Annotated in this window: 50 protein-coding genes; 23 read left to right on the top strand and 27 right to left on the bottom strand. The window is 47.5% G+C overall.

Annotated features, from left to right (window positions below):
- The 4 genes from PF479_RS20680 to PF479_RS00640 all read left to right on the top strand — a co-directional run.
- Window positions 1-78 (top strand): rubredoxin-like domain-containing protein (locus PF479_RS20680; protein ID WP_367277188.1); only part of this gene is annotated, 78 nt, incomplete at its 5' end.
- A 35-nt stretch (window positions 79-113) separates the two neighbouring features.
- Window positions 114-488 (top strand): desulfoferrodoxin, encoded by a 375-nt coding sequence (locus PF479_RS00650; protein WP_298001191.1) that lies wholly within the window; start codon window positions 114-116, stop codon window positions 486-488.
- A 96-nt stretch (window positions 489-584) separates the two neighbouring features.
- Window positions 585-743, top strand: a complete 159-nt coding sequence (rd, locus tag PF479_RS00645; protein WP_298001189.1) for a rubredoxin — start codon at window positions 585-587, stop codon at window positions 741-743.
- 87 nt (window positions 744-830) lie between these two features.
- A complete protein-coding gene (locus tag PF479_RS00640) occupies window positions 831-1571 on the top strand; it encodes a methyltransferase domain-containing protein (protein ID WP_298001187.1) in 741 nt (246 codons plus the stop codon).
- Between the two features lie 10 nt (window positions 1572-1581).
- Here PF479_RS00640 and aroC read toward each other — a convergent pair whose 3' ends face one another.
- Window positions 1582-2649, bottom strand: coding sequence for a chorismate synthase (aroC, locus tag PF479_RS00635; protein WP_298001185.1), 1068 nt, complete (start codon window positions 2647-2649; stop codon window positions 1582-1584).
- Window positions 2639-3184: a shikimate kinase gene (locus tag PF479_RS00630; RefSeq protein WP_298001183.1), complete on the bottom strand. Its 546-nt coding sequence runs from the start codon at window positions 3182-3184 to the stop codon at window positions 2639-2641. Before PF479_RS00630 ends, aroC begins: the two co-directional genes overlap by 11 nt.
- A gap of 152 nt (window positions 3185-3336) precedes the next feature.
- Here PF479_RS00630 and PF479_RS00625 point away from each other — a divergent pair, with 152 nt between their 5' ends.
- The gene (locus PF479_RS00625) at window positions 3337-3537 is read left to right on the top strand and encodes a hypothetical protein (protein WP_298001181.1); all 201 of its coding nucleotides are present in this window, start codon (window positions 3337-3339) and stop codon (window positions 3535-3537) included.
- Between the two features lie 120 nt (window positions 3538-3657).
- Here the strand turns inward: PF479_RS00625 and PF479_RS00620 are convergent, their stop codons facing one another.
- Together PF479_RS00620 and yihA are read right to left on the bottom strand one after the other, a co-directional pair.
- Complete coding sequence (locus PF479_RS00620; protein WP_298001179.1) at window positions 3658-5916, bottom strand: patatin-like phospholipase family protein; 2259 nt, start codon at window positions 5914-5916, stop codon at window positions 3658-3660.
- Between the two features lie 287 nt (window positions 5917-6203).
- Window positions 6204-6806 carry a ribosome biogenesis GTP-binding protein YihA/YsxC gene (gene yihA / locus PF479_RS00615; protein WP_298001177.1) on the bottom strand — a complete coding sequence of 201 codons (603 nt, stop codon included), beginning with the start codon at window positions 6804-6806 and terminating at the stop codon, window positions 6204-6206.
- A gap of 90 nt (window positions 6807-6896) precedes the next feature.
- Here yihA and PF479_RS00610 point away from each other — a divergent pair, with 90 nt between their 5' ends.
- Together PF479_RS00610 and PF479_RS00605 are read left to right on the top strand one after the other, a co-directional pair.
- Window positions 6897-7988 (top strand): AI-2E family transporter, encoded by a 1092-nt coding sequence (locus PF479_RS00610; protein WP_298001175.1) that lies wholly within the window; start codon window positions 6897-6899, stop codon window positions 7986-7988.
- Window positions 7985-8668, top strand: coding sequence for an HAD family phosphatase (locus PF479_RS00605; RefSeq protein ID WP_298001173.1), 684 nt, complete (start codon window positions 7985-7987; stop codon window positions 8666-8668). The genes PF479_RS00610 and PF479_RS00605 overlap by 4 nt, the downstream gene beginning before the upstream one ends.
- A gap of 2 nt (window positions 8669-8670) precedes the next feature.
- Here the strand turns inward: PF479_RS00605 and PF479_RS00600 are convergent, their stop codons facing one another.
- The 4 genes from PF479_RS00600 to PF479_RS00585 form a co-directional block, all read right to left on the bottom strand.
- The gene (locus tag PF479_RS00600; RefSeq protein ID WP_298001171.1) at window positions 8671-9282 is read right to left on the bottom strand and encodes a hypothetical protein; all 612 of its coding nucleotides are present in this window, start codon (window positions 9280-9282) and stop codon (window positions 8671-8673) included.
- A 141-nt stretch (window positions 9283-9423) separates the two neighbouring features.
- A complete protein-coding gene (locus PF479_RS00595) occupies window positions 9424-10632 on the bottom strand; it encodes a hypothetical protein (RefSeq protein WP_298001169.1) in 1209 nt (402 codons plus the stop codon).
- A gap of 239 nt (window positions 10633-10871) precedes the next feature.
- The gene (locus PF479_RS00590; RefSeq protein ID WP_298001167.1) at window positions 10872-12203 is read right to left on the bottom strand and encodes a HAMP domain-containing sensor histidine kinase; all 1332 of its coding nucleotides are present in this window, start codon (window positions 12201-12203) and stop codon (window positions 10872-10874) included.
- Window positions 12200-12886 carry a response regulator transcription factor gene (locus tag PF479_RS00585; RefSeq protein ID WP_298001165.1) on the bottom strand — a complete coding sequence of 229 codons (687 nt, stop codon included), beginning with the start codon at window positions 12884-12886 and terminating at the stop codon, window positions 12200-12202. The genes PF479_RS00590 and PF479_RS00585 overlap by 4 nt, the downstream gene beginning before the upstream one ends.
- Before the next feature lie 270 nt (window positions 12887-13156).
- On the opposite strand from PF479_RS00585, the gene trpS reads away from it, so the two are divergent.
- The 6 genes from trpS (at window position 13157) to PF479_RS00555 (ending at window position 18386) form a co-directional block, all read left to right on the top strand.
- On the top strand, window positions 13157-14158 hold the full coding sequence (gene trpS / locus PF479_RS00580) for a tryptophan--tRNA ligase (RefSeq protein ID WP_298001164.1): 1002 nt from the start codon (window positions 13157-13159) through the stop codon (window positions 14156-14158).
- 216 nt (window positions 14159-14374) lie between these two features.
- The gene (locus tag PF479_RS00575; protein ID WP_298001162.1) at window positions 14375-15292 is read left to right on the top strand and encodes a hypothetical protein; all 918 of its coding nucleotides are present in this window, start codon (window positions 14375-14377) and stop codon (window positions 15290-15292) included.
- 62 nt (window positions 15293-15354) lie between these two features.
- Window positions 15355-15945, top strand: a complete 591-nt coding sequence (rdgB, locus tag PF479_RS00570) for an RdgB/HAM1 family non-canonical purine NTP pyrophosphatase (RefSeq protein WP_298001193.1) — start codon at window positions 15355-15357, stop codon at window positions 15943-15945.
- Window positions 15942-17738: an oligoendopeptidase F gene (pepF, locus tag PF479_RS00565; protein ID WP_298001161.1), complete on the top strand. Its 1797-nt coding sequence runs from the start codon at window positions 15942-15944 to the stop codon at window positions 17736-17738. The genes rdgB and pepF overlap by 4 nt, the downstream gene beginning before the upstream one ends.
- Before the next feature lie 143 nt (window positions 17739-17881).
- Complete coding sequence (locus tag PF479_RS00560) at window positions 17882-18169, top strand: BrnT family toxin (RefSeq protein ID WP_298001159.1); 288 nt, start codon at window positions 17882-17884, stop codon at window positions 18167-18169.
- A 1-nt stretch (window position 18170) separates the two neighbouring features.
- Window positions 18171-18386 carry a BrnA antitoxin family protein gene (locus PF479_RS00555; RefSeq protein ID WP_298001157.1) on the top strand — a complete coding sequence of 72 codons (216 nt, stop codon included), beginning with the start codon at window positions 18171-18173 and terminating at the stop codon, window positions 18384-18386.
- A 76-nt stretch (window positions 18387-18462) separates the two neighbouring features.
- Here PF479_RS00555 and PF479_RS00550 read toward each other — a convergent pair whose 3' ends face one another.
- A complete protein-coding gene (locus PF479_RS00550; protein WP_298001155.1) occupies window positions 18463-19128 on the bottom strand; it encodes a FecR family protein in 666 nt (221 codons plus the stop codon).
- Window positions 19129-19250: 122 nt separating this feature from the next.
- Here PF479_RS00550 and serS point away from each other — a divergent pair, with 122 nt between their 5' ends.
- Entirely contained in the window at window positions 19251-20528 is a 1278-nt protein-coding gene (gene serS / locus PF479_RS00545; protein WP_298001153.1) for a serine--tRNA ligase, read from the top strand.
- 182 nt (window positions 20529-20710) lie between these two features.
- On the top strand, window positions 20711-21628 hold the full coding sequence (locus PF479_RS00540) for an aldo/keto reductase (protein ID WP_298001152.1): 918 nt from the start codon (window positions 20711-20713) through the stop codon (window positions 21626-21628).
- A 163-nt stretch (window positions 21629-21791) separates the two neighbouring features.
- Here PF479_RS00540 and PF479_RS00535 read toward each other — a convergent pair whose 3' ends face one another.
- Window positions 21792-22145, bottom strand: coding sequence for a metalloregulator ArsR/SmtB family transcription factor (locus tag PF479_RS00535; protein ID WP_298001151.1), 354 nt, complete (start codon window positions 22143-22145; stop codon window positions 21792-21794).
- Window positions 22146-22297: 152 nt separating this feature from the next.
- Between PF479_RS00535 and PF479_RS00530 the strand changes: the two genes are divergently transcribed.
- Window positions 22298-22789, top strand: a complete 492-nt coding sequence (locus PF479_RS00530; RefSeq protein ID WP_298001149.1) for a hypothetical protein — start codon at window positions 22298-22300, stop codon at window positions 22787-22789.
- A 5-nt stretch (window positions 22790-22794) separates the two neighbouring features.
- Here PF479_RS00530 and PF479_RS00525 read toward each other — a convergent pair whose 3' ends face one another.
- The 3 genes from PF479_RS00525 to PF479_RS00515 are packed head-to-tail and all read right to left on the bottom strand — an operon-like array spanning window position 22795 to window position 26189.
- Window positions 22795-23868: a GTP-binding protein gene (locus tag PF479_RS00525; RefSeq protein WP_298001147.1), complete on the bottom strand. Its 1074-nt coding sequence runs from the start codon at window positions 23866-23868 to the stop codon at window positions 22795-22797.
- Window positions 23865-24788, bottom strand: a complete 924-nt coding sequence (locus PF479_RS00520; RefSeq protein ID WP_298001145.1) for a GTP-binding protein — start codon at window positions 24786-24788, stop codon at window positions 23865-23867. The genes PF479_RS00525 and PF479_RS00520 overlap by 4 nt, the downstream gene beginning before the upstream one ends.
- Before the next feature lie 51 nt (window positions 24789-24839).
- The gene (locus PF479_RS00515) at window positions 24840-26189 is read right to left on the bottom strand and encodes a uroporphyrinogen decarboxylase family protein (protein WP_298001143.1); all 1350 of its coding nucleotides are present in this window, start codon (window positions 26187-26189) and stop codon (window positions 24840-24842) included.
- A 178-nt stretch (window positions 26190-26367) separates the two neighbouring features.
- On the opposite strand from PF479_RS00515, the gene PF479_RS00510 reads away from it, so the two are divergent.
- A complete protein-coding gene (locus tag PF479_RS00510) occupies window positions 26368-26784 on the top strand; it encodes an Rrf2 family transcriptional regulator (RefSeq protein WP_298001141.1) in 417 nt (138 codons plus the stop codon).
- 17 nt (window positions 26785-26801) lie between these two features.
- On the opposite strand, the gene ptsP is transcribed toward PF479_RS00510, so the two are convergent.
- The 5 genes from ptsP to xylB form a co-directional block, all read right to left on the bottom strand.
- On the bottom strand, window positions 26802-29063 hold the full coding sequence (ptsP, locus tag PF479_RS00505) for a phosphoenolpyruvate--protein phosphotransferase (protein ID WP_298001139.1): 2262 nt from the start codon (window positions 29061-29063) through the stop codon (window positions 26802-26804).
- Complete coding sequence (locus PF479_RS00500; RefSeq protein WP_298001137.1) at window positions 29060-32131, bottom strand: two-component regulator propeller domain-containing protein; 3072 nt, start codon at window positions 32129-32131, stop codon at window positions 29060-29062. The genes ptsP and PF479_RS00500 overlap by 4 nt, the downstream gene beginning before the upstream one ends.
- Window positions 32132-32152: 21 nt before the next feature.
- The gene (proC, locus tag PF479_RS00495) at window positions 32153-32959 is read right to left on the bottom strand and encodes a pyrroline-5-carboxylate reductase (protein WP_298001135.1); all 807 of its coding nucleotides are present in this window, start codon (window positions 32957-32959) and stop codon (window positions 32153-32155) included.
- 276 nt (window positions 32960-33235) lie between these two features.
- Entirely contained in the window at window positions 33236-34570 is a 1335-nt protein-coding gene (gene xylA / locus PF479_RS00490) for a xylose isomerase (RefSeq protein WP_298001133.1), read from the bottom strand.
- Window positions 34571-34643: 73 nt separating this feature from the next.
- Complete coding sequence (gene xylB, locus PF479_RS00485; RefSeq protein WP_298001131.1) at window positions 34644-36137, bottom strand: xylulokinase; 1494 nt, start codon at window positions 36135-36137, stop codon at window positions 34644-34646.
- A gap of 176 nt (window positions 36138-36313) precedes the next feature.
- On the opposite strand from xylB, the gene PF479_RS00480 reads away from it, so the two are divergent.
- Together PF479_RS00480 and PF479_RS00475 are read left to right on the top strand one after the other, a co-directional pair.
- On the top strand, window positions 36314-37177 hold the full coding sequence (locus PF479_RS00480) for an AraC family transcriptional regulator (protein WP_298001128.1): 864 nt from the start codon (window positions 36314-36316) through the stop codon (window positions 37175-37177).
- A 194-nt stretch (window positions 37178-37371) separates the two neighbouring features.
- Window positions 37372-38658 carry an aminotransferase class I/II-fold pyridoxal phosphate-dependent enzyme gene (locus PF479_RS00475; protein WP_298001126.1) on the top strand — a complete coding sequence of 429 codons (1287 nt, stop codon included), beginning with the start codon at window positions 37372-37374 and terminating at the stop codon, window positions 38656-38658.
- 50 nt (window positions 38659-38708) lie between these two features.
- On the opposite strand, the gene PF479_RS00470 is transcribed toward PF479_RS00475, so the two are convergent.
- Window positions 38709-40457: a diguanylate cyclase gene (locus tag PF479_RS00470; protein ID WP_298001124.1), complete on the bottom strand. Its 1749-nt coding sequence runs from the start codon at window positions 40455-40457 to the stop codon at window positions 38709-38711.
- Between the two features lie 210 nt (window positions 40458-40667).
- Here PF479_RS00470 and PF479_RS00465 point away from each other — a divergent pair, with 210 nt between their 5' ends.
- From PF479_RS00465 to PF479_RS00455, 3 genes are all read left to right on the top strand, one after another.
- Window positions 40668-41852, top strand: a complete 1185-nt coding sequence (locus PF479_RS00465; RefSeq protein ID WP_298001123.1) for a Gfo/Idh/MocA family oxidoreductase — start codon at window positions 40668-40670, stop codon at window positions 41850-41852.
- Window positions 41853-41914: 62 nt separating this feature from the next.
- On the top strand, window positions 41915-43201 hold the full coding sequence (locus PF479_RS00460; RefSeq protein WP_298001121.1) for a P-loop NTPase: 1287 nt from the start codon (window positions 41915-41917) through the stop codon (window positions 43199-43201).
- A 72-nt stretch (window positions 43202-43273) separates the two neighbouring features.
- Window positions 43274-43972, top strand: a complete 699-nt coding sequence (locus PF479_RS00455; protein ID WP_298001120.1) for a VC0807 family protein — start codon at window positions 43274-43276, stop codon at window positions 43970-43972.
- Window positions 43973-43975: 3 nt separating this feature from the next.
- Here PF479_RS00455 and PF479_RS00450 read toward each other — a convergent pair whose 3' ends face one another.
- The 8 genes from PF479_RS00450 to PF479_RS00415 form a co-directional block, all read right to left on the bottom strand.
- Window positions 43976-44209, bottom strand: a complete 234-nt coding sequence (locus PF479_RS00450; RefSeq protein ID WP_298001118.1) for a hypothetical protein — start codon at window positions 44207-44209, stop codon at window positions 43976-43978.
- Window positions 44199-44741, bottom strand: coding sequence for a tetratricopeptide repeat protein (locus PF479_RS00445; protein WP_298001116.1), 543 nt, complete (start codon window positions 44739-44741; stop codon window positions 44199-44201). The genes PF479_RS00450 and PF479_RS00445 overlap by 11 nt, the downstream gene beginning before the upstream one ends.
- Complete coding sequence (locus PF479_RS00440; protein ID WP_298001114.1) at window positions 44738-46003, bottom strand: MFS transporter; 1266 nt, start codon at window positions 46001-46003, stop codon at window positions 44738-44740. The genes PF479_RS00445 and PF479_RS00440 overlap by 4 nt, the downstream gene beginning before the upstream one ends.
- Before the next feature lie 69 nt (window positions 46004-46072).
- Window positions 46073-47935, bottom strand: a complete 1863-nt coding sequence (locus tag PF479_RS00435; protein WP_298001112.1) for a TRAP transporter large permease subunit — start codon at window positions 47933-47935, stop codon at window positions 46073-46075.
- The gene (gene dctP / locus PF479_RS00430; RefSeq protein WP_298001110.1) at window positions 47932-48927 is read right to left on the bottom strand and encodes a TRAP transporter substrate-binding protein DctP; all 996 of its coding nucleotides are present in this window, start codon (window positions 48925-48927) and stop codon (window positions 47932-47934) included. Before dctP ends, PF479_RS00435 begins: the two co-directional genes overlap by 4 nt.
- A gap of 47 nt (window positions 48928-48974) precedes the next feature.
- Window positions 48975-49982 (bottom strand): TRAP transporter TatT component family protein, encoded by a 1008-nt coding sequence (locus PF479_RS00425; RefSeq protein ID WP_298001108.1) that lies wholly within the window; start codon window positions 49980-49982, stop codon window positions 48975-48977.
- Between the two features lie 27 nt (window positions 49983-50009).
- Window positions 50010-51125, bottom strand: coding sequence for a hypothetical protein (locus PF479_RS00420; protein ID WP_298001106.1), 1116 nt, complete (start codon window positions 51123-51125; stop codon window positions 50010-50012).
- Window positions 51118-51837, bottom strand: coding sequence for an RluA family pseudouridine synthase (locus PF479_RS00415; protein ID WP_298001103.1), 720 nt, complete (start codon window positions 51835-51837; stop codon window positions 51118-51120). The genes PF479_RS00420 and PF479_RS00415 overlap by 8 nt, the downstream gene beginning before the upstream one ends.
- Before the next feature lie 114 nt (window positions 51838-51951).
- Here PF479_RS00415 and PF479_RS00410 point away from each other — a divergent pair, with 114 nt between their 5' ends.
- A complete protein-coding gene (locus PF479_RS00410; RefSeq protein ID WP_298001101.1) occupies window positions 51952-52218 on the top strand; it encodes a hypothetical protein in 267 nt (88 codons plus the stop codon).
- Window positions 52219-52375: the final 157 nt, after the last annotated feature.

Raw genomic sequence — 52375 nt, 5'->3', positions numbered from 1 at the left:
GGTTTAAAGGCTCCCAATAAATGCCCCGCCTGTGCCCATCCTCAGGCTCATTTTGAAGTCCTGGGCGAAAACTGGTAAATTCGAATCTTAAATAAATTTTACAGGAGTAAAATATGATTGCAAAAGGTCAAGTCTATAAGTGTGATGTATGCGGTAACATAGTCGAAGTTCTATTTGTCGGCGGTGGAGAGTTGGTTTGCTGTGGTCAGCCAATGACACTGCTGGATGAAAAAACGGCTGATTCCTCAACGGAAAAGCATGTTCCCGTGATTGAAAAGATCAGCGGTGGTTATAAAGTGATTGTAGGCAGCACTCTTCACCCTATGACAGCAGAGCACTCCATTCAGTGGATCGAGCTGATTGCCGACGGTAAGTCTTATAAGCAGTTCCTGAAACCCGGAGATCAGCCCGTGGCAGAGTTTGCTGTGACAGCGTCTCAGGTTACAGCGAGAGAGTACTGTAATCTTCACGGACTCTGGAAAAGTTAAAGCCCTGTTTTTTTGATATGTATTGCCCTTGCGAAGGGGCAATAAATATATATACTTTTATTGAAACCCGGATAATGAGGTTTTGGAGGTTACAACATGAAATATGTATGCGATGTTTGCGGCTATATTTACGATCCTGCAGAAGGCGATACTGATAATGGTATCGCTGCCGGAACAGAATTCAAAGACATTCCCGAAGATTGGGTCTGTCCCCTCTGCGGAGCCGAAAAATCTGATTTTTCTCCCAACGACTGATGAATTCATAGAGTGTTATTAAAAAAAGCCGTCCTTACAGGGCGGTTTTTTTTGTATGCTGCTGTATATTTTTGCTTGAGGTACATCATGGACTTTTATTCAATCCTTTCAAAATATTATGAAGAAATATTTCCCCTGTCTATAGAAAGTCTGGACTTTGTAATGAAAAGAGTCCCTTCTGAATCCAGTCTCCTTGATGCGGGCTGCGGTACCGGAGGAATGGTCCGGCAGCTCAGACAACAGGGAATTCAGGCGAAAGGTTTTGATCTGGATGAGTCTATGATTTATGAGGCAGATATCAGACTTGCTGAAGAGCTTACCGGGATTGAAAAGGATGAGAACCCCGTGTTCAAACCGGGGAATCTGACTGATATGACCCAGCTGTATTCCCTGGAGTGCTTTGACGCAGTGATCTGTTTGGGGAATACCCTGATCCATATCCCCTTTAACCTGCAGTTTCAGTTTCTTCAGGATGCGGCAAAATTGTTGAACACCAGAGGGACTCTTATACTGCAGATTTTGAATTATACTAATATTCTGGATGAGGGAATGACTTTTCCCCTTATAGAAACCGAGCACTGCCGGTTCAAGCGGCATTATGAACCCGGTGCCAGCGATGGTATGCTCTCTTTTGTGACAGAACTGGAAGAAAAAAAAACAGGCCGGCTCTTTGAAAACAGCATTCTTCACTATCCAATGATGCCCGAAACCCTGATGGCCGCCTTAAGCATGTCAGGTTATGCAGAGTGGGATACCTATGGCAGTTATCAGGAAGTTTCCGCCGGATCTGGACAACTTCCCCTCATTGTGACGGCTCAATTAGAATGAAAGTAGCCATTCAGCTCATCTGAAAGCTCTTCTGGGCTCTCTGTCTCAACAAATGGTCTACAAGGACTATGGCCGTCATCGCTTCCATTACGGGGATGATGCGGGGGCATATGATCGGGTCATGCCTTCCTTCTGTCCGTATCTCTGTTTCTTTTCCCGTCACATCCACTGTATGCTGCAGAGCGGAGATGGAAGCCGTTGGCTTAACCGCTGCCCTGAAGATGATTTCCTGGCCTGTGGATATTCCACCGGTGATGCCCCCCGCATGGTTGGTCAGGAATCCCCGGCCTGACATTTCGTCGTTGTGGTCGGAGCCAAACATATCCGCGGCCTTAAAGCCTTCCCCGATTTCAAATCCCTTGACCGCACCGATAGACAGGATCGCCTTGCCAAGGTCGGCTTCCAGCTTATCAAAAACGGGTTCTCCCAGTCCGGGAGGAACGCCCTCAATCCGGCATTCGATAATGCCTCCGGCACTGTTTCCCTTATCTTTCAATGACTCGACAACTTCTATCATCTTGAGGGCTGCCTCGGGGTCACAGGCTCTCATAGGGTTTTTTTCGATTTGATCGGGGATATATTTTTCACAGCGGATTCCCGCGGCCGCCAGGGTGTAGGCCTTGATGCTGATGCCCTGCAGGCTCAGTACTTTTTTGGCTATTGCACCGGCGGCGACACGTCCTGCCGTTTCCCGTCCTGAGGCTCTGCCGCTTCCTCTCCAGTCTCTGATCCCGTATTTCTGCTGATACGTATAGTCGGCATGACCGGGTCGGTACTTATTCTTAACGTCATCATAATCGCTGGAAATTGTATTGGTGTTCAGCAGCATGATCATGAGGGGGGTTCCTGTGGATTTCCCTTCAAAAACACCGCTCTGTATTATGACGGTATCACTCTCCTTTCGGGGAGTTGTCAGGTCGGACTGTCCGGGTTTCCGGCGGTCCATATCCGGCTGTATATCTTCTTCCGAAATGGGAAGTCCCGGAGGAACACCGTCAATGATGACTCCCACAGCTTCTCCATGAGATTCTCCGAAGGTCGTGATCCTGAATGCCGTCCCAAATGTATTACCCGCCATAATTGCTCCTGATAAGCCGAATCACCTGCTCTGCTGCCTGCTGTTGATTCAAACCGTGTATATCGATGATATGATCTCCCTGGTTTAACAGGGTCTTTGTCCGTTTTGTGTAGAGCTTTTCGAAGGATCCTTCCGGATCGGATGCATCAAGAAAGGGAGGGATTCCCTTCACTATGATTCTCTGATAAAGAATCTCGGTCCTCTCGTTCAGGATGAAAATCTCTGTGTCCGAATCCTTTAAAAGTTTCAGGGCGCCCATATTTTCCAGGGTGCCCCCGCCCAGAGCCAGTATCCGTATCTTCTCTGAATTTTCATCCAGATAATGCCTCAGCGCTTCCTTCTCTTTGGCCTTGAATTCCATCTCACCCATCTCTTTATACCATTTTCTGATGGTCCATCGAGGGGGAAGAATTTTGAGAATCAGATCATCCAGATCGTGGAAGGGGAGTGATAGTCTTTCTGAAACTATCTTTCCTACTGTGGATTTTCCTGTATGTTTGATTCCACCCAGGGCTATGACCGGCATGAATGCCATTTTTTCAAACCCTGAATCAAAAGGCAAGCCCTAAATGAGAATATGCAGTGCTAATATCGCTTAATTAAATGCCGATAATGGGAATAAGCTACTATTTCCTGTAACCTTTTGATTTTCTAAAGAGGTTCAGGATCAATTCGAAGGAGTTCAAAATGAAGGCGTATACTATCAAGGGAACCCCCGACCGGAAAGAAATTCTGGAAATCCTGCGGGAAAGCAAAGACGGGTATCAGGTTAAAATCACAAGAGATAGAAGCGGGTGGATGGAAGAACGAAAAGAGTTCATGCCCAAAGAGCTGTTTGATACCTGTATCAGAACCGAGTACCTGAAAGAAGTGACTGGTTCCCTCTAACAGCCTGTCGAACTGATCACTGGTATTTTTGAGAAATCGCCCCAAGGTCCTCTTATCCCTTGGGCCGATATATCAGTTCGTATCTCAATATTTTATCACAGCACAGAGATTGTTAACTGATCAGAAATAGCGGTCCTTAAACAGTACGGATGAAGTTGACAATCCCAGAAAGAGTGTCCACCTCATATCCTTGTTGAACTGTACATTCATTTCCAATTCACCCAAATATGTAGCCACCATAACCCCTATTGAACCTCCTTGATAGAGAGTGGAATCTCTGTGTTCATCCACTTCCGAATCCACCCACAGAGACGCTGTATTCGTTTTAAGCTGTAGATAAAATTCATTACCAACGCTATAAGGAAGATCCAATATCTTCTGTTGGAAGGTCAGTCCCCCCATGATGATATTTTCCGCTCTTAGCTCCTGAGGCATATATCCAGCAACAGAGAATCCCTCTCCGAGGAAAGGTCGTGATACTGCAGACAAATTTCCGTTGACGACATTCTGGTATTCACCAAATGGTATCATCTGGGCCCCACTCCAGAGCGGGATAAAGACTTCTCCGGCACCCTTGAGTAAAATAGCGGACTCCTCTTCTTCGGGCGTCAATTGCAGCTCCGAGAATACAAGGAAATTGACACCTTTCCGGGGAGCGATGACTCGATCCAGAGTATCGGCAGCAAAAAATGCTTTGACTCCGTACTGAAATGAATTAATCTCGGAAAAGTTTTTCTCGCCTTCCTTAAAATCCATCCAATTCAGCCTGGCAAAACTACCTGTTGTAATTTCTAATCGTCTCAGAAAGGGTTGTTCATAATATAGGCTTGCTCCGGTTTTTCCGACAAGGTAGGACGATTCCAGATGATCGGAATCATAGAAATAGGCGGGATTCTGTAAAACCCCTGTCCGGAGGATCAGCATTCCAGACCAATTTGAGGGATCATATCCTAAGGAGAGCATAAAGGAGGGGTAGGCAGATAACCAGGCTTCCACATCGTAGTATCCGGTTTTATTCCTGCCGAACCAATACTGATATGCCAGTTTCAAAGAGAAATCAGACATAATGCTTTCGCTGCGCAGAATTGAAAAATTTACAGCTGCACTGATAAGTTCATCTGGTTTTCCAACTGGAGGTGCTTCTACAAGAAGATCAAATTGTCCATCCTCTACAGCAATAAGTCTGTAACGAAGGCGTTTATATTCACCACTGTCGAATAACGCATATACATGCTTTTGAATTTGTGTTATATCAGGGCTGTTGGACAAAGCTTCTTTCAGTGTGGCTGCAAGCTTTAATTCCAGATCCGGACGGCCTTTAGAATCAACGATAATTTTACGGAGTGGATAAAGAACCGTTTCAGATACTATCTTGTTCATTGGATATCCGGTTATCAGCTTTTTTTCTTTTGGAGCTGATGAATCTGAAATCTCTGATGCCAGATTTTTAATTTCCGACCTCATATTATCCGCAGCCTCATAACCTAATGTAATCAGAGGGGCTCCTTTTGCGAAATCACCCATATTATACCCTTTAAGATTCGGTGAAATGAGCAAGTCGACAGCTTTCAAACTAATTTTGTCTTTATCATGTGTTTTGATCTGATCAGCCTGAGCTGCTATTGCGGCGATATTTGATAATTTTTCAATATCTTGTTCTAGAGAATAGAGTGAAACTGCAATAATGATATCGGCTCCCATATCCTTAGCAACGGTAGTAGGCAGATTCTCGACCCATCCTCCATCGATGGCATATCGTCCCTGATAGTAAACGGGCGTAAAAATACCAGGGATTGACATGGAGGCCCTAATTGCTGTTTTTAGATCTCCTGTAGCATAAACGATTTTTTCTCCGGTGATGAAATCGGCAGCCACCGCCCTGAATGGAATGGGAAGATCATCAAAATCCATCTCAGATGCATATTGGGCCATAAGCCTGTCCAGGAACTCTACTGCATGCTGGCCCTGAGAAAATCCGGTATTTTCAACCTGGCCTTCCTTGTTCAATCCTATGGAAAGATAGTAGCGGCGCTCCCTGCTTTTTTGTTCAAAACTGATTTCCTTCCTGTCGAATTTATCTAAAATAAGATTCTTCCAGTCTGCTTCAATAATAATGGTTTCCAATTCATCAGGACTGTAACCGCAGCAGTATAATCCACCAATGATACTCCCAATACTCGTCCCAATGACCATATCGGGTCTTATCCCTTCTTCTTTCAGTACCTGCAAAACACCAACATGGGCGAAACCGAGGGCACCTCCCCCCGCCAGAACTAGGGCAACAACTGGTTTTTCAGTCTTTTCAACAGAGTTTTCCTGTGCCTGTATCTGTCCTAAAAGCAGGATTAGCAATGGTAAAAGAAATCTCTTCTTTCTCATGTTCTCAGTACCTTTTATTACCCTCTAACTTTTCAGTCATATTCAGTTTCTTTATTCCTATCATTCATTATTGTTTTATGGTTCACCCGCATCAAGGGATCTCTCAGAGAATCCCTTATTTTGTAGATATTTTTGACAGAGTTCTTTCTTCTATTTTAGGAACGAATGAGGAGAATATCGAGCATATTTGACAATTGAGTGACGAAGAAGAGATGAAAAAGATCAAAAATAGAACAATAATGATTAAGTCGGACAGCTGTGTGTAATACTGTCTTTGTCACAGTTCTTTAATCAGACTCGTACCAGAACCGGATATGATCCTGAAGCTCTTTGACTCCGTCTTTTTTCACGGCTGAAAGGGTCTGAATACTCCAGGGGATGGTCAACCCTCTCAGGGCCTTGTTCATATCACTGAGTGTCTTTGCTCTGGCTCCGCTTTTCAGTTTATCAGCCTTGCTCAACACGATATGCACCTCTCTATTCCCCCGGACCGCCAGGTCCAGCATGGCCCGGTCCAGATCCGTCAGGGGGTGGCGGATATCCATAAGAAGAATGATCCCCTTCAGGCATTCCCGGTTGAGAATGTAGTTTGTCATCTCTTCCTGCCAGCGTTTTTTTTCACGAGGCGGGACTTTGGCATAGCCGTATCCCGGGAGGTCGGCAATAAGCAGGTCTTCCTTCAGAGAAAAGAGGTTGATATGCTGGGTCTTTCCAGGTACCGATGAGGTCTTTGCCATACTCTTCCGGTTGGCCATGGCATTCAGGGCACTGGATTTACCGGCATTGGAGCGGCCTGCAAAGGCAATTTCAATGCCCCGCTCTGCAGGACGGCCCTTCATATAGGGGACACTCGTTACGAATTTGATGGTATTAAAGTTTATTTCTGTCACGCCGGCCATCTTAGCCGAAAGAAAGCCGGAGGAAAAGAGCCTATACCGCCTATATAGTCAGAAGCCCTGTTTTTATACTATGATATGCTTATGAAAATAACATTGAATACCATATTTCTTGGTATACTGACGACCATAGCTATGGGGGCCGTTCTGCATATACTGCAGCCCCTGTTCCTTCCCCTGGTCATAGCTATCCTCCTGTCCTTTGTTCTGTCCCCTCTGGTGACTCATTTTCACAAGAGGATACCCCGGGTTCTCGCCGTTTTGCTGGTCATAGGCATTCTCATGGTCGGACTCTATGCCATCGGCTGGTTTTTCTATACGAGAATCACTTCATTTGTCTCTGTCATCGGGTATTACCAGGACCGCTTTGACATCATCATCAGTGATATTGTCATCCGCTACAAACTGCCTTCTGATATTCTGGAAGTCCTGCAATTGTCGGCGAGTCTCCGTTCGGGACTCTATAATATATCCATCTCCTTCGTCAATTTTGCAGGCCAGCTGATCATTGTTGTCTTTTTCATTGTATTCATGCTCTTGGAGAATCCCCTGTCAGAACGTAAGATGAAGATGGCCTTTCCTAAGGAGAGTGTCCAGATCCGTTTCGGTACCATCATCCGGACCATCAGTACCCAGATTGCACGGTATCTGACGATCAAGCTGGGAATCAGCATCACCACAGGATTTCTAGTCAGCCTTTCCCTCTATTTTATTGGACTCGATTTTTATCTGATGTGGGGCTTCCTGGCCATCCTGTTTAACTTCATACCCAATATTGGTTCCACCATCATCATGGTCGCCACCATTCTGATGTCATTTATCCAGTTTTATCCCGTATGGAATCCCATCCTGGCCGCTCTCATCGTCATGCCGCTGATTCAAATGATTCTGGGGAATTTTCTGGACCCCAAGTTGCAGGGAAACCAACTGGATCTTTCTCCGGTGATCATCCTGATCTCTCTGGTTTTCTGGGGATGGATCTGGGGCATTACGGGCATGTTCCTGGCGGTCCCTCTGGCAGAAACCATCAAGATCATCTGCGCCAACATTGATGCCCTCAAGCCCGTCAGTATTCTGATGAGCAGCGGGAAGTCTCTGAAACAGGTCTCACCTAAAAACAGCGATATAGAAAAAGATGAAACAGAGAATACAGAAAATACAGAGGAAACACCATGACGAAACTTGAAGCGATCCTTTTTGATATGGACGGAACACTAATGGACAGCGAGCCTCTCTGGCTGAGGGCAGACCTGGCCATGATAGCCTCCTATGGCGGATTTATGAGTGAAGAAGAGCACGATGCCTACATCGGAATGGGTGCGGTCACCTTTATTCCCATGATCAAGGAAAAATACGGCATTGAAGCCTCCTATGAAGAATTGCGTGAGTTTCAGGAACGAACCTTTCTGGAGATCGCCCGGAGCGAAATTACGGCTTTCCCTCAGATGGTGGCCCTGGTCCATTGGGCCATCGGGAAGAACATCCCTGTAGGAATTGCCTCGGGTTCCACCAATGGCATCATCGATGAGATGTGTTCTGTGACGGGAATTCTAGATCTTTTTCAGGTTCGGGTGTCCGCTCAGGAAGTAGAAGAGGGCAAGCCCGAACCCCATGTCTTTCTGGAGGCGGCCAGGAGGCTGCAGGTAAGGCCTGACGGGTGTCTGGTGATCGAAGACTCACCCGTGGGTGTGGAAGCAGCCTACAGGGCAGGAATGCGCAGTATAGCCGTTCCTCCCCCCATGGTCAGCGACCTCAATGGCCATCTGAACCGGGCGGACCTTGTTTTTCAGGGTGGAATGACCGTCTTTACAACGGAAAAGGCCACCACCTGGATCAACTCGGAATACCAGGTCTGATTTCAGGATTTGTTGAAAATATTCTCCGATTCGGAATCAGTAGCTGTGAAGTTGAAGGGCATTTCAATTATTCCCTTATCTCCGTCGCTGGTTTCCACCGGAATCAGCAATGTTCCCTCTTTTGCCGCTTCGGTATTCACAAGAAAGACAATGTATCCTCTGTAATCCTCTCCCGGGGCAGCTGTGAAAGAATTATCACTGAGATTCTGCTTGATGATGCGTTTCATCTGGGCTTTGCTGTTGTCATCCTTAAGGTAAAAATCCCAGGTCCTCAGCAGTGTCGCCCTGCTCTTTGCATTGTCAGAAACCCCGGTATCCAGGTTTAGAAGAATCTCCTGCATATTAAAGAGGACTTTCCTGCTCTCCGAGCTGATGGTTGTATCAAAAACAAAAAAATCCTTCCGGGGGATTTTCCCCGGATAAGCTACAAAGGGATTACCGCTTTTGCCATGGCGCTTCAGGAGTTCTTCTTCGGTCAAGAGAGTCAATGTCAGGCTGATATCACCCAGGTCCTGTTTGATTACGACCCCCGGAGCAATAGGGCTTTCATGGCTCTGGCATCCTGCCAGTAGAAAAAAGGCAAGAGATATGAGTATCCTATATTTATTTGGCATCAATTCTGTCCTGTCTTTAAATTTCAAAAAGAGGATTGTATCCCTTCAGGATAATCCTTAACTAACAATCAATTCAAAAGCAAAAAAAACTGCCCCCGAAGGGGCAGCAGTATCAAATCAATAGTTCAATTGAAGGATTGATTAGAAAGAGGCTTTGATTTTCAGGTATACGTCACCAGTGGCTTCGCCTTTTTTATTCAGGAACTCAGCGTCGTAAGCAGAATAGTCAGACATTAATGTGTATCCAGCCATGTATGTTACGCCATCCAAAGTTACATCAGCACCAACTTCGTATCCCATTACATCAGCAAACTCGAGAGGATCGATGGGAGAAAAGGGTGTTGTCAGTGCAGCTGTCAGGTTAGCCATTTCAGTTACAGCATACTTGGCAGAAATGCCAATGCCAGAAACTTCTGCAAAATCTAAACCTGTGTCTTCACTGGCAAAAGCAGTGTAGAAAGAGAGACCTGCTGTCAGTGCATCCATGGTGTAAGCGGCATCAACAGAAACATCAGTTACACTCATACCAACTTCGCCAACTTTAGCTCCGGTAACATCAATAATATCCTGGTCCATATTCATTTCAAGACCGGCACCAACTTTAAGTCCTTCCATAACGGTGGAAGCAGCACTGAAACCAAACATGTTACCATTTGAGTCAGCATCGTCACCATCATCTTCCAGAAGATTTGTTCTTGTAGAAGCAACATAGTAAACAGAAGCGTCAACCATGCCGAATGTACCGTAAGCATTGATTCCCATTTCAAGGGCAGAGTCAGCAGCACCGTAGTAACCGCGAGATTCTTTACTCATCATAGAACTGGGGTACAGTGCTACGTCTACATTAACCATGTCGGCCAGGCCGAACATCATTTTGAATCCAAGCATTGAGCTGGCAGAGTAGTAGTCTTCACCAACTGTATAAGTACTAGAACCAAAGTTTCCGTCTACACCAACTTTTTTACCGGCTTCGGCATCAAAAATACCAGCTGTGTAAGGAGCCACTTCGCTATAAGTTACAGGAGAGTAACCCATAAAACCTACGGTGTAGGAAAAAGCTACGGCACCATCAACACCGAGAATACCTGTTATGTCCTGTGTCAGGGTCATAGCATTCAGGGATGCTGAATCATCATAGTCAGCTTCGAAAGCAGCACTGATTGAGGTGAAATCAGAAATAGCACCGTCAAGAGCAATTTTTGCACTTCCATCAGTTTCGCCGTCTTTGTAGTTGTCGTCTGCACCAAAGGCCCAGTCAAACTCTACGTCGCCGGAAGTTGTTACTTCAGCAAATACGGGGGCAGCCAAAATGGCCAGAACAATTGTCAGTAAAACAATAGTCTTTTTCATATTACATTCACTCCTACTTGTTTATTTACAGAACATACGCTCTGCGTAATTTATACAATTAACTCGAGGGTAGTAGCCGTATTTGTTGATGATATGAAGGAGGTGTGAAGAATGTGTGAAGCAGCAAAAAAAATAACACATTTTTAACCGCCTTAACACGGTGCCATTGAGTCTTCTCCTTGTGCTACTGTGTGTATACTGTGGAGTCTGTCCTCTGGTCATGTCGTGAAAGTCCTTTTTCAGCCACGATTTAGGCTCAAAGTGAAGCAGACACGATGCTCATCCAGGTTTTCAACTCTTAATGAACCATTATGAAATTCGGCTATGCGCCTGGAAATCGTCAATCCCAGACCGCTGCCCCTTTTATTCCGGCTTCTGTCGGTTTTATAGAGGGGATCAAAGAGGAGAGACAGGTGCTCTTCCTCTATCGTTCCCGGGTTTATGACCCTGAAATGAGGGCTTTCTGCGGTTCCTCCGGCTTCAATCTCCACAATCCCCTGGATGGTCATGTGCTGAATCGCGTTTTTAACCAGGGCTTCCAGAGCCCGGCTGGTCAGGGGAAAGTCACAATACAGATAGTCCAGACCATTGGACCACTCCAGAGAAATGCCTTTCGACTCGGCAAGGTCTGCCAGGGAGTCCATAATCCCTGCTCGGAGACTCTCGGCGGATCCTTTTTTGATTGAGAGCTGATTCCCCTCAGTATCCAGCTCCCCCAGGATCAGGAAGTCTTTGGTCAGCGATTCCAGGACGGCTATTTCTGACATAATTTTCTCCCAGCCCTCGGGAGTCATAAGAAGAACTCCATCCCTGTAGGCATAGAGTTGTGTCTTCAGGGCTGTCAAGGGGGTTTTCAGGTCATGAGCGAGACTCCGGGATCTGAGAATCCTCCGGTCTTCTTCGGATATCAGCATCTTCTGCAAAGACCCCGCCGCCTCGTTGATGGTCGACAGCTCAGCCGTCGCTGTCTTTGTGAATTCCTCTACCCGGGATCCTCCGGCCAACTTGATGAGTGATCTGGCTGTCCGGCGGGCTTCTCTTGTGAAGGATGCGGAAATACGGAAGGCCAGGAGAAGTGATAGTCCGGCAGATAGGATCAGGCCCAGGGTGAAGAGTTTTATAATCCGTGCAATGAATACATTGTTATGGTTCACGTAGCTGAAAGAAAGAGGAATTATCTGTACATATCCTCTGAGCTGTCCATTATAGTACAAGGCCTCAGCCTTTTGGACTTCTGATTTTACAAGTGAGTAGTTATCCAGGAGGGGATTGGTCCAGGATTCAAGAAGTTCACCCTCAGGGGAGTACAGGAATACCTGGGCGGACTCGATCAGGTAGTTCCTGGCTGACTCCAGTACGAGTGAACTGGACGCGGCATTCAGGGTGCCTCCCTGATTCATCATCTCTGTCAGGAATTCCATGACAAATGCATGTGACTCTTGTTCCACATGATCATTCCAATACTCTTTGGAATTGCCATACCCCAATATGAGGGTCAGGACCAGTAATAAATTATGGATAAGGATAATCAGAAAAAAAGCCGCCAGCATTCTGGCGCGCATTGATCTCATGTACTGTTTCCTGCAAACCTGTATCCGTATCCTCTGACAGTCTCAATCCAGTCTGGATTCTGAAGTTTGGCACGGAGGTTCTTAATATGGGTATCCACTGTCCGGTCATATCCTTCAAAGGAATATTCCAGACAACGGTCCAGTATCTGCTCCCGGGAGACAACGGCTCCACCATTGGAAGACAGATAAAGGAGAATCTTCCACTCCGCTGCTGTCAGTTTCAGAAGCTGGTTGTTCAGCATGGCCTTATGGGAATCTTCATCGGTGGTCAGTTTCTGACCCTGTAATGACCATCCATGCATCTTTTTCTGGGGCAGGGTTGTCCCTGTTCTTTTCAGAACAGCTCCCACTCTCAAAACCAGTTCTTTCGGGGAAAAGGGTTTGACGATATAATCATCGGCTCCCACCTCAAATCCGGTTATCCTGTCCGACTCTGATTCTCTGGCTGTCATGAATATGATGGGGATTTCAGATTTTTGGCGGATTTCCTTGGCGAAAATGAATCCATCTCCGTCGGGCAGCATGGCGTCAAGGATCAGGAGTTCCGGATTCCTGGATGCCATGGCTTCTTTTACACCGCCCAGTGCGTCAAATTCTTCCACTTCATAATCAGAGAGCTTCAGGTAGCCCGATACGGCTTCCCGGATCGAGTCATTGTCTTCTATAACAAAAATTAGTGCCATACAGATATTTTGCCTGAAATCAGCTGAATTTACCAGTCATTTTTGCAAAGCTGTAAAAAATCTCCTATGGATCATAATGACAGGGGGGAAAGGGTCTGTTTTGTGGAAACAATGTTTGTTTTGTGAAGCCGATTTAATATGAGGATGAGAAAGGAGCTCTGAAGTGTAAATGAGGGCGGTTTTTCCGGTCTCTTTCCTTTAATAAGGGACTATGTTAAAATCGGCCCTGCAAAATTGACAGAGAAAACATGATTAAGGAAGGATTTGGGGATGAGTGGAAAAGTTGTTTTGACCGGGATTAAACCAACGGGGATGCCCCATCTCGGGAATTACCTGGGAGCCATCAAACCGGCATTGGAACTGGCCGAGAGTTATGATGCCCGTTACTTTATTGCAGATTATCACTCACTGAACAGTATCAAGGACCCCAAACTCCTGAAAGAATACACCTATGAAATCGCTGCCTGCTGGCTGGCCTGCGGACTGGACCCCGAAAAAACCCTGATCTACAGGCAGTCGGATGTTCCCGAAACCTTCGAACTGACGACCATGATCATGGCCTTTACCGCCAAGGGTCTGATGAATAGAGCCCATGCCTATAAGGCCACGGTGGATCAGAACCGGGAGAAGGGCAGGCCCGAGGATCACAATATCAATTTGGGTCTGTATACCTATCCCGTGCTGATGGCCGCAGATATCCTCCTCTTCGATACCAATTATGTCCCCGTGGGAAAGGATCAGGTTCAGCACATCGAGATGGCTGTGGATATTGCCCAGGCGGTGAACCGAAACTATAAACAGGACCTACTGACTCTGCCCGAGGCGGTCGTTTCCGAAAGCACACAGGTTGTGGTGGGGCTGGACGGCCGGAAGATGAGCAAGAGCTATGATAATACGATACCACTCTTTCTTGCAGAAAAGAAGCTGAAGAAGCTCTGCAATAAGATCCTCACCAATTCCCAGACGGTAGAAGAAGTGAAGGATCCCGAGACATGCAATGTCTTCACCCTTTATAAACTTTTTGCAACTCCCGAACAGCAGGATGCTCTGGCTGCCCGTTACAGGGCCGGCGGCATGGGTTGGGGTGAAGCCAAAGAGGAACTCTTTCATGTTATCAACGGAGTTCTTTCACCCATGCGGGAGCGGTATAATGCCCTGATGGAAGATACATCCTATATCGATCAGGTTCTGACCGGGGGAGCCCTGAAGGCCAGAGCCCTGGCTTCTGTCAAAATCGGTAAACTTCGGAAGGCCATGGGATTCGATATCTGATTCGCAAATGAAATGAGGGCAGCGACCGCTTGCGGGCATTGCCGAATAAGTGCCGCAAATGCGGCTCGGGTCCAGGGCTTGCCCTGGGGTATGATACCATTCATTTTCTTAAGCATTTCTTAAGATCCGGATACAAAACGGGGGAAGTCGTGATGATTTCCCTTTTTTTTCGTCCTGGCACAACTCTTGTTTCTCCCAGGACACGGAGGTATCGTTATGATCGATTTTTTAACTCATCAGGTTCTTGTGTATCAGCAGACTGTGGAGGAGAACACTCCCGGTCAGAGACACCGGGCTCTGCTGGATGAGCTGAGCCTGTATGTCTATTCATTTCCCGGATATAAAAATTCACTCTCTGAAGAGGACTGGAGTGGTTTTCTTCTGGGGTTCCTGGGCAGAATTCACGGCATTCTTATGAACTTTGATTACCGGGGACTCTCTTTTGTCTGCTATCTCAACAGTGTGCTGACCTGGCATCTCCGGTCTCACTACCGCCAAAACCAGAAAGGACAGGAAGATGAATGGGTTTGCGAGAGAGAATCCATCATCGAGTATGAACACATTCGGAGTGACGAGTCAGGATGCAGCTGTGATAATCAATTCTGTCTTCTGGATAAGCTGAACTACATTCTGGAGAACTCGGGGATGACTCCTTACAGAAAAGATGCCCTGAGGCAGAGGCTGCTGATCTTTGTATTGAAGCATATCTCTTTTCTGGAAGAAGATGATTATCTCACGGCCTTTCCATTCCTGGGTCCAGCACCTGAAGAAGCTCTTCGCCTCAGGCGATCCATTCTGGGCTGTCTTAGACTGAAGTATGACCGGAAGGAACATCTGAGGCGTAAGAGAATTGAGAATTATTGCCGCCTGAATCTGAACGAAAAAAAGTGGGCCAACAGTGGGGACCCTCTTCAGTTTCCCCTCTTTGAGAAACGCAGCAAACTGTACAGAAAAAGGCTGCGAAAACTGGATAAGCAGCTGGATTCCATTCCTCTGGTTCCCAGTAATGAAGACATAGCCAGGCTCCTGGATATGCCCAAGGGCTCCGTCGATTCGGGACTGTATTATCTCAGAACCTATCTTCAGGGACTCAAGGGGGGACTCGGTGAAAATAGGATCTCCTGTCCTGACTGACTTTTGATGATTCCCATTTTCCGGTTGCGCAGAGGCGCCGGGATGCATTATCTTCTATGGTTATGGAAATAATACTCGCCACTGGCAATATGCATAAGAAAAAAGAACTGGAGCAGATCTTCTCGGGTCATAAGATTCTCATCCCCTCCGATCTGGGAGTGGAATTCGATTGTGATGAAACGGGAAGCACCTTTATGGAGAATGCGCTCCTGAAGGCGGAAACCCTCTACAATCTGGTTAAAAGGCCTGTTCTGGCCGACGATTCAGGGTTGTGTGTGAACGCCCTGGGAGGAGCTCCGGGGATTTACTCCGCCCGGTACGGTTCCAGCGAGGACGGGCTTGTTCTCACAGACCCGGACCGGAACAGGCTTTTGCTGAAAAACCTGGACGGGGTGACGGAACGGGAAGCCTTCTTTGTCTGCGCCATGGTTCTGTTCACAGCCCCCTACAGGGTGTATTCTGTTCAGGAATCCTTCGAGGGACGGATCGCCGACTCTCCCTTCGGTGGGGGGGGGTTCGGCTATGATCCCGTCTTTGTGGATGCCCTGTCGGGAAAAACGGCTGCAGAACTGACGGATGTTGAAAAAAACCGTGTCTCCCATAGGGGAAAGGCCGGGAGAGTCATGAATTCACTATTGGAGGCCCTTGTATGAGTCAGACAATCAAAAATAGAAAAGATGTTCCCTCCGGGAATAAATGGAACCTTGCCTCTCTGTTTAAAGACTCGGAAGCCTGGGAAGCAGGGCTCAAGGAACTGGAGGCTCTGATCCCGGAAATCTCCGGCTTCAAGGGCAGCCTGGGTGATTCGGCAGAACGCCTGAGAGGCTGCTTTGATTTTTTCAATTCTCTGGAGATTCTGGAGGAACGGCTGGGGTACTACGCCATGCTCCGCAAGGAAGAGGATGTGGCAGACAGCGATTCCATGGGCCGTTATTCCCGTTATATGGCGGTGGCCACAAAAAGCAGCACCGAGGCCAGTTATCTCAAGCCTGAGATTCAGTCTCTCCCGGATGAGCTGCTGGCTTCCTATATGAAGGATCCTGTCCTGAAGGAATTCCGCATCCCTCTGGAAAGAATGATCCGGTATAAACCCCATATCCTGTCTGAAAAGGAAGAATCTCTTCTGGCCATGCAGGCAGAGTTTGCACAAACCGCCCGGAAGGCTTTTTCGGCCTTGACCAACGGGGATATGAATTTCGGAACCATCGAAGTGAAGGGCGAGGAGAAGGGACTGACCAATTCCACCTTTGGAGTGTTTCTCCTGGACCCTGACCGGGCAATTCGGAAGCAGGCCTTTCAACAGTTCTATACCGTTTTTGAGGGTCACAAAAACACCCTCAGTGAACTCTATGGCGGCAGTGTGCTGAGAGACATATACAGTGCAAAGGTCCGGGGATTTTCATCGGCCCGGGAGGCCAGTCTTTTCCCCGACAATGTTCCCGTCGATGTGTATGATAATCTGATTGCCTCTGTCTCGGATAATCTGGCTCCTCTCCACCGCTATTATGCCCTCAGGAAAAGAGTCCTGGGGCTGGATGCCCTTCATCTTTATGATACCAAGGTTTCTCTTATACCCGATATGTCTGTCCGGCACAGCTTTGACGACGGGGTGAATGTGGTCCTCAAGGCCCTGTCTCCTCTGGGAGAAGAGTATGGATCTGTGCTGAAGAAGGGCCTCAGCAGCGGCTGGGTAGACCGGTATGAGAACAAGGGCAAGCGGTCCGGAGCCTTTTCGGCAGGATCCTACAAGGGGGATCCCTATATTCTGATGAATTACAAGGAAGACGATATCCGGGATGTCTTCACCCTGGCCCATGAGGGGGGACATTCCATGCATTCCTGGTTTTCTGTCAGGAACAATCCTTTTCAGAATTACAATTATACCATCTTTGAGGCCGAGGTAGCCTCTACCTTCAATGAACAGCTTCTGGGCCGCTACCTGATGGATCATTCCGAATCGAAGGAGATGACCCTCTACCTTCTGGGCCGTCAGATCGACGATATTCTGGGAACCATCTACAGGCAGACCATGTTTGCAGAGTATGAGATGAAATGCCATGCCCTGGTAGAAGCCGGGAAGCCCCTGACCGTAGACAGTCTCCGCTTTGAATACAGAACCCTTCTGGAGAAGTATTTCGGTCCTGATGTGGTTCTGGAAGAACAGGCCGATCTGGAGGGACTCAGAATCCCTCATTTTTACAATGCTTTTTATGTTTATAAGTATGCCACAGGATTGTCTGCGGCCATGGCCTTGTCCGAAATGGTTCTGGACGGGGGCGATGCCGAAGGGGAGTCTTACCTGAACTTTCTTAAATCCGGGGGCAGCCGGTTTCCACTGGATTCTCTCAAGGCCGCAGGAGTGGATATGAGCCGCCCCGAGGCCGTCAATAAAGCCCTGGGACGATTTGCGGCCCTGGTGGACCGGTTTGAATCGGAGCTCTTGTAATTCTGAGTGCTTTTACAATGAGTTCTGTGCTAAAGCCAAATAGGAAATTTAATGAAAAAGGTTTGAAGGGATTGCAAAATTTCTTGCCGTCCTGGCTCGAATAATATTTTGACAAACCATTACAATGTAGTTATCATGTAATTATGAGTTTAATAGACTTCGAATGGGATGATGATAAGAATACAAGTAATCAAAACAAGCATAAAATCTCTTTTGAAGAAGCTAAAACTGTTTTCAATGATCCTAATGCGCTAGTTATTTTTGATCCTGATCATTCTCATGAGGAAGAACGATTTATTATTATGGGTGTATCACAAAATTTAAATCTTTTGGTTGTTTGTCATTGTTACCGTTCAAATGATGAAATTATTCGACTTATCTCAGCGAGGAAAGCTGATTCTAAAGAGCAATCTATTTATGGAGGTAGATAATATGAGAAATCATTATGACTTTTCAAATGCTATTAAAAACCCGTACATAAACAAACTAAAGAAACAAATCACCATAAGACTTGATCCTGAAACAATTGATTATTTCAAGGATCTATCTGATGAAACTGGTATAAAATATCAACAGCTAATCAACTTATATCTTGCAGACTGTGCTAAAAAACATTTAAAGCCAAATATTGAGTGGAAGGTTTTATAACCTGCGGTTCTAAGGGCTCCCCCCAAATCGCGTCTGGTCGCATGGGGCCGAGCCAACTTCGTATATTCGCGAAACCTTAGCGGGAACTCTCCACCCGGGTCCAGTCCATCTTTTCCCCGAGGCGGGATGCCAGGGCTTCCATGTCTTCATCCGTATGGTAGAGCATGGGAGCCTGGCTGACTTCAATCTGATTATTTTTTTCCGAGATCCTCACGGCTCCATGATGGGTATGCTTCATGGGCTGGGAGTATTTTCCATTGGAATCACTCATGTTTATTTCTCCGTTACAGAGGCAGAAATAGGCTGTGTCGGCGTCTTCCCTCTGCATGTAGAAGGAAGTTCCCCGAATCCCTGCCACAACCGCACCGGATTGGATGCTGAACACATCGTCCATACCTTGAATCAGTGACCCTATATTCCGGAGGATTGCCGCGGCGGCACCCCGGTCCAGGGAAATCGTTGATTTGGAGAATGAGAGCCGGATGATAGAGTCTTCGTATACCTTGATGATGTTGCTGTCCAGAAATTGAATTTCACAATACCCGTTAGCAGAGGTGGTGATGACTGATTCGTCGGGAACGCTGTCTCCTGTCTGAGCCGGTTTTCCAGCCAGATTGACCTCTCCCTCCATTCCGATGATCTTCCCGGTCACTTCAGCTGCCGTACCTTTTTTCTGTTTCTCTCCGACGCAGGAGAGGATCAGAAACAGAGGTAAAAGCAGGATCAAAAATTTCACTTTCACGGGGGACTCCTTTTTATGGGATCATTGACTATTGTCATGAACGCCTTTCAATAGAAATGAATTGATCAATTCATTTGAAATGAATTGATCAATAAATTCCAATCTGTTACTATCACTATACTATGCTGGATTTTAAATTTATCAAAGATAATCTGGACTCTGTCCGTGAAAACATCAAGAACCGCAATGTCACCGCGGCTCCCGAAAAAGTAGTTGAACTGTATGATCAGCGCAACCTCGTGATACAGGAACTGGAAGATCTCAGGCGCCAGAGAAATGAAAACGCCTCGAAGATGAAGGGGAAGCTGGACCCCGAACTCCGGCAGGGGCTGATCGATGAAGGGAAGGCTCTCAAGGAGCAGATCTCCCAGGTGGAAGTCGGAATGGACAGTCTCTTGAAGGAGCTGCAGAAAGCCGCCGTCCTGATTCCCAACATGGCCCACCCGGATGCCCCTGTCGGGAAGGAAGACAAGGATAACCTGGAAATTTTGAGAAGCGGGACCCTTCCCGAGTTCTCCTTTAAAGCCAAAGATCATGTGGAACTGGCCGAAGCCATGGACCTTGTGGATTTTGAAAATGCCACCCGTGTTTCGGGTTCCAAATTTTACTATCTGAAGAACGAAGCCGTTTTTCTGGAGCTGGCTTTGACACGCTACGCCCTTGATATATTGCAGAAGCATGGATTCGTGCTGACCATCACACCCGATATTGCCCGGGAAGAAATTGTGGAAGGCATCGGTTTCAATCCCCGGGGTGAAGAGTCCAATATCTATACCCTGGAAGGAACGGGCACCTGCCTTGTGGGAACCGCCGAGATCACCCTGGGCGGATACTATGCCGGACAGATGGTCGATGTCTCCAAAGGACCGATCCTGATGGCGGGAGTCTCCCACTGTTTCAGACGAGAAGCAGGAGCCTCCGGTCAGTATTCTAAGGGGCTCTACAGGGTCCATCAGTTTACCAAGATTGAGATGTTTGCCTACTGCAAACCTGAGGAATCGGATGATCTGCTGTTGAAACTCCGTTCCATCGAAGAAGAAATATTCGAGGGTCTGGAAATCCCGTTCCGTATTGTCGATACCTGCACGGGAGACCTGGGTGGGCCTGCCTATAGAAAGTTTGATCTGGAAGCCTGGATGCCCGGACGGGGGGATGAGGGTGACTGGGGAGAAGTGACCAGTACCTCAAACTGTACCGATTATCAGTCGAGACGACTGGGGATCAGATACAAGGATGAAGATGGTAAAAACCATCTGGTCCATACTCTCAACGGGACGGCCATCGCCATTTCAAGAGGCATTATCGCTGTTCTGGAAAACTTTCAGCAGGAGGACGGCTCCATCCGGATTCCTGAAAACCTGGTTCCCTATACCGGTTTTTCCGAAATACGGCGTCCCTAGCAGTCTGTCGGACTTAGTGCTTTTGAAACTATTGTTAGAGATTTTTCTTCTATTTTAGGAACGATTGAGGAGAATATAGAGCATATTTGACAATTGAGTGACGAAGAAGAGATGAAAAAGATCAAAAATAGAACAATAATGATTAAGCCCGACAGGCTGCTATAATCCCAAAAGGAGAAGTCATGCAATACAGAACATTAGGAAAAACAGGACTGAAAGTTTCGGTCGTAGGAATAGGCACCTGGCAATACGGAGGAGAATGGGGAGAGGAGTATTCCCAGAATCAAGTGGATGCCGTCATGGACGCCGCCCGGGATGCAGGAATCAATCTGATAGATACGGCCGAGTGCTATGGTGATCACCTCTCAGAATCTTTTGTGGGCAAGGCCATCCAAAAGGACAGGGAGAAGTGGATTGTAGCCACAAAATTCGGGCATCACTACACGGATTATCTGACCCGTGATCAGCTCTGGACTGTGAAGGATGTAAAGAAACAGCTGGAAGAGTCCCTCAAGAGCCTGAGAACCGACCACATCGATGTCTATCAGTTCCATTCGGGAGACAACATCGTCTTTGACAATCAGGAACTGTGGACCTATCTGGACAAGCAGAAACAATCCGGTGCCATCGGTCATCTGGGAATATCCATATCCAACAGCCATGAGGGCGTTCTGGAGTATCAATCGGAAAAAGCTAGTGTAGTGGGTGCCGAAATGCTCCAGCTCTATTACAACCGCCTGGACAGGAGACCCGAATCGTCCGCCTTTGAAGAGTGCCGCCAACAGAACCTGGGAGTCTTTGCCAGAGTCCCTCTGGCCAGCGGCTTTCTGAGCGGAAAGTACAAGCCGGGAACAGTCTTTCCTGAGGGTGATCTGAGGAGTCGCAGATCACAGGAGCAGATCAACTCCGACCTTTCAGAAGTACAGAAAATTCAGAAAGAGGAGGTTCCTGAGGGTATTTCCATGGCAGCCTGGGCCCTGGCCTGGTGCCTGAGAGACCCGGTGGTCACCACGGTGATTCCCGGATGCAGAAACCCCGAACAGGTCAAAGCCAATGCGGATGCTTCAGACCTGGCGGGAACCCTGAATTTTCCCGGATAAAATCTCATCCACAAGCGGGGGGACCAGGTCCCCGACTCTGCCGTATCGGTGTTCATCAAAACGGCTGTGTACAAGAGAGGGTTCAAGATTGATTTCCATAGTATAGGCCCCGGCAGATGAGGCTGTCTCTACAAATCCGGCTGCAGGATGACAATCGATTCATTCATCCCTCGGACAGGTGTTCCTGGCAGATTCTGAAGATCTGTATGACGTGCTCGTCTAAAAGTGAATAAAAAATATGTTTGCCCGCCCGTCTGGAATTGACCACATGGGCCTGCTTGAGCTGCCTGAGCTGATGGGAGACAGCAGGCTGGCTCATCTCCATTAATTCGGCAATCTCATGTACACAGAGCTCATCTTCAATCAGGGCATTGATAATTTTGAGGCGGGAGGGATCTCCGAAGATTTTAAAGATCTGGACAAGATGATCCAGCTCTTCCCTGGTCACCAGCAGCTCTCTAACCTTTTCGATCCTGGCAGAATCATGTGTTATCCGTGGATCTTCAATATCTTCCATGCTACTCATCCCCTCCAGTTTAGCATAACCGCTTGAAGTATGCCCAGATGGTGTTATTTTTATGATTTTAAAGAGGAAACTTTTTCTATTTCAGATATACTTAACAAGGATACCGTCTTCAATGCAGATTGAGGTCCCGAGGAGAATTTTTTATGAAAAAAACAGTGTTGATACTTTTGATGATAAGTCTGGTTCTTCCGATTTTTGGACAGAACAAAAAGGTGGAAGATAAAGAGATTAAAGAAATAAATCTGAATACGGAAAGTCTTGAAGGAAGAGCCAAAGCCGGAGTCGCTCTGGGATACCCATCAGGTCTTGTATTCGGCTATAGACTGGCCAATTACCTGGAAATCAATGTCCTGGCAGGAACCTTATACAATGGTTTTACCCTGGGTGGAAACCTGATGTTCACACTGGCGGATATCATGATCAAAGACCAGCCCTTTCCCCTGTCTCTGGGTCCACAGCTGAATGTGAATATGGGAAATGAATTTAATATGTCTGTCCTGGGACTTCTCCGATGGGAGTATACCTTTGAAGAGATTCCCCTGAACCTGTATATCGAAGCCGGTCCGGGAATATCCTTCCTCAAAGGAGTAGATCTGGACTGGTCGACTTCTCTGGGAATCCGTTACGTTTTCTGATCCCTTCAGGAATAATAAGGTTTGGGTGGAGAAGGGATCAGCGAATTGCATGCATAGTCAATAATCTGCAATCCCCTATCCCTCAGGCTCTTTTGTAGTTCCAGAACATGCTGTTCAATGGTCTCGGGAACACAGGCCGAACGGATGTTAAGGGTGATCTTCATCCGCCCCACCTTACCCTCAAACAGGCCGATTTCATCTGCCTGTATATGTCCCGATACGAAACTCACCTTGAGCCCCCCCCCGGGGGTGGTGATAAAAAGCTTGGCATGGGCCACTTCTCCCAGCAGGGGGTTCCGGAAAGATTCCATGATGATAAAGCTGAGATCCATAGGGTCCTGGTCGATTTGACTTTCCATCTTCCAGGAACCGTTATACCATCCATAGGCAGCCTCTGCATCCGCATAAACCTGATAATCAAGGGGCACCCGCTGAGAAAAGTCCAGGGGAAACCCCTGCAGACATCTGTCTAATAAAAGATCAAGCCCATCCCCGCTGTGGGAAGAACATAGAAAATAAAGAGCCTTCGGGTTCAGTTTTTTTAAGAAAGACAAACCCGAAGCCAGCTGGTCTTTCTCTAAAAGATCTGTTTTTGACATGACCAGAACCTCGGATTCCCTTATCTGATGAGAGATCAGAACTTCTCCCGGTTCCAGGGGCTTAAAAAGATCCATATCCAGGTATTCTTTTTGCAGCCGCAGTCCATCCACAAGAGTCAGATAGGCAATAACCTTCACCGTATCCTTATGGAATTCCACGAGTGGATTAATCACAGTGGCTGCCAGATCGGTGCAGCTGCCCACTGCTTCTGCAATGATAAAGTCAGGGGTTTTGTCTGCAATAAGAGCCTTCACTGTTTCCAGAAAATCGGGAAAACGGCAGCAGAAGCATCCACCCGACACTTCACGGGTGTCTATTCCATCCACTGCGGCATAGAGGCTGTCTACCAGAGTATCTCCCTGATCATTGGTGATCACCGAGACGGTAGACCCTCTTCGTTCCAGCATTTCGGCGGCTTTGACCATAAAAGTGGTCTTTCCTGAGCCCAAAAATCCTCCCAGGATTATCAGTTGCGTCATAGGGAAGCACCCTGAATCTCTCTCCAGAGGCGGGCGATATTTTTTTCATTTCCCAGGGGGCAGAGGACAGTGAGTCCCGGCTTTATCCCCGGTTTAGCAGTCTCGGTCATGGAGTATCCTTTGGTATTATCAGAAACATAAAAGGTCTTGCCCTCCAGTTCCAGAAACCCTTTCAGCCTGTATATCCCGCTTTCAACCCGGCCCATAAAATCTTTCAACACCTGCTCACTCTCCAGAGTTCCTTCCAGGAACAGGCTGCCTGGTCGAGACTCGGGGGTATTGCAGCTCTCCCTGTCCTCGTCCATGACCTGGGTGGTCTCATCATCAATAAAAGAATAATCAAACTGTCCGAAGGAGCCTGTCTGAAAGGGTGCGGATGAACGCAGTTTCAGATCATGTATTAATTCTTCCAGATCCTTTTGAGAGATCAGGTCCACCTTGTTGATAAGGATCTGATCCGCAGAAGAGATCTGCCGTCCAATAACTTCCAGCACTGTGATAAGAGCCTTATAACGAATGGGATCGATCAGGGTCACTACATGTTTGATAGAAAATTGATCGTCCAGATGATGTTCTTTCAGAATCTTATTCATGCTGGAGGGATCGGACAGACCCGAAGCTTCGATAAATAGAAGATCGGGTTTTTCCTTTTCAAAATACTTCAGGCCATAGAGGAATGGAGCCTTGAGACAGGAACAGAAAATGGAGCCATTCCCGATCTCATATATTTTATGTCCCTCTTCCAGAAGTTCAGGATTTTCATTCTTCAATAAAGACCCATCCACAGGGACCTCTCCGAAATCATTTACAAGCATCCCCAGCTTGCGGTCATGGAAAAGTCTGATCAGTTCATTGAGGACCGTTGTTTTGCCCGCTCCGAGGAATCCTGCCAGCAGGACAATATCTATTCCAGTACTCATAAAAAAGTCTCCTTCAGAATCGGGCCCCCGATGAACATTAATCAAGTCAATTCAGACCAGAGATGCGATCTCTTTTTCCAACTCGGCACGGTTGGGGATCAGGGAAACATGGGTGACCTTTCCATTCACAGCCATAGATGGAAGGTTGGCGACTCCCAGGATACCCAGGCGGGCAATATTTTCAGGTTCAAGAATTTTTCGTTCAATGACCTTCACTTTCTTGTCACCGAAAATCCCAATCATGTCATCCGCAGCGGCTTTCATATATCCACAGGCTGCGCAGGTGGCAGAATCAATGGTCAAAACCTCGATAAGAACGTAATCCAGGTTCTCATAATCAGGCATTTCAACATCGATATCCACGACTTCTTTCACATAGCTTGAAAGGAATGTTCTGGTGGCTTCGATATTCTGCACAGCCTGACCGACTCCTACAATGTTTTCAACAGGAACACCGAAGGGAATATCACAGCCTGGCGCCAGTATGAAGCCTTTTGTGCCCATCTTATCCATCAGATCAATGGCTGCTTTCTGACAGTCTTTTTGATTCCCCAGGAGCATAACAACCGTAAGCTGCATGTTGCCGGAAATTAGAATATTGTGAGCCTCTGTTACTTTTTTTGCTTCCACAATGTCGATGTTTTCATCAATGGAGAGACAGTCCGGTCCAGTCAGTGCCATGGCTTCCAGGTTCTTTGTGGCATCACCGCAGACAAAGAAAGAGCTGTAAACACCTTTGGATCGGACATGATCAAAAAATCTTTTATAATCAGTAGCCATAAACTGTGTAAACATATCGGGAGAGATCTGTGAAACCAGAGGATCGACTGATCCGATGATATCCATTCCCGCCTCAATATAGTAATCCGCGACGGCAATGGAGACATCCGTTGCATAAGCCATCAATTTTTTAACATACTCTTCATCATCGTACATATCCATAAAGATGTTGGTGCTTCTCAGGTGAGAGGCCAGTGTGAAAGGACCGCAGACAAGTCCATATAGAGCTGTCGTATCACCGACTGCCGCTTTCATCTTGTTCATAACATCCAGAACCATGGGAATTCTCCCTTCCGACTTTGACGGGATCTTACCGGGAATCTCCTTTGTATCCGCCAGGGGGTGATTCCTGACAGTAGGAGGAGAGTCCTTGGCCCATAGCAGATCACAACCCAGAATCTCGGCTTCAATCTGGAGGTCGAATACGACAGGTTGTCCATCGGGAGTATACTGCTTGTTTGATTCAAGCAGACATTCCAGAAGCTTTTCTCCATCCTGCAGAACTTCCTGGGCATCATAGCCTTTCAAATTAGCAATCTGAACTCCCGTATAAGGAACCCAGGGAGCCCGTTCTGTCGCTTTACCTTGAAATGCTTTTATTATTAATTCTTTTCCATTCATTATTTCTCTATCCTTGGGGTTAATTTGTAGTCTTAACTTATGTTAATACCTGAGAAAGGCTCTCATATATAAATCTCATGTTAATTTTGGTACTATTTCGGGTACTTTTTATCCAAAGTAGCCTTATGAGTGCATCAGATCACTTGCCCGACCATAGTAATAGCGATATTATGAGTCTATGCGAATAACAACAAAAGGCCGGTATGCAATAAGAGCAATAATGAACATGGCCCTAAATGAAGAAAACAAACCTATTTCCATAAAATCAATTTCCAATAGTGAGGAGCTCTCTCCTATATTTCTGGAGCAGATTTTTACCAAGCTGAAAAAAGCAGGAATCACCGAATCTGTCAGAGGGGCGTCCGGGGGATTCTGGATCTCCAGGGAATTAAATGAGATATCAGTTCTGGATGTTCTGGAAGCAGTGGAAGAAGGTGTTATTCTGGCACCCTGTACATCAGGAGACGCAACATGCGGCCGTTCTGCCGACTGCGCTATTTCCGCGTTCTGGTCGGATACGGAAGAATTGATCAGGGAACAGCTGAGGTCTCAGACAATTCAGACGATTCTTGATAATTATATAGATAAAGAATAGAAGATTGGAAGCCTCTCTCAGGCTTCTATGGCAGCAAGTGCTTCATCCAGTATGCTGTTTATATCCTCCAGATTGTCCATTTCCAGGAGGCGGCGGCAGTCTTCTTCTGCTTTTTTTACATCTACATTTTTCAGGAACTCCTGCATCCTTGGAATCTGTACAGGCGGCATGGATAGACTGCGAACTCCCACACCCACCAAAAAATAAGCCAGTGCCCGGTCAAAGGCCATGTTTCCGCAGATACTCAAAGGACAATTCTCTTTTTGTGATGCTTCTGTAATACGGGCGACTGACCTGAGCACCGCAGGATGCCTGGCTTCGTACAGGCCGGAGACTTTTTCATTGGTTCTGTCCACACCCAGCAGATACTGGACCAGATCATTGGAACCCACAGACATAAAGTCGGCTTCTCTGGCCAGATCTTCCGCCATAATGACAGCCGAAGGAAGCTCAATCATGACTCCCAATTCAGGAATTGTGGCGCATTCAAAACCATCTCTTCTGAGGAATTCAATACTCTTTTCGACCATCCGTCTTGCCTGCTTAAAATCATCCAGAGATGAAACCAGGGGAAACATAATGCGGAAACTGCGTCCCTGCCCGGCTCTCAGCATGGCCTTGAGCTGGCCAACAAATATTTTCTTGTTCTGGAGAAGAAATCGGAGAGCCCTGAGACCCAGGAAGGGATTGTCCTCTTCCGAATCAGGCATATAAGATAGGATTTTATCCCCTCCGATATCCAGAGTCCTCAGAGTTATGACGGAGGAATCCATTCCGTCAAAGATTTTTTTATATACCAGATACTGTTCTTCCTCACTGGGAAAACTGTTCCGGATAAGAAAAGGAAATTCACTGCGGTAAAGACCAATTCCTTCAGCCTTCATCTTAACAGCAATTTTTATGTCGCTGATCAGGTTAATGGTGGCCCTCAGATGAATCCTCTGCCCGTCGAGGCTCACGGTCTGATCCTCGACCAGCTCCGCCTTCTCTTTCAGCAGTTTATGATCATTCATCAGAGCCTTAAACTGGGCCATAGTCTCCTCTCCCGGATTGACCAGAAGATTGCCCTGGAGTCCATCCAGAATAAGGGGGCTACCTGGGAGTATAGAAAGGAGTTTTCGGTCATCCGTATAGATCAGAGGGACTCCCAGTGATTTGGCGAGGATTGTAATATGCGCCGAGGCTCCCTGACTGTAGAGTACCAGACCTTCTACATGCTGAGCCGTTATTTTGACCAGTTCAGATGGAAGCAGTTCTCTGGCGACCAGGATTTGACCGGAATAGTCTCCAGATTCCTGTTCCTCCCCAGCCAGATTCCGCAGGAGTCTGTGTCCCAGGTCCCGTATATCCTGAACCTTTTCCTGAAGTCTTGGATTCTCACTTTCAGAAAAAATTTTCAGAAAGTATTTCACTCTTGAAATGATGGCATCACAGGGAAGAACACCACCCTTGACGTCCTCTTCCATTTTTCCGATAAAACCTGAATCTCTGAGCATCAGCAAATGAGTGCTGAAAATAAGAGAACCTACATCAGAAAGCTGTTCTTCCATCTCGTACTGGAGGGTCGTCAGTTGTTCTTCCGTCTGGGTTACAGCTCTTAAAAAGTCATCAAGGTCGGCGTCTAGGCAGCTCTGGGGCAATCCGAAATGAAGATCTTCACTCTTATCCGATTCCATCACATAGGCCAGACCAATGGCAATCCCTTCCACAACAGCTTTGCCCTTGATCAATGACAGTTCTTCCACAGGAGCCGGCTGAACCACCTTTGTGACACCCATCAGGAGTTTGGCGTTTTCAAGAGTTGCCGCCAACTGGGAGCTGATGGCCCGAAGGGCCATCATGTCATTTTTGTTAAAAAACCCGGATTGATGGTGCTGAAGCACAAGAACCCCGATACGGGTCAGCCCCTGGAGGATCGGAACAGCCAGAAAAGCCTGGTACTGGTCTTCACCACTACCGGAAATCTCCTTGAAATGAGGATTGTCCTGTCCTTTTTTTTCGAGTATAGGCCTGAGTTCCTTGAGGGCGATTCCCACAAGACCTTCTCCTGTCGTCATGATGAGTTTACCTATGAGATCCGGATTCAACCCTTCCGTTGCTTCCAGAATGAGACGGTCAAGATACTCATCATAGAGATATATGGAGCAGACATCGGCCTTCATATGACCGGAAACCGTCCTGACCACCTTCATTAAAAATCCCCGGACATCACTCTTTTCCCGAAACAGGTCTGAAAGCTCTCCAATATTACATATGAGTTCTACATTATCCTTCTTCATGATGGGCCACTGTCCTTTGATCTACCCGGATAGACCACGTACTGATTCCGGCCTCTGTTTTTAGCTTCATACAGAGCCTTATCAGCTTCATCCACCAATTCCCTGGGAAGCTGTTCAAACCCGGGAACAAAGCCGGAAAGGCCGATGGAAATTGTCAAATAGGGAGCAACCGAGGAGCCTTCATGCAGGATATTTTCCTTCCGGAAACTCTCCAATAGTGCCGCAGCAAGAACTTCACCTTCAGAAATATTCGTATCAAAGAGAAGAACCGTGAATTCTTCACCACCGTAGCGGCAGACTGCGTCTGTATCCCGTCTCATAATGCTTCGAATCAAACGGCCTGCTATCCGGAGGGCTTCATCACCCATCTGGTGGCCATAAAAATCATTGTAAGGCTTAAAATGATCCACATCAATCATCATCAGAGTCATGAATTTATTTTCTCTTATAGCAAGATGCCAGAGATTATTCATGGACAGATCAAAATACCGCCGGTTGGACAAACCAGTCAGAGAATCAATCCAGGCCAGTTGCTCCAATTTGGTATTGAGGGCCTGCAGATTATCCCGGCTGCTGACCACAGTATTCAGCTTCCGCTTCAGCAGGGAGTTAGCCTGTACATTAGAAATCAAAAAAATAGCCATGATCCCGGCTGCAATATAAATGATAAAAAACCAGCGCTGTCTCCAGGGCGGTGCCTTCACATATATGGGAAGGGACAATCCGACTTCATTCCAGACTCCGTCATTATTTGAGCCCTGGACGCGAAAAATATAGTGCCCCGGCGACAGGTTCTGGTAGGCGGTAAAATTCCGAGTCCCACTGAGAACCCAGTCACGGTCCAGTCCTTCCAGCATATAACGATATTGATTCTGAGCAGGAGAAGTGAAATCCAGCGCCGCATATTCAAAGCTGATATAACTCTGTTCCCAGTTCAAAACGAGCTCTTCTCCCTTTACTAGGGAGTCCAGAAATGGATAAGCCTCTCCCATAACCTGGACTTCATTCATCCACATGGCCGGCGGATGGGGATTATCATAGAGGATTGCCGAATCAAAACGTAAGACACCCTCAGAGCTTCCGAAATAGAGATAACCCTCTTTATCGATGGTAGAACTGTTGTCCATCTGGTCTGCCGTGATTCCGTCGCTCTCATCAATATTCAGAATAGTGCCGTCTTCGGGATTCAGAACACTGATACCGCTCATTGTGGAAATCCACAAACGGTTCTGCCCGTCTTCTTCCACAGCCTGAACGTGGTTGGAGCTGAGTCCATCCAACCGGGTATAGTGAGAAAAAGAATCCGATCCGGGTTCCAGAAGATTGAGCCCACCGCCTCCCGTCCCGATCCAGAGTTGCCCTGATGAATCCTCAAAAAAACTCATTATGACATTATTGCTGATGCTGGACTGGTCATCCAGATCATGATAGAAAATCTCAAACTCCTTTTTGTCCCGGTTGTACCGGTTCAATCCCATATTCGTCCCCACCCACAGGGTACCACGGCTGTCCAGGAGCTGGCAGAAAACAAGATTATTACTCAGGGTTGATTTTCCGGGAAGGTAGTTAAAAACATCCAGAATCCCCTCTGATTCGGACCAGTGAATGAGTCCTGAGCTGTATGTTCCGATCCAGAATGTCCCGTCCAGATCTTCAGTGATAGAGTAGACAATGGGCTCATCACCGGGAATGGAACTATAACCAAGGAGAGAGATATGGTCGAAGTCATTTGTCTCGGGAATAAATCGATCCAAACCGCCCAGGGATCCCACCCAGAGGCGGCCCTTGGAATCTTCCAGAAGGCAAGCAACATTAAAATGAGACAAAGACCAGGGATTTTCAGGGTCAGGCATCCAGTGCTTGACATCCCAGTCAAGGGGATCACCCTCAAAGCGCCAGAGTCCTTCAGAGTAGGTGGCAACCCAATACCTCCCCTCACGATCTATTAGAATGTCTCTGACATTATCTTCGGGCAGAGACAGGGGTTTATTCACATCATGAGAGATGAAGCGAAAATCCTTTTTTTGAGGATTAAGCTTGTTCACACCCCGGCCATTGGTACCGATCCAGTACACACCCCCCTTGTCCCGGAGGAAGGAATAGACGATGCCATGATTCAATTTATATGGATCATCCGGATCTGCTGCATGATGGTTGAGGGTCTTTGTCGCGGAAGACCACTGATAGAGCCCATTCCCCCAGGTCCCTATCCAGAGATCTCCCGATGGATCCGCAGACAGGAGATAAACATTATCTTCCAGGGGAATATGTTCCAGAATCTTTCCAGTAACAGGATTCAACAGAGAGACACCTCCATCCCATGTCCCCACCCAGATATTAAAATCATCAGTCTGACACAGGGCCATGACATAGGGAGACTGGAGAGCCCCGGGATCTTCCGGGTCAGCCTTGAAATGCCTGAAAGTATCGGTCTCCGGAAGATACAGATCCAGACCTCCGTAGGTTCCGATCCAGAGTCTTCCACGATTATCGATAAACAGACTGCGCACCGTATCATGGAGAAGAGAGTCCCCCTCCAGATCATTATGAAAATAGGATCTGATTTCCTGACTGACAGGATCGATCCTGTTCAGACCCTTCAGGGTCCCCACCCAGAGAGCCCCCTCGTCATCCTTGATAATGGTGGTAACGACTTCATTGGAGAGGACTTCACCCTTGTTGTGCTGATAAGCACTGTAATTATAGAATTCTTCAGTTTCCATATTAAACCTGGACAGTCCCTCATAGGTTCCAATCCAGAGGTAAGGATCAACGGGATCAAGGTAAAGGGTTTGAATCAAATTATGGGGCAGAGAGTTCCTGTCGAAGGGATCATGTTCATAGGATAGAAAGACCTTGCCATCATAACGGCACAGGCCGTTCTGTGTTCCGAACCAGAGATAACCCCTCCTGTCCTGAACGATCCCTGATACGGCGTTATTTGATAATCCGTCTTTCTGGGTGATGTGGTCAAAAATGATTGTACTTGCCCTGAGGGGAGACAGTAAAACCATAAGAAAAAGAAAAGAGATGATGCATGACTTAGGATGAAAACTGGTTCTGTTCATTTTCCCGTGTTTGCCGGCTCCTCAGCTTTTTGAAAGCTTTTTTGATTTATCCGCGCAGACCCGAATGGCTTCCATGACGGAGGAGCGGAATCCCGTCTGTTCCAATACACCTACGGCTTCGATGGTCGACCCTCCGGGCGAGCAGACTTGATCCTTGAGCTGACCGGGATGAATTCCCGTTTCCAACACCATCTTGGCAGAACCGAGGACAGACTGTGCTGCCATGGAATAGGCTTTATCACGGGGAAGGCCTTCTCTTACTGCCGCATCCGCCATAGCTTCAATGAACATGTAGACATAGGCGGGGCTGGAACCGCAGAGGGCGGTATACCCATCGATAAGATGCTCCTCCAGAATCTCAGTCCGACCCACGGCATTCAGCAGGGTTAGAACCTGATTGACTTCATCAAGACTCAGATTATCTCCAGGGCAGACCGCGGTCATTCCCTCCCCCACAAGAGCCGGAGTATTAGGCATGGTTCTCACCAGCTTGATATCCTTGCCGAAGAGCTCCAGAACCTGGGCCCTTGTTTTTCCCGCAGCAATGGTTATGACCACCGTATTCATTGAAATAGAATCACGGATCTGACGGATCACGGGTTCGTAGATATGAGGCTTTACCGAAAGGACCAGAAAATCCAGGCTGCCCAGAAATTCCAGATTGTCTGTGGATGTATTTAATCCCTCGTAGAGGGATGAGATTCGGTCCAGAGCATCCTGGGATGCGTCAGAGACAAATATTTCACTTTTTTGAATGATACAAGCTTTGATAAGACCGCCGATAAAGGCGCCTGCCATATTCCCAGTGCCTATAAACCCGATTTTCATGATGTTGTCCTGCTTTTTTAAAATATATACGTTCAGTATAGACTGACAACAGATTGGTTTCAATCGAATTCAAGTTTCACGATGGGATTCAAGAAAGAACTCTGTGTGGTGGAAATAGAATGAGAAGGAACCGGGCTGAAAAAACCCGGTTCCAAAAAAAGAAAAAAGGAGGTTTTGCGAGAGCTTCTCCAACGGAGAATCTCCCATTTTATGAAAAATTGCGTTGGTCAGCGAGGACCTGCAATGGTTCCCGATTGAATACAGGCGTGCCCGTATTTATCCGAAAATTGTCTGATTGACAAGGTTCTCAAAGTATTCCTGTTTGCCGCTGATGGTGGCAGGCTCCCCGTTTTCATGAGCCAGTTTGGTCAAATCTTCAAGACTGAGCTTTCCCGCCTCATAGTCTTTTCCTTTGCCTGAATCGAAGGAGGAATAGCGCTCGGCTTTCATCTTGTCCATTTTTCCGTCTTCCTGGATTTTGGCAGCCATTTCCAGACCCAAAGCGAAAGTATCCATACCGCCGATATGGGCGACAAACAAGTCTTCCATATCCGTTGAGTTTCTTCTGATTCTTGCATCAAAGTTCAATCCCCCGGTCTTGAAACCACCCATGCCCAGGATGATGCGCATGACTTCGGTTGTCTCATACACGCTGTTGGGAAACTGATCTGTATCCCATCCTTTCTGCATGTCACCCCGGTTGGCGTCGACGCTGCCCAAAAGGCCATATTCCGCCGAAAGCTGCACATCATGTTCAAAAGAGTGGCCCGCCAGTGTGGCGTGATTGGCTTCGATGTTGCAGGCAAAATCATTTTCAAGACCGTTGGACTTGATGAAATTGATAACCGTTTCCGCATCATAATCATACTGATGTTTGGTGGGTTCCATGGGTTTGGGTTCAATATAAAACTTTCCCTTGAAACCAATTTTTCTTCCGTAGTCACGGGCTGCGATAAGGAACTGGGCCAGATGGTCCTTTTCTCTTTTCATATTGGTGTTAAAAAGAGACATGTATCCTTCCCGTCCGCCCCAGAAGGTGTATCCTTCACCACCCAGAACCACATTAGCTTCCAGACAGGCTTTCACCTGGGCCGCGCCATAGGCCAGGACTTGAAAATCCGGGTTGGTTGAAGCACCATTCATGTACCTGGGATTGGAAAACAAATTGGCCGTATTCCACAGCAGCTTGATGCCTGTTGCGTCCTGTCTCTCTTTCAGCATTTTTGTTACAGTCTGCATATTACTTTCATATTCGGAAAGACTGGCTCCTTCGGGAGACGCATCCGCATCGTGAAAGCAGTAATAAGGAGCCCCCAGTTTTGAAATGAACTCAAATGCGGCGTCCGCCTTATTTTTGGCCTTATCCAGACCATCAGCCTGGGCCCAGGGATGGATCAGTGTGGAATTGCCAAAGGGGTCCCCTCCATCAGCACAAAAGCTGTGCCAATAGGCAATACCGAATCGGAGATGATCCTTCATGGTTTTGCCGAGAACTTTCTTGTTTTCATCATAAAATTTGAATGCCAGGGGATTATCCGAACCTTTTCCTTCGAAAGGGATCTTGCCAATGCCTTTGAAATATTCTTTATCACCAATAAATACTTGACTCATACTGAATCTCCTTAGAATAAAACTGTATCAATAATTCGAAACCGGAAACCCTTTCCGGAACCTTGAAATAACATTAAGAGAAGAGAGGGGTCAGAGCATTCACATATTTGCTGTACTCTGCATAGACCTCTTTGTATTTTTTAACGTTTTCCGGATGGGGAAGACATCCCTTCCCGGCATCCAGTTTGACATGTTCGTCAATCAGGCTGTTGATATCCACATCTGCCCCTTCCGACTTCTTCAGACACCAGAGAGCCTGAAGAGCAGAACCCAGGGCGGCGGCTTCCGTATTCAGGGGAATCACAACAGGCAGGTTCAAAACATCGGCGGTAATCTGCCTCCATATTTTAGAGTTAGCTCCTCCCCCGATAAGGCGGACTTCCCGGGGCTTGAATCCCAGATTTTCAAAGGAGTCGAGGCCCAGTTTCATTCCCAGGATGGCCGATTCCAGAGCGGAGCGGAAGATGTTCTCTTTCTTGACGTTTCCGGCGGTCATACCGACAATGCATCCTTTACCATGGGGCAGGTTGGGAGTCCTCTCTCCATTGAAGAAGGGCAGGGTTAGAATGCCCTCGGCACCGGCGGGGGCCTTGCCGCCCATCTCATCGAATTCCTTGACACCGCAGTCAAAAAGCTGACGCATCAGTTCTGTGGCCACCGTACAGTTCATGGTGCACAAAAGGGGCAGCCAACCACCGGAGCTGGAGCAGAATGACGCCAGATTCCCGTCTGGATCGATAATAGGAGTATCAGAATAGCCGTATAGGGTACCGCTGGTTCCCAGGCTCATGGTCAATACACCATCTTTTGTAGTCCCCGTGCCCACAGCGCCCATCATATTGTCTCCCCCGCCGGAAGACACAGGAATTCCCCAGGGTATTCCAAACTTTGCGGCAACGTCGAGGAGAAGAGTTCCGGAGGGCTCCCAGGGATCTACAAGATCGGGGAGACAGCTCATCAGGTCTCTGTCAGGATCCAGAGCCTTCACAAGGCCTTTGTGCCAGGTTCTGTTACGAACATCCAGCAAGGCAGTTCCTGAGGCATCTCCATATTCCATCACGGTTTTCCCGGTGAGATAATAATTCAGATAATCATGAGGCAGAAGAACCGTTGCCATTCTGGCATAGGCTTCGGGATTTGCCTTTTTAAACCAGAGGATTTTGGACGCCGTATAACCGGGAAGGATCAGGTTTCCCGTATCTTCCAGCAGTTTGGCCTCGCCTCCATAGTTTTCGGTCAATTCACGGCACTCTCCGGCAGTGGAGGTGTCACACCAGAGCTTGACATCACTGAGTACATTTCCCTGGGCATCGATGGGGACAAATCCGTGCTGCTGTCCCGAAACGCCCACGGCCAAAGCGGTTTTCCTGAGGACAGGATCAATCTGTTCGAAACAGGAAGTCAGGGCATCGATCCACCAGGAAGCCTTTTGCTCACGGCTGCCATCTTCTCTGGAAATCATTTCATGCCCGGCTGAGGCAGAGGCCACTATCTTTTTATTTTCAAAGTCATAGAACACAACTTTTGTGCTCTGTGTTCCGTTATCAATTCCAATTATGGTTTTCAAATAATCCTCCACCCTCAAGCTGTATGAAAGAACCGAACTCTCAGGGCAACACCTTGATGAGGCGGCAGGAAAGAGCTGCGGTTTCAATCTGTTTCAAGTATCTGTCCCTCCCGGGCTAAAAGGAATGGACAGAATTGACAGTTCATACATATAATTGACCTTTATAGGGGCAATTTGTGAAAATTCTGGATGTCGTATTCGTGTACCAGATGAAGGAAGAAACAGAAATAAGATGGCACAGCCGTTTCCATTCTCATGGTGATAACGAGTTTGAACTCCACTATTTCATTCAGGGAAATGCCAGCTTCCTCAATGAAAGGACACGCTTCCATATTGAGCCTGGAACCCTGTTCCTCACGGCTCCCGAAACCAATCACTCCATCATCGTTCAGGATGATGGCAATCCCATATCCTACTACGCTGTCCTCATCAGCACTGAAGATGCGGACAGAGAGATCCACCGGCTGCTGACCATAGACCTGAAATCCAACCGTCTCTACAACCTGGGTACCAACTACCGCTTCTTCTTTGAAGAGATCAAGGAAAAAGGACTCTCAGGAAACAGAGCCCTCCGGCAGTCGGCGGTCCATCAGTTGATTTCTTTTCTCTATGTTTTGTCGGGAGAAGAGGATTTTCACTTTTCAGACAGCCGGAACAGCCATATAGAAAAAGCACTCAGGATCATGCAGAATAATATTACCAACGATCTGGTCCTGGAAGACATTGCCCGCAGGCTGGGACTCAGCAACTCCTACTTCATCCGGCTGTTTCAACAGAAGATGAAAACCACACCCATGAAGTATTTTATGAAGCTGAAGATAGAGGCGGCCGGAGCCATGCTGACCAGCACAGACAGAACCCTTCTGACGATTGCCCAGGATCTTAATTTTTACAGTGAATTTCATTTCAGCAGGGTGTTTAAGCAGTATACCGGGGCTGCCCCATCCCTCTACCGCAAGCAGTATCTCCAGCTCGCAGGACAGCTCTCCGGGCAGAAGACAGAACCGACACGAGGGGGTCAGTCAAAAAAAGAAACTTGATCCCCTTGACCTCAAGCTGAGATGTTCCGTGAACTTTAAACTGATATTCCATCATTTTTGTGAAAATTCACAGCCTGCAGAGGGGCAGGTGCATTCCCAAAATACAACTGTTTCAGTATGATAATGCTCTAATTGATAAAAATTATCTATTAAATCATTTTTATCAGGCAATATACCTAATGAGGAGATTTTTCATGAATCCACAGGCTGCAGCACTCAATGATGTTCTGGAAGCACAGAATTCCGCCATTTATTCTCTCTTATCCCAAAAAGGCAAAGCCATTTTTTTTCCCAAGAAAGGCCTGGTCATGCAGGGACAGGATGCCAATGGAAAAAGGATCAATGCCTCCATCGGAATGGCGACCGAAGATGACGGATCTCCCTTAAGACTATCGTCCATTGAATCACTGATAAACCTCCCTCCTGAAAAGGTGTTTCCCTATGCCTCCAGCTATGGTCTTCTCCCCCTGAGAAAGAGCTGGCAGTCTATCATTAAAAAGAAAAACCCCTCCCTGGCTGGTACAGAAATCACCATGCCTGTTGTCACCAACGCATTGACCCACGGTCTGTCCATGGCCGGTTACCTCTTCCTGGACGAAGGGGACACGCTCATCCTCCCTGACTACTACTGGGGGAACTACAATCTGGTTTTCAAGAACGCCTATCTGGCAGAATTTGATACTTTCCCCATGTACAAGGGTGGAGGGTTTAATCTGAAGGGCATGAAAGAGAAACTCATGGCTCCGGGCCAGAAAAAAGTACTCCTTTTGAATTTTCCCAACAATCCCACCGGATACACACCGACCAACGAGGAAATGACCGGAATCAGGGAGGCTGTTCTCGAGGCAGCTGAAGCAGGAAAAACTGTGGCCGTCCTCATCGACGATGCCTATTTCGGACTCGTTTTTGAAGAAGGAGTGGGGACTGAGTCTATATTTGCCTCACTGGCCGAACTCCATGAGAATGTACTGGCCGTGAAAGTAGACGGAGCCACCAAAGAGGACTATGTCTGGGGTTTTCGTGTCGGTTTTATCAGCTTCAGCTGGAAAGGCATGACCCAGGAGGCCGGTCAGGTTCTGGTGGATAAGGTTGCCGGTGCGGTAAGAGGCAGTATCTCCAACGATTCTATTCTGTCACAGAATCTCCTGCTCACCGCCTACGATGATCCTGGATACGATGCAGACAAAAAGTCTAAATACGCCTTGATGAAATCCCGGTATGACCAGGTGAAAAAGACTCTGACCAGTCACTCCGAGTTTTCCGAATATTTCGATATTGTTCCCTACAACTCAGGCTACTTTATGTGTGTCGATTTGAAGAAGGGTAACGCCGAAGAAGTCCGTCAGAAACTTTTAAAAGATTATGACACGGGGATTATTGCCCTGGGGACTCTGATCCGTGTGGCCTACTCTTCTCTCCCTGAAAAATACATTGAGGAACTTTTTATAAATATCTACAGCGCTTGTAAAGATCTGGATTAGGAGAAATTAGACCATTCCGATATATGGAGACATCTGCGGAGGCTGAGGGATCAGTCAAGAGACTCGACAATCCGATCCCTGCCGGTTCTTTTAGCCTGATAGAGATAGGAGTCGGCTCTTGCAAACAGATCCTCAGGAGACTCTTCCTTTTTCCTGATGGCTAATCCGCCGCTTATTGTTATTATTCTATCTTTCATATGTTCCGAGAAATCCGTATTTTTAATGGCTAGGAGTATCCGCTGGGCCACCGTCCTGATAGCCTCCAGATCTTCAAGAATCAGAAAGACAGAAAATTCTTCACCTCCCACCCGGACGGCAATGTCTCCGACTCTCAGATGATCAAGAATAATCCTGGAGATTGCCGTCAGCACCACATCCCCGACTTGATGGCCATAGGTATCGTTGACCGTCTTGAAATGATCCAGATCCAGCATCAGGAGGGCAATCCCATTCAGGACTCCCCGGTCATGGTGTGAGAAGATTCTGGGGATTGTCTCATTCATATAGGTCCGGTTGTACAATCCCGTAAGAGGATCTTTAATGGAAAGTTCATAAAAAGACTGTTTCTCATGATCCAGCTGCTGCTGCATGATCTCCCGCTCTATGGCGATGCACAGAGGATTGGAAATTTGCAGAAGAATACTTTCTGTTTCATCATCAAGCTGAGTTTTCTGTGAGACTTCAATAAGGGCGAGAGCAAAGGTTGTACCTGATTCTAAATCTTTGAGAGGAAGGACAACGGTTTTATCCTTGTCCTCTTGAATATACCTCATGCGGATTTCTTCCTTCAAAAAGGATCGATATATATCTGTGACAAGTCTCTCCGGTTTATAGGGAGTTCCCTGATACCGAGTCTTTTCTTCCAGAAGCTGCCAGTGGTCTTCGTCCCGAATGATGAGGAATTGAAAACTCAAAGCAGGAATTATTTCCTGAATATTCTTTAAAAGCTGTTTGGCTATCGTATCATAATGCCTGTGAAAGACGATGGTTTCCATGAAGTCATTCATAAACCGGTTGAGTTTGGAGAGCTTTATGATTTCGGTGCTCGTTTGTGCCAGGAGAAATAAACCGCAATCAAGATTCTTCAATTGCTCCAGGATATAAGGAATAAGGTGACCCGTGATAATAGATCCATGCTGAGGAAGGATTCTTTCTAATGGGAGTTTCTGAAATTTGTCCATGGCGACGGCCAGGATTTCCCTGGATGGCATATAGTGTTCATGAAACAGCTTTACCGAATCGAGATAGGATTCGTCCTTGGCATAAAGGGAAAAATCGTCTGTAAATCCACCCATCAGATCACTGGAAAAGAGAGACCCTGTTTTTCTGTCAAAGGTGCAGAATGCACCTGAAAAGTGCAGGTAGGGAGTAAAAATAAATTCCAACTCCCTTTCCCCTGCCGTGAGGCTCCAATTCATTTCTTCAACACAGAACAAGGGCATATCCAAACCGAGATGCTTGAGCAGGGCAATGGCCCTCCAATGACTGAGAATGCAGGCGTCCTCCCGGCAGTTCAATTGATCGATGATGTCCAGAGCTCCCGTAATATCCGGATCCTGATGGTGAACCACAAAATACCGGATATGAGTAAAGGGCAGTATTTTTTCAATCTTTGCAAAACTGTGTTTAAAAGTGAGGCGGGAACCTGGATCGATGAGGATGGAATCCATCCCGTTCTCGATAAGGTAGCAATGACACTGGAAAGGATCGCCTTTCAGATAATGCCCCACCCACCAGATGCGGGGAGCAATTTCGACGGGACCATTGATATCATATTCAGGAATTATGATCTTGTTCATATATTAAATCATACTATATCAGCTGGGATTATTGCTTTATTTTTTTATATTTAATTACCGCCCGGGATGTTATCCCACCCCTTTTCAACCATATTTCGGGCAGACTACCTCTCCAACTTAGTTGAACCTTACTCTCTCCAGGGGTATACTGCTTCAGTGTTAGTTTTAGCAATAGAGAAAATGAACTAACTGGATTCAAGGAGATTCATAATGAGTAAAGACGGATACAACCCTGCCATTCACCACCTGGGAAGACGCCTGCGAATGGCCGTCATAGGCGGTGGTCCGGGTTCCTTTATCGGGGGTATGCACAGACAAGCCGCCCGGCTGACTGACTGCTTTGATCTGGTGGCGGCCGCGCTCTCTTCCAAACCCGAAAGAGCCCTGGAGGGAGGGTTAAATCTAGGCCTTTCTGAAGACAGAATCTTTAGTGACGGACTGGAACTGATCAAAAAAGAATCCCGGCGGGACGACGGTGCCGAAGTAGTTGCCATCATGACTCCCAACGACAGCCACTTTCTCTATGCCTCGGCAGCCATGAAGGCCGGTATGGATGTTATTTGTGACAAACCCATGACCAATACGATCGTTGAGGCGGAAGAGCTGGTTAAAATAATTGAATCAACAGGCAGGATCTTTCGACTGACTCATAATTATACGGGTTACCCCATGACCCGTCAGGCCAGGGCCATGGTAAAAGCCGGAGAGATTGGAGAGATCCGTTTAATACAGGTGGAATATGTACAGGGCGGAAAGGCGGATGAATCAAATCCCGACCCGAGTGGTCCCTCTGCCCCCTGGCGCTACAACAGTGAAAAAGGCGGACCCTCCCTAGTCATGGGAGACATCGGCACCCACGCCCATAACCTGATCCGCTATGTGACGGGTCTGGAAGTTGACGAAGTGGCGGCAGAAGCGGGAGCCATAGTTCCCGGGAGAACCATCCAGGACTACGCAGGAGCTCTTCTCCGGATGGAAAACGGGGCAAGAGGCAGTTTCTGGGTCACCCAGGCGGCTGCCGGTGTTGAAAATTCCCTTCAGTTCAGGATTTCCGGCACAAAGGGAAGCCTTGAGTGGGAACAGGAAATCCCCCAGAGACTGACCTACAAGCCTCTGGGCCGGCCTTGCGAAATCAGAACACCCAACGGTCCGGGAACCCTCCCCTTAAGCGCCTATGCCAGTCATATAGTGGCAGGCCATCCCGAGGGATTCCCCGACGGCTTTGCCAATATCTATAGAGATGCAGCTGAGGCCATCGCCGCAGTGAAAGCAGGCACCCCGGCACGAAAGGAAGCGATGTCCTGTCCGGACGGACAAGACGGTCTGGCGGGCATCCGATTTGTGCATGCTATTCTGAAATCATCTGAAAACGGCAGCACCTGGACAAAAGTGTAAACACTGCCGCGGGGCAGAATGTGAAGCTCCCGGCAATAGAATAAACATACTGGAGAAAAGTTTTGGTAAAGAAAGAAGAAATCCTCAAAGCCCTCTCAGAAATCATTGATCCCGACCTTCATAAAGACATCGTGTCTCTGGGATTCATCAAGGAGCTGGTTATCAGCGGCAGCAAAGTCAGCTTTTCCATAGAACTGACCACCCCCGCCTGCCCTGTGAAAAACCAGTTCAAAGTCGCCGCTGAGAAGTTGGTGGGAGAGCTGGAAGGTGTGGAGAAGGTCCATGTCACCATGACCGCCAGAAATGCCAGGAGCGAAAATAGTGAAAACGGCTTAAAAGGGGTCAAACAGATCATTGCCGTGGCCTCTGCCAAGGGTGGTGTTGGTAAATCCACTGTGGCGGCAACCCTGGCCTGTGAACTCAGAGATCAGGGTTACAAAACAGGGCTTCTGGATACGGATCTCTTCGGTCCTTCCCTGCCGACTCTGTTTAATATCACAAAACCCGGAGTTTACCAGAGGGATGATATGATGATTCCCATCGAAAAAAACGGGCTCCTCCTCATGTCCTTCGGATTCCTGCTGGGAGATGCTCCCGCCATCATGAGAGGTCCCATGGTCTCGGGGTATATGCAGCAGATCCTCCTGAAAGTCGACTGGGGAGAGCTTGACTACCTGGTCATAGACATGCCTCCTGGAACCGGAGATATTCAGTTGACCCTGAGCCAGGCCATTCAAGTGGACGGGGCAGTCATTGTTACCACCCGGGCCGCTCTTTCTCTTGTGGATGTTGCCAGAGGTATTCTGATGTTTGAGAAGGTGGGTGTACCCATGCTGGGTGTGGTCGAGAACATGTCCCATTTCATTTGCGATAACTGCGACAAGGAACACCACATTTTTGGTGAGGCCAAGGCCCCGGGAGAGCGCTTCGGTCTGAAAACACTGGCCCGGATTCCCCTGGAACCAGGCCGAGGGCGGAATATGGAACACTACGCAAGTAATGATCTAAACAAGTCCCTGGTGGAAAATATTGCCAGGGCTCTTGGTAAGGTGACCGCCGACAAGATCGTGCCTCCCGAGGTTAAACAGGAAGGGGATACGGTCCTCTTTAAATGGCAGGACCAGGATGATTGGAAAATCAATGCGGTTCATCTGCGAAGCAGCTGCGGCTGTGCCCTTTGTGTGGATGAATACAGCGGAGAAAAGATACTGAATGACGAAGATATTCCCAGAGACATCACAGTAGAATCTACAACTGCTCTTGGAAACTATGCCCTGGCCATAAGCTGGAGCGACGGCCACAGCTCAGGGATTTTCCCATACAGACAACTGGAAGAATTGGCAAAATAATGTTGAAGGACCCGGAGATCGGGTCCTTTTTTTCTAAAACCATGATAAGATCCACTCCAAAAGGAGCGTTTCATGGAAAAAAAAGACGAACATCCTCTGGTCAACCTGAGCCTGAATATTATTATTCCCTCCTTCATCCTTATAAAATTGAGTACAGAACAGACCTTAGGCCCGGTCTGGGGGCTGATCACGGCGCTAGCGTTCCCTCTCTCCTATGGCCTCTTTGAAATAATCAGACACAGGAAAGTCAATTTTTTCTCCCTCATAGGGCTGGTCAGTATTACCCTCACGGGGACTCTCGGGCTCCTCTCACTGGATGCTAAATGGATTGCCCTGAAAGAGGGTGGAATACCCTTTCTCATCGGAATGATTGTCCTGATCTCTCATAAAACACCCTACCCCATTGTGGGCAAAATCCTTTTCAGCGACCAGATTTTCAATATTCCCGAAATTTTGAAACGACTGGAAGAGACAGAAAGGATGAAAGCCTTTGAAAAAAGAATCTTCATCTCGACTCTGATGCTCTCGTGTTCTTTCTTTCTATCCAGTTTCCTGAATACCTTCCTGGCTATAACCATGCTGGTAAGCCCTCCGGGAACAACGGCATTCAACGCAGAACTTGGCAGAATGACGGCCTACAGTTTCCCTGTCATTGCTGTGCCTTCGGTGATAATTCTTGTTTGTGTTTTCTTGTATTTGACCAGATCGATCACGTCACTGACGGATTTGAGTTTTTCAGAAATGCTTTCAGAAAAGATTGCACCGGAATAAGGCTCAGCAAACCCGGGGACTTTCCACTCCATCGATGAGCACATCCATCTCAAAGATTCGGTCTTCGCCGATGTAGTCCATATGGGGAGCCTGCTCCATCACACCTCTGGCCAGATGCCAGGCCCGGATATGACGCCAGGCTTCCATGCTGAGAATCACCTGACAAGGCTTCTTCCCTTCCCTCTGGAGTTCTGTTTTCTGGCGGTATATCTCCGCAACGAGTTCTTCAGCCCTCATCGTCTTCTTTCAGGACTAGATTTTCAAAAACCCGGCGGGCTTCTTCTCCGCCTTTTTCATTTCCCAGTTCATCCAGGGTGTCTGCCAGGTTAAACCAGGCGTCTCCATTCTTCCGATCCAGTTCGATGGCTCGCCGGAAAAAGATTTCGGCGTCCTGGTACTCTTCGGAGACAAACCGGAGGACTCCCAGGCTGTTCCAGAGGCGTGAATCTTCCTCCCCGAATGTGAGAGCCAGATCATAAGACTCTTCAGCCTCATCATATCGTTCCAGCCGGAACAGGACGATCCCCCGCTCACACCAGTAATCCGGATTATCAGGTTCACCGCTGACAGCCTGATTCAACAGAGTCAGAGATTCAAACCAGTTTTCCTCCCCCATCAATTCCAGTGCCAGATTGTAACTGATCAGAGGATCCTCAGGAAGAATATCTAAAGCCCTGCGAAAACAGTCTTTAGCCTTCAGCCTCTTACCCTGTTCAGAATAAACCACCCCCAGGGCAACCAATTCTTCTACAGAGTCAGGTTCTTTCATGTCTGCTCCTTTCCACAAAGCATCAGAAATAAGGCTCCCAGAGCAAAGAGTATGACGATGCATCCTATTCCAACACTGTAAGAGCCGGTGATCTGTGTGGCTAAACCTAGAATAAAGGGACCCAAAATAGCAGCGAACTTACCAAAAATATTAAAGAATCCAAAAAACTCCCCCGCCTGATCAGGAGGTATGATGGCTCCAAAGTAGGACCGGGACAGGGCCTGGATTCCCCCCTGACTGGTTGCCACAAGAAAGGAGATAAGGATAAACATGGGTATCAGCATATCCGGGCCCATAAAAGGAAGGAAGGTCGCCAATGCTGTGATAACGATATAGATTCCGATCCCGACGAAAAGCATGAATTGGGTGGATGTTTTCTTGGCAAGAACTCCATACAGGATGGCAAAGGGAAAGGCAAAAATCTGTAACCCCATCAGGTCCAGAAGAAGGATGGTTGAGCTGATCCCCATCTTGGAACCATAGTCTGTGGCCATCTTGATGATCGTTCCCACCCCGTCAATGTAGAAGAAATAAGCCAACAGAAACAGAAAGATCTTGCGGTAGGACCTGATGTTTTTAAAAGTCCCATACAGGCGGCCAAAGGCATCCTTCACAGGTTGGAGCGAGGGCTCAATTCCAAAGCGCTGTTTTACATTCTTAAGAAAGGGAATACTGAAAATGAACCACCATAGTGCCGTAATAAGAAAGGCGATGCGGACGCCTGTCAAGTTGAGAACGGTCATATCACCACCGGCCAGCATAAAGATGATCACCAGACTGGCAACAAAGGGAATGGTGCTTCCGATATAACCCCATCCAAATCCCATGGTAGACACCTTATCCATCCGGTCGGGTTCGGTGACATCCACAAGGCAGGAATCATAGAATATATTGGAACCGGCAAATCCGATAGCCGTAAGCATGTATAGAACAATGGCGGGAATCCAGGCACCAGGCTGGATAAAAATCATAAGTACCGTAGTGGCTGTTCCGAGAATGAAGAATATGGTGAAATATTTTTTACGCCGCCCCTTGTAGTCGGCTAATGTACCCAGCAGCGGAGCCAGAATGGCAATGAGCAGGGCATAGAAACTGTTCCCATAACCCAAAACAGCTGTTGAGGCTGAATCGGACAATCCGCCTTCTCTGGCAATCTGTCCGAAGAACAGCGGGAAGATAGCCGTGGTGATGGTGATGGAATAAGCCGAATTGGCCCAGTCATAGAGAACCCAGCTTCTCTCACTCTTTGTCAGATTAAACATTTTCTACCCTCTGTTGATAAAGATGTTCCCGAAAACCTCCGGGTATTTTCCATTATAATCGATACTTTCCTAGATTCCCAGAAATGCAAGAGAGAACCAGGGAACATAAGTGATCAGTAAAACCATGACCAGGAGTACCATAAGGAAGGGGAAAACCTTCTTGTAGATCTCCACCAGTGGTGTTTCAAAACGGTAGGACGCCAGAAACAGGTTCATACCCACAGGGGGTGTCAGATATCCCAGCTGCAGGTTGGCTAAAAAAATGATTCCCAGCTGAACCGGATGAATCCCGAAGAGTTCTCCCATGGGAATGACCAGGGGTCCCACAACGAGGATGGCCGAATAGATATCCATTAGGCAGCCTGTCAGCAGGAGGATCACATTCAGGAGTATAAGAAAGACAATCTTCGAGCTGATGCTGGAACGTACAAAACTGGTGAGTGCCTGAGGCAGCTCGGCGTCTATAAGATAATAACTCAATCCTTTGGAAACAGCCAGAATCATCAGGATACCCCCGATAATAGGCAGGCTCTTCTGCATGATCCGGGATAGATCATCCTTTTTCAGATCCCCGTGAATCAACCCTTCCAGAAGAAGGGAATAGACGACCGAAACAGCTCCTGTTTCAACCAGTGTAAAAAATCCGCCGAAGTATCCAGAGAGGATGAGAATGGGAAGGAATAGTTCTCCTGCGGCATCTTTCAGGGCTGGAAGGATTTCGGCACCATTAAAACCGGTGGTTCTTTTCTTATGAAAGGAAGCCACCACACCCATGATGGCCAGGGACAGAACAAGGATCAATCCGGGAATCAATCCCCCGAGAAACATATCTTTGACTGAAATCTGGGCCATGACGGCATACATGATGATGGGGAGGCTGGGTGGGAAGAGGAGGCCGATACTGCCGGAAGAGGTGAGGAGTCCTTTTATGAATCCGTCTTTGTAGTCTCCCGACTCGTGGAGCATATAAGACAAAATACCGCCCATGGCCAGGATAGTGACTCCCGAGGCACCGGTGAATGTTGTAAAAAAAGCGGAGACCACAACCGCCATGATAGCCATACCCCCGGGAAGTCCCCCCAGGAGACTCTTGAAGAGCCTGACCAGGCGTTCTCCCGCCTTGCTTTCCGAAAGGATAAATCCTGTCAGAGTAAACAGGGGAATGGCCGGCACCGACGACCCTGTCAGGAGGTTATAAGCCTCATTAGGGATAATCTCCAGAGATCCCCAGTCCCGGGAGAACAGAAAGAAAGCCATTCCTCCCAGAAGGATGAAAATGGGAGTCCCGCTTACCGTACTGATGAGTAGAAGGATGATCAGCGGAAAGGCGGCATAATAAAAAAAGTCATAATAGAGGGTACTCAATGAATCAATAAAAAGGGGCGGCTCGCTTAGTAAGGTGTACATCATGTTCGTAAGGGATGGGATTCCCAGAAAAAGCCCCAGTAGGACAGACAATATAATGACCGGCAGTGACACCAGTTTTTTATCACTGATATAAAAAAAGCGCAGACCTATGACAAGAAAGCCCAGGGGCATAATCAGGGCGACAAACCGGATGGGGAAAATCCCGACCATCTGGGATGGATCAAAACCAATCAAAATAAAAGATAAGGCGCTGAAGGCCAGACCAAAGCTGATTCCTCCGGAAAGGATACGGCTCACCGCCGTGGAAACGACAGCCAATCGCCCCGAAAAGACGTCCCTTCCCGAGGTCAGGGAGAGGTGGGCCTTTTCTTTGGACGCCATCATCCCGGCCAGGAAAGCCACCCAGATGACTGCATGGCTGACATAGGTATCTGCCCCCCTGATTCCATTATTAAAAATCAGTCTAGACAGGATCTCCAATACAGGGACAAAAGCCAGAATCAGAAAAACAATTGTGGCGACCCTGAATTCAAACTTATTGAGGAATTTCTTGATAAGGTTCACCGACCGTTCCTGAAGGCTTCCAGCTTCTGACTCATTTCCTGATAGATCTGTTCACTGATCATATTATTGTTTACAAGGGTCTTGTAGGAATCTTTGAAATAATCTCTCCAGATCTGCTCCACTTCTTGACTGGGATTCAGGACATTCAGATCATTGTCCTTCATAATCCTGAGAGCCTCCTCATTGAGGCGTGAGTATTCTTTGAAAAATTCCTGTTCAACCGCAGCCATGGAAGCTTTCAGATCATCATGATACTTTTCAGGGATTCTTTTCCAGGTTCTCTCGGAAATAAGGATTCCCCCTATCACGGGAGACATATCAATAGGGTTCATGTTTTTAGCCAGGGCGAACCACTGATAGGCGGCAGAAATCATGGGTATAGAATAGAATGAATCGATCATCCCGCTTTGCAGACCCATAAGGGTATCATTCATTCCCAGAGGGATGACGTTGAGGTCCAGAGCCTTGAAAGCCTCGGTCATTTCCGGATTATTGGGAGACACGGCCAGACGGGTGCTCTTCAGATCATCGGGGGTCAGGATTTCTTTATTGGAAAAAAAGTTAATCCACCCGGATTTTGACCAGATCAAAACTTCAAAACCCTTATCTCTGAAATCATCATCAAAGAGGGGCAGTAAATCACTAATGACATAATCCAGTTCCTCTTCGTTTTGAACGAGAAAAGGAATGCTGAAAACAATACTGTCTGATACAATTTCAGTCAAACCGACACCACTCAGCACTGCAGCATCCAGTTGACCGATCCTCATCTTTCGGACCATATCATTTTCTTCTCCGGCAATCCCGCCGGGATAAATTTTTATTTTGACTCGGCCGTCGGTGACCTCACTCCATTCACGAGCCATTTTCTTAAGAGTAATATCCCAGGAGGAGCCTTCGGGAAATAGACTTCCCATCTTTATAGTGAGGGCAGCCAGGGAATGGGAGGCCAGAAAAATCATCAGAAACATCAAGATAGTGTATTTTCTCATTCTTATATTCATAGGGTTCCTTTGTCTTCAATTCTCAAGGTAATTCGTTAAAAATCAATTAAAAAATAGTCATCCCGGTTTTCCAGTAGCCAGGCGGCTCTCTGCTGGTAGATAATCACCATCAATTCCGTATCGGGATCATCATAGGGGTCCAGTGCCAGAGCCTTCTGGAGGAGCCTCTCAAACTCTTTATAATCCTGCTCTTTTACGGGATATGCCAGGGCCAGGGAGATATAAGTCCCGGGATTTTTGCCGTCAGACAGAGCAATGGCCCTTGAAAAATGGAACCGGGCCCGGGATTCTTCATCCTGAGGGATATTGAACCTCTCATAATATTTCAGGGCGAAGGCACCGGAAGATTCCGGTGTATCCAGAAGGGCTTTGTCAATAATTGAACGGGGAAGTGTGGACCAGAGGGTCAGCAGAAGATCGTGTATACTCCCGTCTTCATACTCTTCATTCAGCTCCAGAGCCCTGTATAAAAAGGCAACAGGCTTTTGAATATCCCGGCCTATTTCAAAATCGAAGGGATCACAGGAAAAGGCTCCCAGCCATCCGGCGGCAGCCCAATAGAGCTGAGGAGCCACTTTTTGATTACACTCTTCCAGGAAACCGTCCAGATTATGCTTCAGAAGCTCCTCACCGTCCCTGATTTCCAGATACAGGGAATCCAGAACATAGTTCCTTCCCCGCAGATACATTTTGCCCGCCCGTTGAAGCATCTCGATCTGAACCTCAAAATCATCATCGTCAAGCATGGTGGAAGGAGTCTGGATAAAGCCGTTGGCATACATGATAAAGGCCTTTCCCGCAGCCAGCCGGAGAGCCGAATCATCGGGATTCAGATCCATGAGAAGTTCATACATTTTCAGGGTGAAGGGCATTGCATCCGCAATCAGCTGAGGATCATCATCCCGGGTAAAAGCACCGGCTCCTGAATCGGAGGAGAGCATATCCGAAAGCTTGGAAATGGTCATCTTCTCAACGGAGCGGCAGGAAACCAGGAAAAGAGATGACCCAATGATGAGTATAGAAAAATGAATCCACTTTTTCATATTGATAACATTACATGATGATCCTGGTTATGGCAAGGATTCACATGCTATCAGAGCTGTCTTGGCCGTAAATATTGGAGGAATTTCTTCCAGGATTTTTCTGTATACCGAAGCTGTCGGATAGGAATCAAGATCTCTGAAATTGATCCATTCCACAGTATCATCCTCATGTGTACGGATCCACTCGGGAATCTCATCAGGAAAGCCTCGGAGAACCAGCATTAGAGGGAATAATTGTTCCTTCCATGTTGTGTAGAGATGAACCCGTTCCTGAAGAGGCAGAGTCTGTTCTGTCTGCTCTTTCAATGTCCTCAGGATGATCCCTTCCTCCCCCCGGGGGACCGAGGGAATAAACCACAAGCCCTTCCCCAGGCCCCGGCTCCGGCGGGTCATAAGAAAGCGGCCATCCCTTGTCAGCAGGAGAAGAGTGCTCTTTTTTTCTTTGATTTTCCGTTTTTTAGGAGCCGGGATTTCCGCCTGCAGGCCCTGCTTCCGGGTCTGACAGCTTTCAGCTAGGGCACAGGAGGAGCATTCAGGAGAACGGACCCTGCAGATGAGCTGACCCAACTGCATAAGGGCACAGTTGAAGGCACCCGGAGATTCGGGGGGTATCAAGACCTCCAGCTGCCGCAGAAGGAGGCGATCATCCTGGATCTGCCAATCCCGGACGGCCCTGAGACGTTGCCCGATTCTTCTCACATTGGCATCCAGAACCGGATAGCTCCTGGAAAAGGCCAGAGAGAGGATAGCCCGGGCCGTATAATCTCCGATCCCGGGAACCTTGATCAGTTCTTCATAGCTGGAAGGGAGAGTTCCGTGATGATACTCTGTCAGGAACAGAGCACCTTTGAGGATATTACGGGCTCTGGAATAGTAGCCCAGCCCTTCCCAGGCCTTGAGTACGGTCTGCTCTCTGGCCTCAGTCAGTGATTGAATGTCGGGAAAGAGGTCCATCCAGCGGATGAAGTGGTCTATCGCCGCGGTGACAACGGTCTGCTGCAGCATTATTTCGGAGATCCAGACCCGGTAAGGTGTCGGATTATCTCCCCAGGGATAGTCAATGCTGTGCCGATGGAACCAGTCCATCAGGTCATGGACTTCATTCAACCCGAGAAGAGGCGTTTTTTCGGATATTTCAGTCATCAGATTCCTTAGGCCCCCGGGTCGCAGAGGCTTCCATATCCTGCCAGAGAAAATCCTGTCTTGGAGCCGGGGCAGTCACTTCCAGCACTTCTTTTGTGACAGGATGGATAAAACGGACCTTCCGGGCGTGGAGATGAATACTCCCGTCGGGATTTGGTCCTTTAGCACCGTATTTCAAGTCCCCTTTGATGGGGCATCCCCGTCCGGAAAACTGTGCCCGGATCTGATGATGACGCCCTGTTTCCAGATCTACCTCCACCAGGGTCTCAGAACCGCTGCGGCAGAGAGTGCGATAGGAAAGGACGGCTTTTTTAGCATCTTCTCTTCCAGAATCACAAACAAAGGAGCGGTTCTTCTTTCTGTCTCTTCTCAGAAAATCTGTCCACTGTCCCTCGGGCTCTTCGGGAGAACGCTCCAGGACCGCCCAATAGATCTTCTTCAAATCATGATCCCGGAACAAAGTGTTCATTCGGGAAAGGGCCTTTGAGGTTTTCGCAAAAACAACAATGCCGCTGGTGGGGCGGTCCAGGCGATGGGTGACACCCAGAAAGACATTCCCGGGTTTCTTATCCCGCTTTTTAATATATTTCTGAATCTTTTCGCCCAGAGTCTCATCACCGGTCTTATCCCCCTGAACTATTTCCGAAGAGACTTTGTTTATAATAATCAGGTGGTTATCTTCATACAGAATCCGGTCTTTCAGATCTAACATAAGGCAAAGACTAACATATTTATTCTCCAATTGTCTCCCGGAAAGAGTTCTCTATCAGAATAGTGAAACCTTGTTCTCGTTGGAAATAACAGAAGAGAGTGATACTTTTAGTGTGTGGACAATGAAAAAAAAGATCGCCTGGCAGAACTGGAACAAAAACTCACCCTGAAAACACGGAATGGGAGTCAGCTTATCTGGTTGACCTACAATCCGAATGCCGACTTTGACTATGATATCAGCAATGCCGAAGAGGAGGTCCGCTGGATGATTTTTGAAATAAAAAGACTGAGAGAGGAAAATGATCATTTCAGGGAGTTTATCGATTCCTACAATATTCAGATGAAAAAAGAACTGGGAATACCCGGCGACTCAGAAGACTGAGAACCGGGCATAAAAAGGATAGTTCGGGCTTCAATCAGCCCCACCCTTAGGCCTCGTTAACCGCACCCTTAGGCCTCGACGTTTACAATCAAAGTCATAGGGGGCAGATCAAACCACGTCGTAGTTGCGGCTTAGCCGCACCCTTAGGCCTCGACGT

Source organism: Oceanispirochaeta sp. (genome assembly GCF_027859075.1).
Lineage (GTDB): Bacteria > Spirochaetota > Spirochaetia > DSM-2461 > DSM-2461 > Oceanispirochaeta.
Note: the sequence above shows the minus strand (reverse complement) of the source record. Positions and strands in the feature narration are given on the sequence as shown.

Excerpts from the sequence above, each read along its gene's own strand:
- dctP (WP_298001110.1), bottom strand. The coding sequence starts at position 48,927 with ATGAGAAAATACACTATCTTGATGTTTCTGATGATTTTTCTGGCCTCC.
- PF479_RS00560 (WP_298001159.1), top strand. The coding sequence starts at position 17,882 with ATGAGTTTAATAGACTTCGAATGGGATGATGATAAGAATACAAGTAAT.
- PF479_RS00425 (WP_298001108.1), bottom strand. The coding sequence starts at position 49,982 with ATGAAAAAGTGGATTCATTTTTCTATACTCATCATTGGGTCATCTCTT.
- trpS (WP_298001164.1), top strand. The coding sequence starts at position 13,157 with ATGAGTGGAAAAGTTGTTTTGACCGGGATTAAACCAACGGGGATGCCC.
- PF479_RS00595 (WP_298001169.1), bottom strand. The coding sequence starts at position 10,632 with ATGAAAAAGACTATTGTTTTACTGACAATTGTTCTGGCCATTTTGGCT.
- rd (WP_298001189.1), top strand. The coding sequence starts at position 585 with ATGAAATATGTATGCGATGTTTGCGGCTATATTTACGATCCTGCAGAA.
- PF479_RS00420 (WP_298001106.1), bottom strand. The coding sequence starts at position 51,125 with ATGACTGAAATATCCGAAAAAACGCCTCTTCTCGGGTTGAATGAAGTC.
- pepF (WP_298001161.1), top strand. The coding sequence starts at position 15,942 with ATGAGTCAGACAATCAAAAATAGAAAAGATGTTCCCTCCGGGAATAAA.
- proC (WP_298001135.1), bottom strand. The coding sequence starts at position 32,959 with ATGAAAATCGGGTTTATAGGCACTGGGAATATGGCAGGCGCCTTTATC.
- PF479_RS00470 (WP_298001124.1), bottom strand. The coding sequence starts at position 40,457 with ATGAACAAGATCATAATTCCTGAATATGATATCAATGGTCCCGTCGAA.
- PF479_RS00555 (WP_298001157.1), top strand. The coding sequence starts at position 18,171 with ATGAGAAATCATTATGACTTTTCAAATGCTATTAAAAACCCGTACATA.
- PF479_RS00465 (WP_298001123.1), top strand. The coding sequence starts at position 40,668 with ATGAGTAAAGACGGATACAACCCTGCCATTCACCACCTGGGAAGACGC.
- PF479_RS00450 (WP_298001118.1), bottom strand. The coding sequence starts at position 44,209 with ATGAGGGCTGAAGAACTCGTTGCGGAGATATACCGCCAGAAAACAGAA.
- PF479_RS00590 (WP_298001167.1), bottom strand. The coding sequence starts at position 12,203 with ATGAGATCAATGCGCGCCAGAATGCTGGCGGCTTTTTTTCTGATTATC.
- PF479_RS00605 (WP_298001173.1), top strand. The coding sequence starts at position 7,985 with ATGACGAAACTTGAAGCGATCCTTTTTGATATGGACGGAACACTAATG.
- serS (WP_298001153.1), top strand. The coding sequence starts at position 19,251 with ATGCTGGATTTTAAATTTATCAAAGATAATCTGGACTCTGTCCGTGAA.
- PF479_RS00475 (WP_298001126.1), top strand. The coding sequence starts at position 37,372 with ATGAATCCACAGGCTGCAGCACTCAATGATGTTCTGGAAGCACAGAAT.
- PF479_RS00620 (WP_298001179.1), bottom strand. The coding sequence starts at position 5,916 with ATGAGAAAGAAGAGATTTCTTTTACCATTGCTAATCCTGCTTTTAGGA.
- PF479_RS00445 (WP_298001116.1), bottom strand. The coding sequence starts at position 44,741 with ATGAAAGAACCTGACTCTGTAGAAGAATTGGTTGCCCTGGGGGTGGTT.
- ptsP (WP_298001139.1), bottom strand. The coding sequence starts at position 29,063 with ATGAAGAAGGATAATGTAGAACTCATATGTAATATTGGAGAGCTTTCA.
- PF479_RS00535 (WP_298001151.1), bottom strand. The coding sequence starts at position 22,145 with ATGGAAGATATTGAAGATCCACGGATAACACATGATTCTGCCAGGATC.
- PF479_RS00575 (WP_298001162.1), top strand. The coding sequence starts at position 14,375 with ATGATCGATTTTTTAACTCATCAGGTTCTTGTGTATCAGCAGACTGTG.
- PF479_RS00515 (WP_298001143.1), bottom strand. The coding sequence starts at position 26,189 with ATGAATGGAAAAGAATTAATAATAAAAGCATTTCAAGGTAAAGCGACA.
- PF479_RS00585 (WP_298001165.1), bottom strand. The coding sequence starts at position 12,886 with ATGGCACTAATTTTTGTTATAGAAGACAATGACTCGATCCGGGAAGCC.
- PF479_RS00610 (WP_298001175.1), top strand. The coding sequence starts at position 6,897 with ATGAAAATAACATTGAATACCATATTTCTTGGTATACTGACGACCATA.
- PF479_RS00600 (WP_298001171.1), bottom strand. The coding sequence starts at position 9,282 with ATGCCAAATAAATATAGGATACTCATATCTCTTGCCTTTTTTCTACTG.
- PF479_RS00640 (WP_298001187.1), top strand. The coding sequence starts at position 831 with ATGGACTTTTATTCAATCCTTTCAAAATATTATGAAGAAATATTTCCC.
- PF479_RS00520 (WP_298001145.1), bottom strand. The coding sequence starts at position 24,788 with ATGAGTACTGGAATAGATATTGTCCTGCTGGCAGGATTCCTCGGAGCG.
- PF479_RS00625 (WP_298001181.1), top strand. The coding sequence starts at position 3,337 with ATGAAGGCGTATACTATCAAGGGAACCCCCGACCGGAAAGAAATTCTG.
- PF479_RS00510 (WP_298001141.1), top strand. The coding sequence starts at position 26,368 with ATGCGAATAACAACAAAAGGCCGGTATGCAATAAGAGCAATAATGAAC.
- xylA (WP_298001133.1), bottom strand. The coding sequence starts at position 34,570 with ATGAGTCAAGTATTTATTGGTGATAAAGAATATTTCAAAGGCATTGGC.
- PF479_RS00440 (WP_298001114.1), bottom strand. The coding sequence starts at position 46,003 with ATGTTTAATCTGACAAAGAGTGAGAGAAGCTGGGTTCTCTATGACTGG.
- PF479_RS00630 (WP_298001183.1), bottom strand. The coding sequence starts at position 3,184 with ATGGCATTCATGCCGGTCATAGCCCTGGGTGGAATCAAACATACAGGA.
- PF479_RS00540 (WP_298001152.1), top strand. The coding sequence starts at position 20,711 with ATGCAATACAGAACATTAGGAAAAACAGGACTGAAAGTTTCGGTCGTA.
- aroC (WP_298001185.1), bottom strand. The coding sequence starts at position 2,649 with ATGGCGGGTAATACATTTGGGACGGCATTCAGGATCACGACCTTCGGA.
- PF479_RS00650 (WP_298001191.1), top strand. The coding sequence starts at position 114 with ATGATTGCAAAAGGTCAAGTCTATAAGTGTGATGTATGCGGTAACATA.
- PF479_RS00415 (WP_298001103.1), bottom strand. The coding sequence starts at position 51,837 with ATGTTAGATCTGAAAGACCGGATTCTGTATGAAGATAACCACCTGATT.
- PF479_RS00525 (WP_298001147.1), bottom strand. The coding sequence starts at position 23,868 with ATGACGCAACTGATAATCCTGGGAGGATTTTTGGGCTCAGGAAAGACC.
- PF479_RS00530 (WP_298001149.1), top strand. The coding sequence starts at position 22,298 with ATGAAAAAAACAGTGTTGATACTTTTGATGATAAGTCTGGTTCTTCCG.
- PF479_RS00455 (WP_298001120.1), top strand. The coding sequence starts at position 43,274 with ATGGAAAAAAAAGACGAACATCCTCTGGTCAACCTGAGCCTGAATATT.
- PF479_RS00500 (WP_298001137.1), bottom strand. The coding sequence starts at position 32,131 with ATGAACAGAACCAGTTTTCATCCTAAGTCATGCATCATCTCTTTTCTT.
- rdgB (WP_298001193.1), top strand. The coding sequence starts at position 15,355 with ATGGAAATAATACTCGCCACTGGCAATATGCATAAGAAAAAAGAACTG.